General features: G+C 40.5%; 47 protein-coding genes, 1 tRNA gene and 2 pseudogenes (2 of these 50 running past the window's edge). 5 read left to right on the forward strand and 45 right to left on the reverse strand.

What is annotated here, in order from left to right; translation table 11 throughout:
* The 35 genes and pseudogenes from LDM98_RS04785 to gyrA all read right to left on the reverse strand — a co-directional run.
* A protein-coding gene (locus tag LDM98_RS04785) for a glycosyltransferase family 4 protein (RefSeq protein ID WP_223898207.1) crosses the window boundary here: on the reverse strand, window positions 1-449 show its 5' end (the start). 685 nt of this gene lie to the left of the window's left edge; the window shows 449 of its 1,134 coding nt (coding positions 1-449); it begins with the start codon at window positions 447-449; the stop codon falls past the left edge of the window.
* Window positions 436-1,800, reverse strand: coding sequence for a hypothetical protein (locus tag LDM98_RS04790; protein ID WP_223898208.1), 1,365 nt, complete (start codon window positions 1,798-1,800; stop codon window positions 436-438). The genes LDM98_RS04785 and LDM98_RS04790 overlap by 14 nt, the downstream gene beginning before the upstream one ends.
* Entirely contained in the window at window positions 1,787-2,917 is a 1,131-nt protein-coding gene (locus tag LDM98_RS04795; protein WP_223898209.1) for a glycosyltransferase family 4 protein, read from the reverse strand. Before LDM98_RS04795 ends, LDM98_RS04790 begins: the two co-directional genes overlap by 14 nt.
* Window positions 2,914-3,978 (reverse strand): acyltransferase, encoded by a 1,065-nt coding sequence (locus LDM98_RS04800; RefSeq protein WP_223898210.1) that lies wholly within the window; start codon window positions 3,976-3,978, stop codon window positions 2,914-2,916. The genes LDM98_RS04795 and LDM98_RS04800 overlap by 4 nt, the downstream gene beginning before the upstream one ends.
* Window positions 3,975-5,405, reverse strand: coding sequence for a lipopolysaccharide biosynthesis protein (locus LDM98_RS04805; RefSeq protein WP_223898211.1), 1,431 nt, complete (start codon window positions 5,403-5,405; stop codon window positions 3,975-3,977). The genes LDM98_RS04800 and LDM98_RS04805 overlap by 4 nt, the downstream gene beginning before the upstream one ends.
* Window positions 5,402-6,852 (reverse strand): annotated as a pseudogene (locus LDM98_RS04810) (mannose-1-phosphate guanylyltransferase/mannose-6-phosphate isomerase). The gene LDM98_RS04805 and the pseudogene LDM98_RS04810 overlap by 4 nt, the downstream one beginning before the upstream one ends.
* Window positions 6,853-7,893 (reverse strand): SDR family oxidoreductase, encoded by a 1,041-nt coding sequence (locus LDM98_RS04815; RefSeq protein ID WP_223898212.1) that lies wholly within the window; start codon window positions 7,891-7,893, stop codon window positions 6,853-6,855. It lies immediately after the preceding pseudogene.
* Complete coding sequence (gene tviB, locus LDM98_RS04820; RefSeq protein ID WP_223898213.1) at window positions 7,893-9,149, reverse strand: Vi polysaccharide biosynthesis UDP-N-acetylglucosamine C-6 dehydrogenase TviB; 1,257 nt, start codon at window positions 9,147-9,149, stop codon at window positions 7,893-7,895. Before tviB ends, LDM98_RS04815 begins: the two co-directional genes overlap by 1 nt.
* 322 nt (window positions 9,150-9,471) lie before the next feature.
* Window positions 9,472-10,632 carry a non-hydrolyzing UDP-N-acetylglucosamine 2-epimerase gene (wecB, locus tag LDM98_RS04825; protein WP_223899063.1) on the reverse strand — a complete coding sequence of 387 codons (1,161 nt, stop codon included), beginning with the start codon at window positions 10,630-10,632 and terminating at the stop codon, window positions 9,472-9,474.
* Window positions 10,633-10,678: 46 nt separating this feature from the next.
* On the reverse strand, window positions 10,679-11,176 hold the full coding sequence (locus LDM98_RS11765; protein ID WP_223899064.1) for a helix-turn-helix domain-containing protein: 498 nt from the start codon (window positions 11,174-11,176) through the stop codon (window positions 10,679-10,681).
* 54 nt (window positions 11,177-11,230) lie between these two features.
* Window positions 11,231-12,085 carry a UTP--glucose-1-phosphate uridylyltransferase GalU gene (gene galU / locus LDM98_RS04835; protein WP_374706914.1) on the reverse strand — a complete coding sequence of 285 codons (855 nt, stop codon included), beginning with the start codon at window positions 12,083-12,085 and terminating at the stop codon, window positions 11,231-11,233.
* Window positions 12,067-13,089 (reverse strand): UDP-glucose 4-epimerase GalE, encoded by a 1,023-nt coding sequence (galE, locus tag LDM98_RS04840; protein ID WP_223898215.1) that lies wholly within the window; start codon window positions 13,087-13,089, stop codon window positions 12,067-12,069. The genes galU and galE overlap by 19 nt, the downstream gene beginning before the upstream one ends.
* A gap of 281 nt (window positions 13,090-13,370) precedes the next feature.
* A complete protein-coding gene (locus tag LDM98_RS04845; RefSeq protein WP_223898216.1) occupies window positions 13,371-13,949 on the reverse strand; it encodes a hypothetical protein in 579 nt (192 codons plus the stop codon).
* 12 nt (window positions 13,950-13,961) lie between these two features.
* Window positions 13,962-14,186, reverse strand: a complete 225-nt coding sequence (locus tag LDM98_RS04850; protein WP_223898217.1) for a hypothetical protein — start codon at window positions 14,184-14,186, stop codon at window positions 13,962-13,964.
* Window positions 14,187-14,297: 111 nt separating this feature from the next.
* Window positions 14,298-15,020 carry a hypothetical protein gene (locus LDM98_RS04855; RefSeq protein ID WP_223898218.1) on the reverse strand — a complete coding sequence of 241 codons (723 nt, stop codon included), beginning with the start codon at window positions 15,018-15,020 and terminating at the stop codon, window positions 14,298-14,300.
* 7 nt (window positions 15,021-15,027) lie between these two features.
* Window positions 15,028-15,765 (reverse strand): hypothetical protein, encoded by a 738-nt coding sequence (locus tag LDM98_RS04860; RefSeq protein WP_223898219.1) that lies wholly within the window; start codon window positions 15,763-15,765, stop codon window positions 15,028-15,030.
* A gap of 7 nt (window positions 15,766-15,772) precedes the next feature.
* Window positions 15,773-16,495: a hypothetical protein gene (locus LDM98_RS04865; RefSeq protein ID WP_223898220.1), complete on the reverse strand. Its 723-nt coding sequence runs from the start codon at window positions 16,493-16,495 to the stop codon at window positions 15,773-15,775.
* A 22-nt stretch (window positions 16,496-16,517) separates the two neighbouring features.
* Window positions 16,518-16,811 (reverse strand): hypothetical protein, encoded by a 294-nt coding sequence (locus LDM98_RS04870; protein ID WP_223898221.1) that lies wholly within the window; start codon window positions 16,809-16,811, stop codon window positions 16,518-16,520.
* On the reverse strand, window positions 16,811-17,506 hold the full coding sequence (locus LDM98_RS04875) for a hypothetical protein (RefSeq protein ID WP_223898222.1): 696 nt from the start codon (window positions 17,504-17,506) through the stop codon (window positions 16,811-16,813). The genes LDM98_RS04870 and LDM98_RS04875 overlap by 1 nt, the downstream gene beginning before the upstream one ends.
* Window positions 17,503-25,830: a hemagglutinin repeat-containing protein gene (locus tag LDM98_RS04880; RefSeq protein WP_223898223.1), complete on the reverse strand. Its 8,328-nt coding sequence runs from the start codon at window positions 25,828-25,830 to the stop codon at window positions 17,503-17,505. The genes LDM98_RS04875 and LDM98_RS04880 overlap by 4 nt, the downstream gene beginning before the upstream one ends.
* A gap of 12 nt (window positions 25,831-25,842) precedes the next feature.
* Complete coding sequence (locus LDM98_RS04885) at window positions 25,843-27,534, reverse strand: ShlB/FhaC/HecB family hemolysin secretion/activation protein (protein ID WP_223898224.1); 1,692 nt, start codon at window positions 27,532-27,534, stop codon at window positions 25,843-25,845.
* Between the two features lie 115 nt (window positions 27,535-27,649).
* The gene (gene radC / locus LDM98_RS04890) at window positions 27,650-28,309 is read right to left on the reverse strand and encodes a DNA repair protein RadC (protein ID WP_223898225.1); all 660 of its coding nucleotides are present in this window, start codon (window positions 28,307-28,309) and stop codon (window positions 27,650-27,652) included.
* Window positions 28,310-28,439: 130 nt separating this feature from the next.
* A pseudogene (locus LDM98_RS04895) lies at window positions 28,440-29,243 on the reverse strand (KilA-N domain-containing protein).
* 105 nt (window positions 29,244-29,348) lie between these two features.
* A complete protein-coding gene (locus tag LDM98_RS04900) occupies window positions 29,349-29,864 on the reverse strand; it encodes an ORF6N domain-containing protein (RefSeq protein ID WP_223898226.1) in 516 nt (171 codons plus the stop codon).
* Between the two features lie 111 nt (window positions 29,865-29,975).
* Window positions 29,976-30,377, reverse strand: coding sequence for a hypothetical protein (locus tag LDM98_RS04905; protein WP_223898227.1), 402 nt, complete (start codon window positions 30,375-30,377; stop codon window positions 29,976-29,978).
* 294 nt (window positions 30,378-30,671) lie between these two features.
* Window positions 30,672-33,797 (reverse strand): DEAD/DEAH box helicase, encoded by a 3,126-nt coding sequence (locus LDM98_RS04910; RefSeq protein WP_223898228.1) that lies wholly within the window; start codon window positions 33,795-33,797, stop codon window positions 30,672-30,674.
* Window positions 33,798-33,903: 106 nt separating this feature from the next.
* Window positions 33,904-34,791 carry a hypothetical protein gene (locus tag LDM98_RS04915; RefSeq protein WP_223898229.1) on the reverse strand — a complete coding sequence of 296 codons (888 nt, stop codon included), beginning with the start codon at window positions 34,789-34,791 and terminating at the stop codon, window positions 33,904-33,906.
* A gap of 201 nt (window positions 34,792-34,992) precedes the next feature.
* A tRNA-Asn gene (locus tag LDM98_RS04920) sits at window positions 34,993-35,067 on the reverse strand.
* A gap of 76 nt (window positions 35,068-35,143) precedes the next feature.
* The gene (locus LDM98_RS04925; protein ID WP_223898230.1) at window positions 35,144-36,100 is read right to left on the reverse strand and encodes a radical SAM protein; all 957 of its coding nucleotides are present in this window, start codon (window positions 36,098-36,100) and stop codon (window positions 35,144-35,146) included.
* The gene (locus LDM98_RS04930; RefSeq protein WP_223898231.1) at window positions 36,093-37,502 is read right to left on the reverse strand and encodes an HD domain-containing protein; all 1,410 of its coding nucleotides are present in this window, start codon (window positions 37,500-37,502) and stop codon (window positions 36,093-36,095) included. Before LDM98_RS04930 ends, LDM98_RS04925 begins: the two co-directional genes overlap by 8 nt.
* Window positions 37,503-37,609: 107 nt before the next feature.
* Window positions 37,610-37,951 (reverse strand): four helix bundle protein, encoded by a 342-nt coding sequence (locus LDM98_RS04935; protein WP_223898232.1) that lies wholly within the window; start codon window positions 37,949-37,951, stop codon window positions 37,610-37,612.
* A 54-nt stretch (window positions 37,952-38,005) separates the two neighbouring features.
* On the reverse strand, window positions 38,006-39,055 hold the full coding sequence (gene hemE / locus LDM98_RS04940; protein WP_223898233.1) for a uroporphyrinogen decarboxylase: 1,050 nt from the start codon (window positions 39,053-39,055) through the stop codon (window positions 38,006-38,008).
* On the reverse strand, window positions 39,055-39,567 hold the full coding sequence (locus tag LDM98_RS04945; RefSeq protein WP_223898234.1) for a YqhA family protein: 513 nt from the start codon (window positions 39,565-39,567) through the stop codon (window positions 39,055-39,057). The genes hemE and LDM98_RS04945 overlap by 1 nt, the downstream gene beginning before the upstream one ends.
* Window positions 39,567-40,604, reverse strand: coding sequence for an aspartate-semialdehyde dehydrogenase (locus LDM98_RS04950; protein ID WP_223898235.1), 1,038 nt, complete (start codon window positions 40,602-40,604; stop codon window positions 39,567-39,569). Before LDM98_RS04950 ends, LDM98_RS04945 begins: the two co-directional genes overlap by 1 nt.
* Window position 40,605: 1 nt before the next feature.
* Window positions 40,606-43,107 (reverse strand): DNA gyrase subunit A, encoded by a 2,502-nt coding sequence (gene gyrA, locus LDM98_RS04955; protein WP_223898236.1) that lies wholly within the window; start codon window positions 43,105-43,107, stop codon window positions 40,606-40,608.
* 183 nt (window positions 43,108-43,290) lie between these two features.
* On the opposite strand from gyrA, the gene exbB reads away from it, so the two are divergent.
* Window positions 43,291-43,716 carry a TonB-system energizer ExbB gene (gene exbB, locus LDM98_RS04960; RefSeq protein WP_223899065.1) on the forward strand — a complete coding sequence of 142 codons (426 nt, stop codon included), beginning with the start codon at window positions 43,291-43,293 and terminating at the stop codon, window positions 43,714-43,716.
* Window positions 43,716-44,093 (forward strand): biopolymer transporter ExbD, encoded by a 378-nt coding sequence (locus tag LDM98_RS04965; protein ID WP_223898237.1) that lies wholly within the window; start codon window positions 43,716-43,718, stop codon window positions 44,091-44,093. Before exbB ends, LDM98_RS04965 begins: the two co-directional genes overlap by 1 nt.
* 477 nt (window positions 44,094-44,570) lie before the next feature.
* Here LDM98_RS04965 and LDM98_RS04970 read toward each other — a convergent pair whose 3' ends face one another.
* Window positions 44,571-44,888, reverse strand: coding sequence for a co-chaperone YbbN (locus LDM98_RS04970; protein WP_223898238.1), 318 nt, complete (start codon window positions 44,886-44,888; stop codon window positions 44,571-44,573).
* A 35-nt stretch (window positions 44,889-44,923) separates the two neighbouring features.
* A complete protein-coding gene (locus LDM98_RS04975) occupies window positions 44,924-46,360 on the reverse strand; it encodes a YdiU family protein (RefSeq protein WP_223898239.1) in 1,437 nt (478 codons plus the stop codon).
* A gap of 85 nt (window positions 46,361-46,445) precedes the next feature.
* On the opposite strand from LDM98_RS04975, the gene LDM98_RS04980 reads away from it, so the two are divergent.
* Complete coding sequence (locus LDM98_RS04980) at window positions 46,446-47,183, forward strand: YebC/PmpR family DNA-binding transcriptional regulator (RefSeq protein ID WP_223898240.1); 738 nt, start codon at window positions 46,446-46,448, stop codon at window positions 47,181-47,183.
* Window positions 47,184-47,272: 89 nt separating this feature from the next.
* Here LDM98_RS04980 and LDM98_RS04985 read toward each other — a convergent pair whose 3' ends face one another.
* From LDM98_RS04985 to lolA, 7 genes are all read right to left on the reverse strand, one after another.
* Entirely contained in the window at window positions 47,273-47,410 is a 138-nt protein-coding gene (locus tag LDM98_RS04985) for a hypothetical protein (RefSeq protein ID WP_223898241.1), read from the reverse strand.
* Window positions 47,411-47,426: 16 nt separating this feature from the next.
* A complete protein-coding gene (locus tag LDM98_RS11770) occupies window positions 47,427-47,561 on the reverse strand; it encodes a hypothetical protein (protein ID WP_255593283.1) in 135 nt (44 codons plus the stop codon).
* 132 nt (window positions 47,562-47,693) lie between these two features.
* Complete coding sequence (locus LDM98_RS04990; protein WP_223898242.1) at window positions 47,694-49,289, reverse strand: ABC-F family ATP-binding cassette domain-containing protein; 1,596 nt, start codon at window positions 49,287-49,289, stop codon at window positions 47,694-47,696.
* 109 nt (window positions 49,290-49,398) lie between these two features.
* Window positions 49,399-49,749, reverse strand: coding sequence for an arsenate reductase (glutaredoxin) (gene arsC / locus LDM98_RS04995; protein WP_223898243.1), 351 nt, complete (start codon window positions 49,747-49,749; stop codon window positions 49,399-49,401).
* A complete protein-coding gene (gene ppk2 / locus LDM98_RS05000; protein ID WP_223898244.1) occupies window positions 49,724-50,572 on the reverse strand; it encodes a polyphosphate kinase 2 in 849 nt (282 codons plus the stop codon). Before ppk2 ends, arsC begins: the two co-directional genes overlap by 26 nt.
* Entirely contained in the window at window positions 50,565-52,115 is a 1,551-nt protein-coding gene (gene rmuC, locus LDM98_RS05005; protein ID WP_223898245.1) for a DNA recombination protein RmuC, read from the reverse strand. Before rmuC ends, ppk2 begins: the two co-directional genes overlap by 8 nt.
* Before the next feature lie 2 nt (window positions 52,116-52,117).
* A complete protein-coding gene (gene lolA / locus LDM98_RS05010) occupies window positions 52,118-52,639 on the reverse strand; it encodes a LolA-like outer membrane lipoprotein chaperone (protein ID WP_223898246.1) in 522 nt (173 codons plus the stop codon).
* 174 nt (window positions 52,640-52,813) lie between these two features.
* On the opposite strand from lolA, the gene secA reads away from it, so the two are divergent.
* Both secA and LDM98_RS05020 read left to right on the forward strand, forming a co-directional pair.
* Window positions 52,814-55,453: a preprotein translocase subunit SecA gene (gene secA / locus LDM98_RS05015; protein WP_223898247.1), complete on the forward strand. Its 2,640-nt coding sequence runs from the start codon at window positions 52,814-52,816 to the stop codon at window positions 55,451-55,453.
* A complete protein-coding gene (locus LDM98_RS05020) occupies window positions 55,453-56,679 on the forward strand; it encodes an ABC transporter permease (protein WP_223898248.1) in 1,227 nt (408 codons plus the stop codon). Before secA ends, LDM98_RS05020 begins: the two co-directional genes overlap by 1 nt.
* 35 nt (window positions 56,680-56,714) lie before the next feature.
* On the opposite strand, the gene LDM98_RS05025 is transcribed toward LDM98_RS05020, so the two are convergent.
* Window positions 56,715-57,671 carry the 3' end of an AsmA-like C-terminal domain-containing protein gene (locus tag LDM98_RS05025; RefSeq protein ID WP_223898249.1) on the reverse strand. The gene runs 1,635 nt beyond the window's last position, so only the last 957 of its 2,592 coding nucleotides appear in the window; its start codon lies off the right edge, out of view — the gene reads right to left on this strand; it ends in the stop codon at window positions 56,715-56,717.

Raw genomic sequence — 57,671 nt, forward strand, 5'->3', positions numbered from 1 at the left:
GTGTTTTGAGTATAGTGGCTGTTACATATGACTAGTTTGGCTCTTGAGAGTACATATTTTCTCAACCAAGATAAAATAGTGTTTTTGAATGTTTTTTCGCCTTGCATGATATCATTACCATGAGCTAAGACTACCACATTTTTATAGCCTGAAAGTACCGCGATGAGTGCTTCAGGATGCCAGACTCCCGTGATGACCAATGTATCTTTAGGATACTTTCTTAAAAGCTTATAAGATTCAAACTCTTTTAAAAACCTTTTGGGTGAAACCCGCTTTATGGGATATAGATCATCTCTGTATCCTTTTTCTATCTCTCTTTCCTGACTTATCACTTCTACATCCCACCCGTTATGTATAAACTGCTTGACGATCTCATCACAAAGCCTTGATATACCACCCTCTAGTGGTGGAAAGTCATAACTGAAAAATAAAAGTTTATTTTTTATCATCATTCATCCCTAATAGGTTGTCAAACACTTCAACAAAAGATTTTACTTGAGATGAAGAAAGATATCTTTTGTAGTATTCATTTTCAGATTGAAAGTCATCAATAGTTTTTTCCATATGGTCAGTCACTATTTTTATATCGTTATCCAAATTTTTTGTTAAAAAAATACCTTTCCCTGTTTTTTCAAGTTCTTTTTTGGCTTCGCTTGACTCATAAACATCGGAAATCACATATTTCTGTAATGCTATATAATCAACCATCTTAGCAAAATTGCACCACCAAAAATTTTCACCACCTGTTAACAATATACAGCTATGTGCATTTTTGATTTCCTTATAAAGCTCAAGTTGAGGAATATGATCTATAAATTCAATAGCTTGATTTACATATTTGTATTGATCCATATATTTCGATATATTTTTAAAATTGATCTCTTTTCTTCCTATGATTTTAATCTTAAATTGAATATTTTCTTTTTCTACGACATTATCCAAAACTTTAAATATGTAATCATCGTACTTTTCTTGAAATTCACCTACAAATATTAAATACTTTTCTTCATTATCCATTAACCTTGTATCATCAATATACTCATCATCTATTCCGGTAGGTATAAATTGAAATTTATTTGATTGTATATGATATAAATCTTTGAATATTTGTTCATAAGAAGAAGATAATCCGGTGATTTTATCAGCTATATTCATAGATCTTAAATGTAGATTTTTTATATTTTCATCTATCAGTTTATGGTGGGTATTATACCTTTCTCCATATCCAAGAGGATCACGAAAGTCAGAAATCCATTTAATAGCATTTTTTGACTTCAAATTTAAACCTATTTTTAGTACCGAATCAGGATTTGTAGTAGTATAAACTAATTTGATATTATGTTTTTTTATCAGCTCATTAGATACTTTGGTTGCAGGATCCACCCATGTCCAGTAGGCATCAGGTATAGTTTTAAAAAAATTTTGTATATCTGATTTTAATTTTTTTAAAAAGCTGGTTTTTGTTATCCTGTTACTGTCACTATCATTTGAAGAATTCATCTTGATATTTTTCTTCATAGCTTTAAAAGTTCTATCCTTACCACCTAAAGCCATTCTTAAGCCTCTTATTGTGGGCTCTATATATCTTACTCTATGTATCTCTACATCCTCTGTAAGTTCATCTAATAAATTTAGATCTTCATTATAGTTGTAGTTTATATCTGTAGTGACGACAATAGGTTTATAACCATATTGAGGCAAATATTTCACAAGTTTATGCACTCTAAACATCGCGGCATGTGACTGGGGTGCAAAAAAGGGCGCGATGATCAAAATAGGGATTTTCTTATTTGAATTCATTGATACAACTTTTGTAATATTTGATATTTTCTTTTAACTTTTCTTCTATATTAAAATATTTTACTATATCTTTTCTATTTTCAATTCCAATATACTCTGTATCATTACTATCCAATAGAGAAAGAATTTTTTCTGCTACATCTATGATATTGTCAGGGTCAATTATCTCTAAATGATGTGCAACTTTTTTCAACTCTTCCCCTGAAGTTCTATTTGAATAAATGGTTGGTAATTTCAAAGCCATTGCTTCCAAAGGTGCCAAACTAAATGCTTCTGCATAAGACGGATAAATGGCCACATCTGACTCTACCAACATTGCCTCCATTGACTCTTTCGACACATGCCCTGTAAACTCGAGTAAATCATGATACTGTTTATCTACCAAACTGTAAATCTTTTCTTTTATCGAGATACCATCTTCGAAGGTATCTTTCCCTATAAACCTTAGTTTTGCTTCAGGCCTTTTCTCTTTTACCATGTTCCACGCTTTCGCAAGGGAGAGTACCCCTTTTTTACGCATCAGTGAACCGCTAAAACTCACTAGATAGTTTTTTGTAAACTCTTTTTTACATCTATTTTCATCCGGTATTTTGACCCCGTTGTAAATCGTTGTAATATTTTTATCTAAGTTAAATATCTTTTTGGTCTTTTGCGCAGTATAGTCACTGACGGAACAGATATAGTCTGATTTTTGCAATGCTCTTTTTTCGATCAGAAATGTTAACTTCGAAACTCTAGTACCCATCTCTTTTGCAAAATAGGTGACTGAACCATGTAGTCTTATGATCACAGGTATCGTCAACTTTGGCCAGAATGCTGATACCCCTTCAAAATCGACAGATTCAACTATGTCTAGGTCTTCTTCTTTGATCAAACTTTTTATTTGATATCCTAGTCTAGTGCTATTGGTAAAAAATGCCGTTTTACCTCCCCATGACTTAAGTCTTACCACCCTGACACCTTCTATCTCTTTATCTTCTTCTATATCAGGATAGATACCTACTACTATAACACGATGCCCGCTTTTTCTCAGTGAAGTAGCCAACTCATAAGTAAAAGTACCTATACCTCCACATTTATAGGGAGGATATTCATTACATACTAAACAGATATTCATACTGTATACTCTTTTTTGGAAAATTTTAACGAGCAATATTTTTTACTCCAGTCTATACATGGCTTTTCTATTAAGTGATAACAGAGCACTGGTAATACTAATAAACTAGCTAAAAAGACTGTCCATCCTAAAAAGGTTGCTCCAAATAATTCAAAACCAAGATAAATAGCAAGCATATGCGTAAGATAAATTCCATATGAATACTTTGAGATAATTTCAGTAAGTTTTTTTAGCCAGTGCCCATAATTATCATTCATGAGTACCAAAGTAAATCCAATTAGTATTGCACTAAACACTTGTATAAAAAAATGATAATTAATCATTCTGGCAAATAAAATAATTACGATAACTACCAAAATATATTGGGACGGAATGATCTTTCCTTCGTATTCTTTTTGCGCGTAATAAGCACCCACTCCAGGTATGAAACATAACCCCCATTTGGCATAGTCTGGAATTTGTATATATAGTAACAACTTATTCACAGAATCAACTTTCGTTTTAAGCACAAAAAAAAGCAAAAGAAGAATGAAAAACAAAAAAATCATTTTCCATTTTGTATCTGTATCCTTGATATAATAAAACAATATAGGAAGAAAAAAATACATTTGAAACTCATAGGGCAAGCTCCATAATGGCCCTAAAATATCTGGCGGTATAGTAAAGTTTTGGATGAGTAACAAATTTTGAATAAAACCACTAAAAGATATTTCCGGATAACGAAAATATATTCCATTTTCAAAATAAGAAGGAACTTGTGTCAAATAATAGAATAGAACCACAATAAGAGATAATGGATAAATACGGAAAAATCTTCTCAGCATAAAGTCCGTATATAAATGTTCACTTTTTTCCCTTAGTCTTTCCAATGACATCATAAGTACATAGCTTGTTAACACAAAAAAGATTGCTACACCTGTGCTTCCCAATAAACTAGGTTCAAAAACTCCCAAAAAAACTGGATTTCCCCACCAAAGTAAGGTATGTGCTACTACAACCAAAAGTACTGCTACTGAACGCCATAAATCAACTAATGAATACATATAAGGTTGGTGGGTCATTTAGAGTCCTTGGTGAATATAATTAAATTTTTTAACTTGTTTTTGTAAATCACATATAAAAAAGTAATATACAGACAAAGTACTGTTGTCGCTTTCAAAAGGATAATTAAATAGCTATTCTCTAAACTCAAATATATATCCATACTTTTAACAAGTATGAAAGTAAGAACTCCGGAACCTAGTATCGGCAAAAGAGGTGCAAAACTTTCTTTCACATGAATATCAGCTGCTTCATGTGCTTTTCTCAGTCCTACGTATACAAAAATCAATCCCATCACGATCGAATATGATATTGCAACACCTATTGCTCCCCATTGAACTCCCACTAAGAAAGCAACACTCAAAATAATAGAGGAAACCACTCCCCAATGAAACATCTCCTTGCTTTTCCCAATCGCAGTATAAACCCAACCCATAGTGTTATATAAAGGTTGTGTTATCGCTGCGATAGACAATATTTGCAATAATTGAACACTTCCTTCCCAGTTCGGACCATAAAAAAGTAATATAGGATCTTCAGGGAACAATAAAAAATAACCAGTGATAGGAAGCGTAACCACAAAGATCATACGTAAAACATTGGCATAAACTTCTTGAAATTTGTCAGGATCATCCTGTACTTTGGCTAATACGGATACCATTAACCCTGTAAGTGCACCGGTGATCAACATACTCGGCAAAAACATCAGAAAGTAGGCTTTGGTATAAAGTGCCAATTCTACTGCTCCAACAAACTTCCCGATCAATACATTATCGAGGTTTCTTGCAAAATAATTCACTATACCGAAACCAATAAGTCCAACACCAAAATGCATCATTGGTTTTATCGGTGTTTTAAACTGATATAACCCTATCGGCATTTTTGCCATCATGATTAGTAAAATACACTGGACAAATGCTTTAACAAGTGCCAGAATAACCAAGGACCAATATCCATAGTCAAAATATGCTGCGGCTATCGCAGATACCCCACCGATAGTTGTGGATAAAAGATTGATAATAGTGATTTTTTTAAACTCTAACTCTCTTTTCATCCACATCAGAAATGGTGTAGATAGTCCAGTAAGCACAAAGACAAATCCCAGTGCTTTCAAAACGTCTTCTACTTCCGGTGTCTGATAAAAACTACTGACATAAGGTGCACTAATCCAGGTCAATATCCACAACATCAATCCGAGCGATACATTGACCCATGATAGGTTAATCACTGCTTCATGCCTAATGTACTTTTCCCTTACAATAGACCACACTATCCCACCATCTGCAAAAATGATAAAAAAAGCTGTAATAGTCTGTGCTTGATTTACGATTCCATATTCATAAGGCAAAACCATACGGGCAAGAAAAATGGTAAAGATTAGAGATAGCCCATAGTTTGCAAATTGTGATAATATAGACCAGAAAATATTTGAATTAAAGTTTTTCATGATTCTCGTTCAAAATCATCTTCAAATCTTACAATATCGTCTTCTCCAACATATTCACCCACCTGTGCTTCAATCATAATTAGTGGTATTTTTCCCATATTCTCAAGGCGGTGGATCTCGCCCATAGGGATATAGGTCGATTCGTTGGTACGTACCGTGTACTCTTTGGTCCCATTTACCACCAGTGCGGTACCGCTTACGACGATCCAGTGTTCAGAACGATGATGATGCTTCTGTAGGGAAAGACGTTTGCCTGGTTTGACCACGATACGTTTGACCTTATAACCGTTTGACTCGTCTAGTATCGTGTAGGTCCCCCATGGCCTGTGTGCTGTAACATAGATATTTGGGAGTTCAGAATTTTCTTCTTTGAGTCTTTTGACTACCTCTTTGACCTTTTGGGGTGAACCTTTTTTAGAAATAAGCAATGCATCTGCTGTGTCAATGATAATAAGATCATCCACATCGATAGTTGCTACCTGCTTAGGTGAAAGGACCAAGTTATTGGTAGAATCTATACTGATCACATTATCGCTTGACTCTATCTCTTCATCTAAAGATTCAAAGCTTCCAAGGTCGCTCCAGGCAATGTCTGAAGGGATCACTTTTACCTTGTCACTTTCTTCCATCACAACATAGTCTATACTGTCTTCCGGAATTGCACTCATACATTCGTGCATAATCCGTAATTGGTGATCCGTAATTGGTATTTTGTTTTCAAAAGCAATTTTTGAAGCTTCATAGATCTCAGATGAATACTTTTTTAACTCTTCAAGGAAGACACCTGCTTTAAAACAGTACATCCCGGAGTTCCAGTAGAACTTTAGTGCTAAGTGTTCAACGCTAAGTGCTACGTTTTCAGCAAGATAGCCTTGGGCTGTTTTGAAATCAGGTTTTTCTTTAAAAGAAACAACATCCAATCCATCATTCGTAGCACGTAACCCGTAATCCGTAGCACTTCTTTCAGGCTCTGCCTGAATATACCCAAATCCTGTCTCCGGATAGTGTGGTGTGATACCAAACGTCACAAGATTATTTGCCTGCGCTAAAGCCTTTGCTTTACTGATAGCTTCAAGATAGGCTATCTCATTTTTTATAAGATGATCTGAAGGTGTCACCAGTACGATCTCTTTAGGATCCAGAGCCAAACAGGCAAGCGCTATGGCCGGTGCTGTGTTACGACCTACCGGTTCAAGAAGATATTGTGATCGGTGATGAGCGATTAGTGATTTGTTTGCCATAAGCTCTTCTATCTGGTCCACAGCAAGAAAGTACTGTTCCTCATTGGAGACGATGAGCTGTGCATCACAGGCTTTTTGGTTACGCTGGACTGTCTTTTGAAAAAGAGATTCACCCTCAAAAGCTTGACAAACTGTTTTGGCATAAGTGTACGACTAAGCGGCCAAAGTCGTGTACCGTTACCCCCACATAAGATTATGTTTGTCATTTATTTACTATTTCTTCCAATACTGTCTATATACCACTCGATAGCCTCTTCCATCCCCTGATAGATATCATGTGTTGGAGCATACCCTACAAAGTTCTGTGCTTTTGAAATGTTGGCATTGGAGTGACGAATATCCCCTGCTCTAAAATCACGGTAAATGGCTTCTTTTTCAGTAAAAGAAGATATGTGAGCATTTAATTCTTTGTTGATAAGTGCATAAAGTTCGTTAAGTGTGTTTCTTCCGCCTACTGCAACGTTGAACGCTTCACCGAATGCTTCTGTGTTGTCTGTGGTTCCTGCAAGGAGGTTCATCTGTATTACGTTGTCTATGTAGGTGAAGTCACGGCTGGTTTCTCCATCACCGTTGATGTACACATCTTCACCTTCAAGAAGCGAACCAACCCACTTAGGGATGACCGCAGCATAAGCACCATTTGGGTCTTGACGACGTCCAAACACATTGAAATAGCGAAGCCCCAGTGTCTCCATCCCATAAGTACGTTTAAATACACCTGCGTAAAGTTCATTGGTCATTTTCATCGCTGCATACGGGGAGAGAAGATTACCCGTACGTTCCTCTACTTTGGGAAGTTCCTGTGAATCACCGTAGACAGAACTTGAAGATGCATAGACAAAACGCTTGATGCCTGCATCTTTGGCTGCGGTGAGCATATTGAGAAAGCCCGTCACATTGGAGCGGTTGGAAGTCACAGGATCATCGATAGAGCGTGGTACAGAACCAAGGGCTGCTTGATGTAAAACGATGTCCACTCCTTCACATACCTTTACGCAGGTGTCAAAATCAGCGATGTCACCTTCGATGAAAGTAAAGTTCTTCGCAGCCTCTTCACCTACCTGACCCAATACATCATCGATATTATGCTGATACCCTGTAGAAAAGTTATCTAACCCCACTACCTTTTGGTTATGTTTGAGTAAGAACTCTGCTAAATTCGAACCGATGAAACCGGCATTACCAGTGACAAGCCATGTTTTCTGTTCTGTTTTAAAATTTTCTAATAATTGTTCAAATGCAGTCATTAAAGCTTCCCGTCACTTTTTTCAAGTTTTGATTTAATGTCATACACTACAGTATCATTTCCATTTCTAATGGCTTCTATATCAAGTGCATCAAATTTATCATGAGCTACCGCTAAAACAATTGCATCATATGTTGAATTGAGAGAATCGATAAGATCTAATCCATATTCACGCTTCACTTCTTCAGGATCAGCCCATGGGTCATACACTTCAACAGTTGTTCCAAACTCTTGAAGTTCTCTGATCACATCGATCACACGAGAGTTTCTAATGTCTGGACAGTTCTCTTTAAAGGTGATCCCTAAAACTAATACTTTTGCACCAAAGATCTTATGTTCTTTCTGGATCATCAGTTTGAGTACCTGGTTGGCTACATACATTCCCATGTTGTCATTGAGACGGCGTCCTGCAAGGATGATCTCAGGGTTATACCCTACCTCCTGTGCCTTGTGTGTCAAGTAGTATGGATCAACACCGATACAGTGTCCACCTACTAGCCCTGGACGGAAAGGAAGGAAATTCCACTTCGTTCCTGCGGCTTGGAGTACTGCTTCTGTGTCGATGCCAAGTTTGTTGAAGATGATCGCAAGTTCATTGACAAAAGCAATGTTAATGTCACGTTGAGAGTTTTCGATAACCTTTGCCGCTTCTGCGACTTTGATGGAAGGAGCTAAGTGTGTACCTGCAGTGATCACGCTTGCATAAAGCTCATCTACCTTTTGGCCTATCTCAGGTGTAGAACCGGAAGTAACTTTAAGTATCTTAGTCACCGTATGTTCTTTGTCACCCGGGTTGATACGCTCAGGAGAATACCCACAGAAGAAATCTTCATTGAATTTCAATCCAGAGAACTTTTCAAGTACCGGTACACAGTCTTCTTCTGTCGCTCCAGGATACACGGTAGACTCGTAAATGACAATGTCATCTTTTTTAAGTACTTTACCGATGGACTCACTGGCTTTAAGTAGTGGTGTGAGGTCAGGACGTTTATGCTCATCGATAGGTGTTGGCACAGTCACCACATAGACGTTACAGTCAGCTATCTCATCTAAAACATTCGTAAATTTCATACCATTTGCCAATGCTTCATTGACTTGATCTTCATTGAGTTCCAACGTGCGGTCTACACCGGAGTTAAGCTCATCGATACGCCACTGGGCGATGTCAAATCCGACTACCTCGTATTTCTCCGAAAATGCATGTGCCAAAGGCAAACCTACGTAACCAAGTCCGATAACCGCTATCTTATATGACATATTAATAATTCCTTATTTAAATAGATGATATTCTACCAAAAAGGCAGTTAGAACCTAATGACCTGATACCCAAAACAAATACCCATCTCTTATAAAGATGAGTTTATATTATATTAAAAAGATGTTATATTTTGTATCACTTACTAATTAGTTTCAAGAGTGCAAGTATCAGAAGTACCTTCTGATATTTTAGTGACAAAGTGAATTCTGATACAGAATTCATAGAGTACGTAATATAAGCCAATGAATAAGGATATATTAAAAATATACTCCTAAGATTCTATGTCCCGTTTCCTCATGCTAAAATGATATTCTTTATGTTTTACCTCTGTATGGAACTGTTCATTTTTAAAAATTCTATAACTTTTTGACATGCATGTCCATCCCCATACGGATTACTGGCTTGACTCATCTTTGCATATGCCTTTTGATCGTCTATAAGTTCTTGAGCCTCTTTGATTATGAGCTCAGTATCTGTTCCAACAAGTTTAACCGTACCTGCTTCTAATGCTTCGGGACGTTCAGTCGTATCTCTCATGACTAACACTGGCTTGCCTAAAGAAGGGGCTTCCTCCTGCACTCCGCCACTGTCTGTAATGATGAAATAGGACTTCTCCATCATATAGATAAACTGTTCATACTGCAATGGTGGTATGAGATAGATGTTTGGTACATCTGAAAGCAGTTCTTTGACCGGTTTTTGCACATTAGGATTTAAATGTACAGGATAGACGATATCGATATCTGGATTGGAAAGTGCGATCTCTTTCAGTGCATTGCAGATATTGATAAAACCTTGACCGTGATTCTCGCGGCGGTGTCCCGTCACGAGAATCAATTTTGAATTTTGAATGTTGAATGTTGAATTGTTCACTGCTTTATCGATTGTTTTAATGATCTCTTGTTCTAATGTTTGATCATTTCTAATCTTCGCTAGAGCCAAAAAAAGTGCGTCGATGACCGTATTGCCGGTGACTTCTATACTTCGTTCATCCACATTCTCTTTAAGCAAATTCTCTTTAGATGTGGCAGTCGGTGCAAAGTGATAGGCAGTGATCTGTGAGGTGAGTTTACGGTTGGCTTCTTCTGGCCACGGGGAGTAAATATCTCCCGTTCTAAGCCCCGCCTCAATGTGAGCAACTTTGATCTGCTGATAAAAGGCTGCCAAAGCCGCAGTAAAGGTCGTCGATGTGTCACCATGGACAAAAACTACATCAGGTTTATACTCTTCAAGTACAGGCTTCAACCCGAGAAGCACATTAGATGTCACATCATAAAGGTCCTGCCCTGGCTTCATGATGTCTAGATCGTAATCAGGCACAATCTCAAAGAGTTCAAGCACCTGGTCAAGCATCTCTCTATGCTGCGCAGTCACACATACTTTGGTTTCAAAAGTATCAGAATGTTTCTGAAACTCTTTGACCAGCGGTGCCATTTTTATGGCTTCGGGACGGGTGCCAAAAACGATAAGAATTTTTTTCATGAAAAAATACTTTGGATTTTGGCGTATGGTGTTAAGAAGTTTTGGATCATTTGACATGATACCCTCCTGTCTTTGGACTACCTCTAAACTCTATTTTATCTTCATCTTTACGTTGTTTGATATCTCTCTCTACACTTCGCAATGGTATATTTATAGATTCGCTTATTTGCTTCGCACTTATGTTTTGGTTTTGTGAGATGAAAGCATATACTTCTTTTACTCCGCCACTTACTCCCTCAATACTTTTATAAAAAATATTTTTCATGAAATTTTGAGATATTTTGAAGCTTTCTTTGCCATACACCTTTAAAATCCTATCGAGTCCGGAACCAAAATGTTCGACTATCACTTCAAAAAGCCCAAGACATGAGGGTGAGATGTTATGCTTGAGTTTATCTTTTATTTTGAGCTGTATTTCATCAGTGTTTGAAAGTCCGATAACTTTTCCACCATTACTGATACCAAGATAAATATTGCCGCCCTCTTTGGAGTTTAAAAAAGCGACGACCTCTTTTCCAAAACCGTCCGCAAGCGTTTTTTTTATACTCTACTCTATGCGATTCACTCAACTCACTTCCTCAAATACCATGCGATCGTCTCATTTTTCTGAAACCTTTTGGGCATCATAAAAATAATTTGTCGCTTCGACAAACCCATCTACAGAACCACAGTCAAATCTTTGCCCCTTGAATTTATAGGCAATGACTTTACCGTTCTTAGCCTGCTCAAGAAGGGCATCGGTGATCTGAATCTCTCCGTTTTTACCCGGTTTGGTTTCTCTAAGGATGTCAAAGATGTCTGGTGTAAGAATGTAACGCCCGATAATGGCCATGTTGGTAGGTGCATCTTTTGGATCTGGTTTTTCAACCATATCTGTCACTCTATAGGTATCGTCAGTATTATCGACCAGGTTTCCGGCTATGACACCGTACTTATGCGTCTGATCCATAGGCACTTCTTCTATGGCTATGATGGAGCATTGGTATTTTTCATAGACCTTTATCATCTGCTTGAGTACACCATCGTTTTCATTGGTACAGAGATCATCTGCCAGGATCACGGCAAAGGGTTCATTCCCTATAAGTGTTTCACCTGTAAGGATCGCATGCCCCAAACCTTTCATCTCTACCTGTCTGGTGTAGGAGAAAGTACATTGGCTGATGAGAGCACAGATCTCATCAAGAAGATGTTCCTTGCTTGTACCCTTGATCTGGTGTTCAAGTTCATACATGATATCAAAATGGTCTTCTATGGCACGTTTACCGCGCCCTGTGATGATAGCCATTGTGTTGAGACCCGCTTCCAGTGCTTCTTCCACCCCGTACTGGATGAGCGGTTTGGTGAGGACTGGCAGCATCTCTTTGGGTGTCGCTTTAGTTGCCGGAAGGAAACGGGTACCGTAACCTGCTGCAGGGAATAGACATTTTTTGATTTTCATATTTTTTTCTCCCATTCTAATGTGGTTTGACAGATGACTTCCAGGTCATCATAGCGCGGTTGCCAATGCATGGCATTTTTGATCTTTGTATTGTCAGAGATGAGGATGGCAGGGTCACCTGCGCGTCTTTCTTTGATCTCCACTGTGAAATCAACACCGGAGACTTTTTTCATGGTATCGATGACCTCTTTGACTGAGAAGCCTCGACTGTACCCTACGTTAAACACATCACTTTCATGCGCTTCAAGATACGCCAAAGCCTCTATATGCGCCTGGGCAAGGTCCACCACATGGATGTAGTCACGGATGCCCGTACCATCAGGAGTAGGATAGTCCTCTCCAAAGATATACATTTTGTCACGTTTGCCTGTGGCAGCTTCTGCCGCTACTTTGATGAGCAGTGTCGCATTTTCAGTGGACTGACCTATGCGACCATCAGGATCAGAACCCGCTACATTGAAATAGCGCAGTGCGGCATACTTGAAGTCATCATTGGCAAAGGCGGTGTCTTTGAGCACTCTTTCACTCATGAGCTTGCTCATCCCGTAAGGATTGATAGGCTCTGTCGGATCACTCTCTTTCAGCCCGGTCTCCAAGTTCACAACCGTTGCATCAGGCTCTCCGTAGGTGGCTGCAGTGGAGGAGAAGATGAATTTTTTGACCCCATTTTCTGTGGCATACTTGATCAGATTGGCTGTATTGGCAGTGTTATTGAGATAGTACTTTAAAGGGTTTTCCACACTTTCCGGTACGACAAGAGAAGCAGCAAAATGGATAATAGCATCGAAATGATTTTCGTTCATGATCTTTTCGATCTTCTTAAAATCTGAAAGGTCTTCTTTGATGAAATTTAGGTTTACACCATTTTCTTTTGCAATGGTTGCTAAGGTATCAACAGTCTTCTGAAAGCCTGTCACAAGATTATCTAAAATGGTGATCTCGTGATCGCTGTTTTCAAGCAGTAATTTGACCACATGGCTGCCGATGTACCCCGCTCCACCTGTCACTAAAATCTTCATGAGTTATTTCCTTGATGGTATCTATTGAATGGAAGTATTATAGCAAAATGGAGTTAGACTCCAATGACCTGACACGCAAAACAAACACCCATCTCTTTATAAAGACGAAATTGTACTAAAAAGATGTCATATTTGTGTCATATTATATCCCTCGTCATTCTCGACTCGGCCGGGAATCTACACAGTGATTATGCTCATTTGCATGTGGACCCCATGTACCCATAGAAAATGGCCCTTAGAATGAAAGCACTAGGAGACGATGGACAGGGTATGGTGTATCTTTATGGGGCCAACTGTACGATATCCCTCACTGTTACCTTAGAGATCACATCGATGTGACCACGTTCATCCTCCAGATTTGCTTTTTCTTCACCTGCTTTTGTAAACATCGCAAGCTCGTTGAGTGTCTTACCGAAGATGCCATCTTTAAAAGGCTTCAGCTCTTTTTGCGTATTGGTGTAGACAACAGTATCGCCTTTACGTATCGTTATCGTTCTGTCTATGGCCGGAGCACTGACTGATACCGATCCCATGTTAAAATTACGCAGATAATTGAACTCTAGATCCAGAGTCAGGCACGATGGTGTACCTTGACAAGATCTCCCTGCCTGTTTCAGATATTTTTCTATATCCTCTTTAAAGAATCCAGCCAACTCTTTTGCATCCGGATAGTGCTTTTCTTCTTCGCTATAGTCATAGAAAACATGATCGGCCAATGTGACATTCATCTGCCCAACCTGATACCCTTCTGCACTTTTCAGTGTCTGTTTTGCTTCTGTACTTGGGGATGAGCCTGCACATCCAGAGAGTCCCAAAAGTACCACCGTTACCGCTACCCATTTCATTGAATTTTTAACCATTATTTTCTCCTGTTATTGTATGACTATATTTTGATTTGTAATACGGTTGAACTCTGAGAGTGTCATGAGCCTGTTTTGATAATAGACATATCCTTTAGGTGGCGTGATACCTTTGTCTCCACATCCTATGGAACAGGGGTAGATCGTGGTGTCTTTATAATACGAAGCACATCCCTGCAAGAGCAGTACTACAGATAATGTACCTATACCAATGATTATTTTCAATTGTTTTTTCATTCTTTCTCCTTTATTTTTATTTAACTTTATCTTTCAACTACACGCTCTTTAATCCTCTGATATTCAACATATTTTCCTACCTACCTCCCCTCTCCTTTGATTTATTTTTCATTACCACTCGTCTTTGATGTAGAGACTGTCAAGCATTCTTTTGGCTCTGCTTTTTAGATCTTTGTAGGTGTATTCTTTGGCCAGGATTTTGTATTTGGCTGGGAGGTTTGGGGATTTGGTATAGAGCAGTTTTATGTTTACACTTTTATATTTCGTATGAGAAGGATTGAATTTATAACAGTCATATACATTAAATCTTATTCCACTGCCTTGTCTCCTTATAAATTCCGAAACCTCACATGTATAATTTTCCTTACCATGGTATTCTATTCTTAACTTATCTTTATTGGTTACTTTTCTATGTGTAAAAATATATCTTAAATCTTTATTCTCAATCGCTCTCTGCATCTTCCCATACTCTCCAACCCGAGAGGAAATATTGATGGCGTAGCCAAGTAGGTTACCAATTTTTTTATTATCAGGATTATCCATACCAATACCTATACCTCCATAGATATAAGCTCCATTCCATCCACTCATCTTACTCCAATCTCTTTCTTTGGTTAAAGGCATAGTAAAAGAGTAGTCCTTATGCTGCATCACGTATCCGTTAGCTCTATAAGATGATGAAAATGCAAAGAATTGTGGGGGTTTATTTCCAGACGTGGCTATTAAGGCTTTGTCTATGGCATTACTTAATGTATGGGATGGCGTATTTGAATTACAACCAGATAGAGTAAAAAGCATTATAGCTACCAAGCCTATCTTAAAGTATTTTTTCATTGATCTTCTACCACTCGTCCTTGATGTAGAGACTGTCGAGCATTCTTTTGGCCCTCTTTTGCAGATCTTTATAGGTGTATTCTTTGGCTAAATGTTTGTATTTTTCTGGTAGGTTTGGGGATTTGGTGTAGGTTAGAGTTATGCTTACACTTTTATATTTATTACGAATAGTATTAAATTTATAACAACCATAGCTTTGAGTGATAGTACCTGGTACTAAAGTTTTAGGATTAATGACTTCATTAACGATACATGGATAATTCTCTTTCCCATGTGTTTCATAATACGTTTTTGAATTTTTCGAATATTGATATTTTTTACGTACATTCTCTATATATGACTTATCTCTTGTCTCTATTGCTTTGGCTCTTTCTCCATACTCCCCAACGGAAGAGGAAACATTTATGGCGTAACTCAATAAGTCACCATATTCTAATGCATCTTTAAAATACAATATAAGCTCTGCTCCCTGAAAATCCTCCACTCCCCGCCAACCACTCATTTTAACCCAGTCTTTTTGATAAGTTGTTGGAGCATTCATTTTGTAATTCTTATTAGAAAAATACCATCTATTGATATATTCTGGTCCTGTAAAATGAAAACGGCTTGCAGGTTTATTCCCAGATGTTACTACTAAGGCTTTGTCTATGGCATCACTTAAAGCATGGGATGCAGTATTTGAATTACAACCAGATAGCGTAATCCATATTATAGCTACCAAGCCTATCTTAAAGTATTTTTTCATTGATCTTCTACCACTCGTCCTTGATGTAGAGGCTGTCAAGCATTCTTTTGGCCCTGTTTTGCAGGTCTTGGTAAGTGTATTCTTTGGCTAAGTGTTTGTATTTGGCTGGGAGATTTGGGGCTTTCGTGTAGATGAGTTTTATGTTCACACTTTTATATTTAGTATGAGAAGGATTGAATTTGTAACAGGTATAGCCAATGAATTTATTACTTTTATATTTTTGTTTAGTATATTCCATAACTTTACAAACATAATTCTCCTTTCCATGATATTCTATTCTTAATTTATCATTTGTATCTATACGGATATGAGATCTTATATATTCCAAATCTTTATTCTCAATCGCTCTTTGCATCTCCCCATACTCTCCAATAGAAGATGAGACGTTAATAGCGTAGCTAAATAAGTCACCGTATTCTAATACATCCTTAAAATACAATACAAGTTCTGTTCCCTGAAAATCTTCTACTCCCTGCCAACCACTCATTTTAATCCAATCTTTTTGATATGTTGATGGAGCATTCATTTTATAATTCTTATTGGAAAAATACCATCTATTGATATATTCTGGTCCTGTAAAATGAAAACGGCTTGCAGGTTTATTCCCAGATGTTACTACTAAGGCTTTGTCTATGGCATCACTTAAAGCATGGGATGCAGTATTTGAATTACAACCAGATAGAACGGACCATGCTATAATCAAAAAAGTTATTTTTAATTGTTTTTTCATAAATTTATATCCTTCTTTATCTTTATTGCATAATTGGGTTTTCCATTGTTGAATCAGAACCCTTTGTATTAGTATTATTAGCCTTTAAAGGATCAAGACCCATATCGATATAAAAATTCCTTATTGGATCAAATTCTCCTGTTTGGGTATTATATATCTGATCTTTCTTCCCTGTGGAACCATTCTCTCCACATCCGATCTGACACCCATACCCAGAATGCGGTGAAGGTAATTTCTGTTTGCCATCATCCCCTACAGGAGAACATGGGTATCTTTTAGAGGTGACAGTAATATCTAAGACAATAATATTGATCATTACCACTTAGTAGATTCAAACTTTCTATTCGGATGAAGCAGTCCTTCTCTTCTCATACGAGGAATATCCATATTTTTTATCTTGAGTGTAGAAATTGCTTTTTTGACTGCGTATTTTAACTCTTGTTCATAGTCTGCTTCTGGAGAGTAGGTGTATCTGTAGTCTATCTCCAATATTCTTTTCCCATTGTTATTTACTTCGGTGGTATCATAATAGCCACATGAAATACTATAAAACTTCAAAGATTTAGGAGCATAACTTCCTCCAAACCCTCTGGAAAATACGCCTCCTTGACACTTTAAGCCGTTAATATAAGTAGCCCAAGATTTTCGATAAGTAACACCTGTCTCTTTATTGTTTTTAGTAAATTTAGCTTCATAATTAATGCCACTTTCATTGTAGCGTGCATTCTTTTTAAAAAATTTCTTTTGATTAAATCCACCGTAACTACTGGTGTATATTTTAAATTGCATTCCTCTTTTGTTGAAATCAATTAGTCTCAACTGTTTGTTGTGAATGTTGTCTTTTGGACTTGAATATTCTTTATCTATTTGAAATTGTGTATTAGGGGAAACAAAGGAGATATCCTTATTCTGTACAATTTCATTAGGGTTAGTAAGTCTATAGGGTGACCCACATGACGCAATCAAGAAAGATATCACTATCAATATCAGTGTATAATGTGCTGTTTTCATGGTCTGTCTCCACAGATTTGCCCTTTGCTTGGGTCGCAGTTATATCTACCATGAGGAGAAGGAGTAGGTAAAACGTCAAAAAGCAGTGCTGCATTATAAAGATTTAGTTTCTTTAATATAGTTGCACTCCCATTGTGTCCTGTATTGGCCCCTATACCTTCTCCTACATAATCATTTTCATTCGTAAAGTTTCCTGTAAACTCAAAGCCGGTTTCAACAAATAACTTGTTCATTGTATCGTACGACATAGGACTTCCAAAACCAGTTACGCTTGGCAGACCATCCTTTTGTTCATCTTCTGCTTTAGATAAGTCTATGAAATACGCTGCTTCATCAAATCCACTCGTAGCATTAATATAGTTTACTCCTGCATATACCAAGGCATTTCCTTGTGAATGGTTTGCAAAGTTGGCACCGCTTGTTCCTCTTGCATGGGTTACATCATACATAAACTCTCCTGTTTGTCTTGCAATACCGGTGGTTCCACCATTTTTATCTACCCCAGACTCAATTAAATCTCCTAAAAATCCATGTGTTGGATTATAGTTAAGGGTTCCATTGATATTTGTATCCCCTTCTACATGTGTTTGTGTTATCATATTCCTTAGAGCTTGTATTTCATTGTTCATCATCCCATTGGTTCCATTTTGATAGGTTGCATTATTTGCATCTATCACTACAGGTGCTTTTGAGACATAGAGGTTTCCTAACGCATCCAAAGCATCTCTGTCTTCTTGGGATACACTTTTATAATATTCACTCTCTTTCATCGGGATAAAGTCATTTTTATTCTCCTCGGTCAACATACTCTCTGATTTTACTTGTAATACCTTATGCTCAATATCATTATCCCCAAATAGTATAGGAATATTTCCTAAAAGTCCACCATTCGTTTCTTCACTTGGTGTGATGCCTGCTGTAGCATAAGATAGGGTATCAAGTACCGTACCTAATGCAGAAAGAATGACATTATCATCACTTGCTGAAGGAAGGGTAGAGGTAACTATTTGTGTACTTTCTCCTACTTTTTCCATATCTTCTTTTATCTCAGCTTGACCATCCTCACTTAACAACCTATGATCCACAGTAAGGTCAACATATCCTTGTTGTTGTGTCACAGAGTAAATCTCTTTATCTATAGTGTCTGTATTACGGTTAAGTGTACTGTCTGCTTCTGTCTCTACGCTTCCTATGATGACTGTACCTTCTCCTAAGGTTGCCAGTGTTTTTGTTTTGCTAGTGGTTTGTGTGTTACTTGCTGTTACTTGGCTTGAGTTTATGTTCAGGTCTGTTTGATCTGTGCTTGTTGGGTCTTGTGGGTTGGCAGGTTGGTTATTGATGCTTACATTTGTGTTTAGGCTTGCTGATGTAGAACTTTCATAACTTGTGTTAGAAAAGTCTGAGTGTGTAAGGGTACCTGTGTTGAGGGTAAGTTGTCCATTGTCTATAAAGTTACCCTCTTCATCTACCTCTCCTGCTACTATCTGTGCCCCTTTGAGGTCTGTGTTTCCTGTGGTGTTAATGTTTACTGTAGCACCTGCGATACTTGTAAGTACAGTCTCTTTGCTTCTACTTCTTCCGTTGGCTGTGTTTGATCCTGCATTGGTTCCATTTATGTTTGATACTCCGGACTCATTTTGGTTTTCACCTGTAGTCATCGGGTTATCCAATCCTGTACTTCCGCTTATCCCCGCACTGGCTCCCACAGAGTTATTGGTTGTTCTTGTTCTGTTTTGCACAGAGGCGATGTTTAGGTCTCCACCTACATTTAGGTTAGTCTCTTTAGTGCCATGTATGTTTGCACCTTTGATGTTTGCATCTTGGGTGGTGGTGAGGTTGATGGTATTTGCGTTTAGAGTGGAGTTGCTGTAAGTCGTTTGGTTTTCTCGGCTGTGTGATTTGTCTGCACTGACACTGGCTGAGTATCCTCCTGCTGTACTTACTGAAGCATGGGCGCTGATGTGTTCTGACTCTGTCTCTGAACGGTAAGTATCTTTACTTGCTACTATATTTAACTCTTCTGTCTCTACATTGATACTATTACCTGCTTGTAGGTGTGAACTTTGTATGAGGACTTGCTGTCCCTCTCCTATACCTGTAGTGATGTTTATGGTGTTGCCCACTTGTATCGTACTGGCTGTAGAGCTTGTGCTTTGTGTGTTTGTGTTTGTTTTAGTGCCATCTACATCTAAGTCCAAACTTGCTGAGAAACCTGCCGTTCCTGCACTTGCTGCTGCTCCTTTTAAGGCTTGGGCTGCCTGAGTGGTTTTAGAAACGAGGTTTGCTCCTGCTGCTTCGATGCTTGCAGTGTAGTATTTTTCATCTTCTTTACTTTCAGTTATAAGCTCTGTGAGCTCATCTATATCTTCTTGACTTACTCCGGGTTTAACTTCTTGTAGTTCCTGTTGGAGCGTTGCTAGTGTGGATTCATGGTTTTTAAGTTCTTTTTTGTACTTACGATAGTCACGCGCAGCTTGTTTGACTTGGTTCTTTGCATCATTGACCCCTTGTACTGCTACTGCTGCTTGTGCTGCACTATGTGTAACAGAAACGGACACTTCCGCTGTAGCATGCATCTCATCCAAAGTAGAGTCCATCGTATCTTTGGCTTCAGTGATAAGTACATCACCTTGTGCATCTAGAGTTACATCTCCTCCTGCGGCTATGTTGGAGCCTTGGATTTTAATGTCTTCAACAGAGGTGAGTTGTACTGTACCGCCTGCTTGAAGGTTTGAGCTACTTGAAGTAGTATAGTTCTCAGTGAGTTCTTCTTTATCATAACTGGCAGATGCAACTGTCACTTTTGCTTTACCGTCTTCTACTTTGGCTCCTCCAAACTTAAGATCAATGTTCAACTCTTCATGTGTCTCTTTATTACCGTGTTGTTCTTTAGCTTCTTTAACTTCTATGCTTCCTACATCTGTTTTAACTACAATGTGCTCTGCTGCTTGGATGTTAGAACCTATGACTTCTGCACTTCCTGCATCTATCACTACTGAAGATGCAGATTTAATGCTAGAAGCTTTAGCACTCTCATCATAAGTCACTGTCTCATCTGTTTTTGCCTGGTAGAGATGTCCGCCTTGTAAGAGTCCGCTCTCTTCTCTGATATGTCTTTCGCTTCGAGACTCCATACCTGAAAGGATATTGACATTTTCAGTGGCAGAGAGTTTGATGCCTCCGTTCGCCGTTTCCAGGTTCGTGGCGATAAGATTGACATTTTTACCCGCCACAACGATCTGGCTCTCTGCCGATGCAGAGGAATCGGCCAAAAGCGTTTCACTTACTTCATCTACCGAACGTGAACTGATAAGCCCTCCAAGTATAGAGTCGCTCTCTTCATGGTAGCTTGCATTACTGTAGCTCTTGGCTGTAAAGTCCACATTTCCTTTACCTGAACTGATACTTACTGCCTCTGTTGCGGTCAAACGCGCAGACTCCAGTACAATGCCCTCTTCGCCTTTTATCTGGACGATACCCGTATCGACCGTTGTCCCTTTGACCGACTGCTGCAAGGAGGCATCTGCCACAGAAGCACTTGAAAGCAGATCATCACTCTCAAAATAGGAAGTACTGTAACTGCTGTCTGTTACAGCTGTAAAGTTCACTTTATCCTCTGCATCGATACGTACATTTTCCGCTTTGATATTTGCAGCTTCCAGGTGGGCATTCGCACCTGTCTGGATATCGAGCAATCCCTCTGTTTGAATGTTGCTTTGCAAATGTGCAATGCTTTCGCCTTTGGCGTAACCGTTCTCAAAGGTGTACTCATAAGATCTCTCCTCTTTGAGGGTTTTGACGGTGATATCTTCTCCTGCCTGAAGAGTGATGCCATCTTTACCCCTAAGGTCTGCACCTATCGTATCGATGTTCTTGGCTGCATTTATCACAAGTGTGCCTTTGGTGGCTTTGATGGATGCCGTTTTGTCTAAGAGCGTGTACTCTTCTGACCCTACACTATGCTCTATCTCCAGCTTTTTACTTAAGGTTTTGTTGAGGATGTTCCCTTGGGTACTGTGAAGCACAACCGTACCCCCTTTCAGACTCCCCGAGAGATTTTTGATATCACCTACGGCAGAGAGATGCATACTTGATCCTGCTTCTATGTTTCCTCTGCTGTTTGTCATGGTACCAGTACGCAGCTGCATCTCCTCTCTGGTCTGCAGGTTGCCACTGTTTGCCAAATGTCCGTCTACAATGAGATCCATGCGGTCAGCTGAAATACTCGCACCTGTTGACTTTTTGTACGCTTTAGCCAGATAGAGTACCGGTACCAGAACATGCTTCCCTTGAATGACCTTCTCTTCCATCCATACCACGTCTTCTTTAAGATTTTTAAGCTGCAAGGCTGTCGGAGGCACACCCAACTCCAGCCCTACCTCTTGCGCATACTCTATACCTGCATTCATCAGATCGGTATATTGTTCCTTATCATTCTGTGACGTACCGATGAAACGCTCTCCTGTCATAGCTATGATCGCATCACGAATGAGCTGTGTCTCATACATCGCATCACCCAAGCGTCGCACTTGACTTCTGCCATCATACCCCAAACGCTCCAACATATAGTCAGAACTGACAAAGTGGCTGTAATGGGTGTACTCGGGATTGGACTCTATAAGCGGTCCAACGGGATCTTGCGACAAAACAAATACTCCATAAGGATCGTCTGGAAGTGCCATACCTTCTTGACTCGGATCATAAACCTGTGGGGTAAGGGCCAAAGCCGTGCTTTCAATGGCATCCTGATCGATATTCGTTTGGTTTGTAATTGTATCTGTAAGAGTTTGCTGTGTCTCATTTGCAGTCTGGGTACTTGTGGAGATCGTCGGTGCATTAGGGTCGGTATTGACTGAAGCACCTGATTCCATCCCGTTTTGCAGCACACCAAAATTTCCACTCAACATGCCTCCCGCCATAATTTTGGAAGGTATGCCTTCTGTATCACGTATCTCACTTTTGGAAATAGGCAGTTGCCCTTGACCGCCGTCACTTTTATGTTTCCACGAATAGTTGATCGTTGCATCTATGGATTCTGTCGTTTCTACACCGATATTGAAGAGATCTCCATTGATAGCTATGTCATTGGCGGCTGCGATGAGACTGGTTCTATTGGTAACGGTAGCGGCATCCATGAAAAGATCATGCCCGGAGATGATCTCTCCCTCTTTATGGTTGGCCAGAGAAACCGGGTCGACCACCTCTTTTGTGACCGCATAGTCCACTTTTCTGAACTCCTCTTTCTTGTGCGGTTTTGTCCGTTTGACGATCATTGCATTGCTCTCAAGTGATGCGGTCAGTTCGTAAAAATAAAGTGTATCCGATGTCGTTTTGGTATCTTTATACATGTTCAAAATGTACGCTTCCCTGTCTTCCTGGATCATTCGCTCAGTGAGTAGATCCTGTAGTTCACTCTCGCTTAACGTCACACCCTTATCACTATACTCCTGCAGGATCTCTGCCTTGATGGCCATCAGGTCGGTCTCCAGAGGTATGGCCAGTGCAGGGCAGGAAAAACTCTCCCATATATCACAGGTGATGTCGATCCTGCCATTTACTTTTTGCAACGTGGTCGTGATCTCTGTAGCCGAAATATTGCTGATCTCTTCGGCTGCGATATACATATCTGCAGCTGATTCGATCCTCCCCGAGATGTTTTCCACTCTTCTGGTCTTACCACCATCAGCATCTGAGGCTATGCGTAAGTGATTGCCCGCATAGATAGTGGCATCTTCATTATTGGCCAGCAGATCGGCAATATACAAATCCATATCCGTACCTGAAAGCAGTGTCTGGTAATTGTAAAGGTTAGCACTATTCAGGGTCAGACCATAGGCTGCTGCTATACCGGCATAGTTGTTGATAGTGGATGCTGTGATCTCCAGGTCTCCCGAAGAGGTAAGAAATCCATGATTATTGAGATCACCATGAAGCAGGATGGTTGAAAGGTAGCCTCCTCTTATGCTTGCACCTGTACCGTTGGCATTGTTGGTAAGCGTGTCGGCAACTATGCCCAGTGAACCATTGGCAGTGATACTTCCCTCGTTATCGAGATCGCCATGTACTATGATATTTCCCGTACCGTTGGCAAGTATCTCTCCATGATGCACAAGGTCTCCTGCAAAGTCCAGATCCATAGCATTGGCCGAAAGGAATTTTGTAGCTGTATCGATCGTTGAAATATTTGAGCTCACCTCCAAATGCTCTCCCGCAAAGAACCGTGAACCCTCTATCTGTAAATGATCACTTGTGACACCCAAAGTGTTTCCTGCTTCGAGTTCGCCGTTCCGGTTGTCCAAATTCGGTGTATTCACTACAAGGTTTCCGTTCGCAGAGATCAGACCATGGCTATTGTCCAGTGCATCTGTAGCAGTAATGTTCAAGGTACCGCCTGCAGCATATAAATAGCTATCGGCATTGTGCAATGTTCCGGTATGGATCTGCATCTGTGCAGCAGAAAGTATGCTCTCTTTATTGTTAAAAGTGCCCGCAGTGATGGTACCTCTATGCTGTGCCCATAACGAAGTGTTATTGAGATTGAGAGTTTGTGTGTCTATACTCATATCATGATAGGCGTATAGGGCAGTGTTTGTCAGCGTCGTATCTCCGCTTGAGTGAATATCCAATCCTGCCGTAGAGAGGATGGTGGCATGATTACTTTGCATACCGGAAGTATGGACCGTCACACCCTCGCCTGAGATCGTTCCGTTATCTCCATTGAGACTGAAAAGATCCAGGAGAACCGATTTGCCCGAGCCGATGAACCCCTCTTCATTATGCAGTGACCCTGCCTTCACCGCTGTGCCGGCACCAGAGTAGAGTGTTCCTCTTGTGTTCTCTATCTCCCCTGCACTACCTACGCTCAACGCTCCGTCCGCCTGTAGGGTGCCTTCTGTATTATCCAGTGTTTCCGCTGTGAGTGTAAGTGCATGACCGGCAAAAAGCGATCCACCGTTATTTAAAAATCCATTGGCAATACTGAAATGAACGCTCTCTAAACCTTCTATCGTCCCCTGAGTGTTGTCAAAGCTCCCGGCAGTGAGTTGCATCAGATCCTTTGCATGGATAAGCCCTGCATTTCTTAAGGTTTCTGAAGCATGTACCGTCAGTGTGCCGGTGATCACTTCTGACTGATCCGCATTGAAAAAATGTTTCGTCTCTATCGCAGCACCCGTTAAACCATAGAGCATACCGACATTCTTGATACTTTCTGCAAAATCCAGACTGAGATGCCCCTCTTGTGCCTGGGTAAAATCGGTGTGTACCCCTGCTGCGATGAGACCATCGTTCGTAAGACTGTCCCCCTGAAGTGTAAGATCGCCTGTTGCACCGGTATTTCCATGCAGGGTGATATCGCTCAAAGCTTTCAGCTCAAGCGTCTCCGCATGTACTCCTTTATGTACTTCGATGGAACTGCCCTGCGAATGGATGTTTGCTTTGTTTTGAACAGAAACCGTTCCCAAAATGATCCTGCCATCGGCAGACAGCTCCAGCCTGTCCTGCACCAGCATCTCTGAAGGGAGATTCACCCCTACACCCTTTTGTGTACCTACAAGAGAGATGGCATTCGCATAGATACCGCCAAGTGCCGTAGAGTCTATGGAGAACAAAGGTCTCTTCTTCTCTGCATTGTCCCTGCTTGTCACTGCACCATCCGCATCGATATGGTTCAAGCCCGTAACGACCTTCAGGTCATTGGTGTAGAGTTTAGCATTGAGCTTGATCGCCTGTGTATAGAGTTCCAGACTGCTGGTACCACTTGCATCCAAACCTTTGTCATCGATGAAAATATCCCCGCCTTCTATATCAAAAACAGGTTTACCACCATTGAAGCTGACCTTTCCTGTAGTCAGTGTCGCTTTGGGAATATTTATGAAACCTGCTCCGTTTACCGTCACACCGTTAGGGTTAGCGACAATGACATCTGCACTCTTACCTGCAACTTCCAAGTAGCCGTTAAGACGGGATCGGTTGGTTCCTGAGACTTCATTGAGTATCAGTGTGGCAGAGCCGTCACGCATATTCTCATTCCCGTAAATGTATCCTGCCAGCTGTGTATTGACCTCCTGACCGGCATTGTTGAGTATCGTTCCCTGTGTCGGCACGTTGAATTCTATATAGGTATTATGCGAGACACCGTTGGTATTGGGTCTTGCGATATTCACGACCGTAGTCCCATTGGGTGCCGTATCCACAGACGTATGTTGATCGGTGCGTGTCGTATCAACGACTATATCTGCAGCCATCACAGGCGGAGAGATCAAAAGAGAAGAGATTCCCAGAGTGAGAAACTGTTTAGCGTAGCTTGGTTTCATCGTATGCATCGGTTTCACCTTTTAAAATCTATAAGAGAGACTGAAGCCAGTCAAACCATCATTTGTTTTACGTATTTCATCACCATTGGTGGCATACGTGACTTCATTGGAATCTATCAGGGGAAAGGACCGTGAGAGATCCAAAGACCATTGATCAAAGGTAACCCTGCAGCCGACAGCAGCCCCTACGATATGACCGCCATAACTCTCCTCATTACGGCTGACCACACCATAATCCAGAGCCAGATAGGGGCTGACGGTACCTTTTGCATATGCCTTGTGCGTTGCCAGTTCATTACGCAGATAGAAACCCCTGTTCCCGGAGATCTGGCTTTCATTCTCAAAGCCTCTGACACTGTACGGACCCCCGATCCCTATCTGTTCGGAGCCTACGATCCCTTGTTGGGCATACTGTCCATAAAAGGAAAAATGGTAGAAGAGAGGCAGGAATGCATTTTTGTACTGTTTGCTGTAACTGAGGTCTAAGGTAGTTTTATCAAAAGTCGCATCGGCCAAAGAGCCTGTTTTGGCACCCATCCAGTCCAATCCCCGATGGTATTTTAAGGTAGCATACCCATCCCATGCAGCCCCACTGTAATGATGCGTATAAGAGAGCTGCAGTATCGTTAATGTACTGCTTGAGGTATCCAGATAGACACCTGCGAGATAGTTATCATTCTCTTTACGCAGCAAAGAGAGATCGAACTTTCCTCTTTGTGTTTTGGTATGGAAAAGTTTGTACTCCGATCTGATCTGAAATGCCTCACTCTCGCCATTGGAAAGATACTCCCTGTTGAGCCCGTTCACGATCTGATCATACTCAAACCTGGAATAGATGAACTCCAGATAGGCTCTTCCGACCGGCAATCCATACGAGATGCTGTTACCCAGTGAATTATTGTCACTGTCCTGTTTGTCTGTAGTGTTCAGATTCAGTGTCAACAGATCGTTGATCCCCAAAGGGTTGTCCCACCCGACAGAACCGCTGAACTGATATTTGCCTGACTTGACCGTCCCGTAGTTATTGGCCCCCAGGGAACCATGCAGGGCAGACCCTATTTTTTTGCCCTTGATCTCTACCTGTGAAAACCCCTCTTCCTTCCCCGGGTTTATGCTCATCGTTGCCTGCATGGACTGCAGACGGTTCAGCTGCTCCAGACCTGTTTCGAGATCCCTGAGATTGAGAAATTCATTTTTAATAAAAGGGAAAACCAATCCCGTAGAGATATTGTTTCCTCTTACGGATTCGACTTTGCCTTCCATCGCAGCGATCACAAGATGACCTTCGGAGAGATCCTGAAGTTTGATGTACGCTCTTGAAGTGATATAGGCTTTTTCTATATAAATATTATTGATCTTCTTCACGAGCGTGTTGATATCGTGCATCGTATCACATCTGTGAAGGTAGGGTTCCTTAAGTGCTTCCAGAACTTCTTTGTCGATCAGTGTGATCTCTGTCGTATCGATACTTTCGATCCGGATACAGGCTTGTGTTGCGTTACTCTCTTGCGATAAGGGGATAGGTGTGAGTTCCGTATAGATCGCTTCTGGCGTTTCACGTGCTTTGGTCTGCTCTTCATAGATCTTTTTTTGTTCTTCATAACGTAGGATGTCATCTACCTGTTTGGGTATAGGTAAGGCTTGTAGGAAGTGTGTTTGAAGCAATAAAGTACCGATGTATAGTCTCAAAGGCTTGTATCGTATGTTTTGCATAAAATAAATAGCCCTTCAACTCGTAGTGCGGGATTGTATCTAAGATTATTTTAAGTATTACTTATAATATTAAAATATTTTAAAAAATTATAGTTTTTTATATTTTACACTGCTGCTACAGCAATCCCTCATCGGAAAAACTGTAATAGCCCTCTTTTGCCAGGATGACATGATCGAGCAACTCTATGCCGACCAGTGCTGCTACCTCTTTGAGCCTTTGGGTGATCTGAATATCTGCCCTGCTTGCTGCCAGGGTGCCTGAGGGATGGTTATGGGCCACGATGATTCCCGCGGCCCTGTCGGCTATGGCATCGGCAAAGACCTCTCTGGGATGGACCAGGCTCTGGTTGAGCGTGCCTATGAAGACGGTCCGTGTATTGATGATATGGGAAGCGCCGTCGAGGGTCATCACCAGAAAATGTTCCTGGGATTTGCAGCTGAAAGGTTTGAGTTCATGGTAGACATCTTCTGCAGAAGTGATGCGTTTATTATGCTGTATCAGATAGCGTCTGCTTAACTCTATGGAGGCCAGTATCTGTGAAGCTTTTGCGCTGCCCAGGCCATGGATGCCACAAAGTGTATCAAGGCTTAACGTCTCGAAATCACTGTCCAGCATACAGATGATCTCTCTGGCCAACTTCCGTACATCTTTACCCTGTACACCAGATCCAAGCACTATCGCCAGCAGTTCATCGTTTTTAAGCCCCGCCGCACCTCTGGCTGCCAGCTTCTCTCTAGGCTTGTCATGTTTATGTAATTCTCTGATACTTTTCATCGCTTCACCTGCCTTATAGAAAGCAGTATAGGAGATTTTGAAGATTGCTTATGAAAAAATGTCAAATTGACATGTTTTGAATGATTAGAAACAAACAGCAAAATTATTTCTCTTACTGTCGAGATAATTTTTATTTTTCCAATATGTCAATATTTTTATCCATTAAGAGTATCTTCATCTGTTTGATCGCAAGCTCATTTAGTTTTTTCAGTCGTTCTTCTTGATTCAAACCTTCACCAATAAACAATGCATTTAACGTTTCAAGATTTGCCAGACAGACAAGTTGTGAAACGTTTGCTTCATCTCGTATGTTACCATTCTTATCTCTATTCTTCTCTCTCCATTCTTTTGCAGTCATTCCAAAAAGTGCAACATTTAAAATGTCTGCTTCATTAGCATAAATAGAAGAAACTTGTGAGGGATTTACTATTTTAGGTATGAGGTTTTCTTTAATCGATTCTGTATGGATCCTATAGTTTATTTTGGTAAGATTTCGTTTTATATCCCAACCAAGTTGTTTTTGTTCGTCTTCTTTTAATCTTTGAAACTCTTTTATAAGATATATTTTAAACTCTGCACTGATCCACATTCCAAATTCAAATGCTATATCTTTATGAGCATAGGTTCCTCCATATCTTCCTGCTTTTGCTACAAGTCCGATAGCATTCGTTTTCTCTGTCCACTCCTTGACACTGATCTTATAATTGTTCAGTCCCACCTTGGATGTAATTATGGCATATTCGCCATAATTAAAATCAGGGTTATGTATTCTTTCTCAAATTCCGAGATATTCAACCGTATTTCTATTGCGCAACCAATCCGATATAAAAAAGTCTCCATCCTTAGCTTTTAGCATATCTGTGAGTGAAATATAATCATTATCTTTTACAGTTATTACATTGATGTCTTTTTCTCGTACTGTTATTTTTGCCATGAAGTTACCTTTTACTTTTGTATATCGTAACGACTAAAAACACATATACTTAAAAAAATGTCAAATTGACATTTTTTAACATATTCAACATATAAGAGATACATTTCACTGTTCAGGCTGGATAAACCCTATGGTCTTGCTCTGGGCTGCTTTGGATTCTTCTATCAGTTCGTCCAGCGCTTTGGTCAGCTCCTTGTACTGTCTGTCGCTTTTGCGCTCCACTTCGATGATCTTCTTGGCTAAAGCATTGTAGTGTTTGCTGAACTCTCTCAGTTTGGTAAATGTTCGCATAATGGCGATATTAACCTCTATAGCCACATCACTTTTTAAAACAGTTGCCAACATATAAACACCCTGCTCCGTAAAAGCATAAGGATTAACCGATGAGTGCTTTAAAGTTTTAAACCGGTCACATTTTGTGACCAGTTCATTTTTCTCAGCGTCATTAAGCTGAAACATAAAGTCACTTGGGAATCTTTTTATATTTCTTTTTACTGCCTGGTTCAGTACTTTAGTTTCTACTTTATAAATTGCTGCCAGATCCCTATCAAGCATCACTTGTTCACCACGTATAGTATAGATACGACTACTGATCTCACCCTGTACCATCATCTCATCCATCTATGACTCCTTCATATTGATAAGTCAGTGTAATATATAAAACGATGGATGTTGAAAAATATGGGCCCTGAACAAAGAGAGGAAATGCCCTTGGGGTGCAAATTGGCATATTTAACAGTTTTTCGTATACTCGCAGGCAGAAAGGACTTCCACCTCATCGAACAAATCATCCTTGAAATGGACTTCCAGCAGCCGGTAGGTTTCGCTGTTTTGTGTGGTAGTGATGTCTAGAAAGACGGTGCGTATAGGTTTAGGTTCTTCCAGGATCGAGCGAAGATAGATCAAGGGGTAGTAGAGTTGCAGGAGAGAAAAGTTCGTGAAGGGCCTCTCTCCTGTTTTTGCTTCAAAGAGTATGATCTCATCCCTGTTCTCAAGCACAAGGTCGATCTCAAACTGAAACCCGGAATTGATGGATTTGCTTCCTTTGCTTGTTTTGAACTGTAAGGGGTTGGTGAGTTTGATCTTTCCGAACTGGCCATAAAGCAGCCGTTTGTGGTCTCCTGTCCCGATCACCTATTCAAACACTGCAAGTCCGCTCTCATCAAGAAAATGATTGATGTAGCCAAGTGCGATGGCCTTGTTCAAATAGGCATTTTCATTTCTCTGAAATTTTGCTTTGAGTGTGGCGGGGACATAACTCTATGGGATGTATCTTACTGGTATCGATCTTCTCAAAATCAGTACTGTTCGAACTTCATATTTTATTTGATAACCTATATGTTATTTCCACAATTTTTATAATTCATTTGATACCCTATGGGAGAAATAAAAAATATATTACAAGCATGTACCTACGATAAAATATTATTAACCTACTGACATTTTTGCTATATTCTTCCATAAAAATGGCGGAATTTCATGTTCAAGTTCCCATGTAATACTCATTGGTTGACTTCCATAATGAGATTTATAAAAGACCTTACCTAAGCAAACATAGGTCATAACATTTTTGTTTTCATCGTGATTTGTTTCTCTAACAAATAGAATTATATTTTTGCCATTTCGTTGATGGTTGATGTAACTTTGACCTTTTGGAGATTCAGGTTTAGTTGAATTTTGTGATTGCCAATGAAACAGTTTTTCATTGATCGCATAATCATCGTACATTGTAGTTGGAGAATATTTTTCTTCTGTTTTTTCAAGCGTCACAAAAAGAAGTTCTGTATTTTTATCTTTGATATCTAAAACGCCTTCACGACTACTTGATTTTTTATCGAAACTATGAACACCAAAGCCAGCTAAAATTTGTTCTCTTGTATATCTTGAGTGGACTTTAATTGGCGTTTGAAAAGGAAGGTTTAAATCATATTCAATATAGTTTATTTTTTCACATAAAAGTTCTAAAACCTCTTTTAACTCATCACTTAATAGTTTATTCTCTCCAATATAGTTTATACCTTCCTCTAAATTATCAAATTCATTTGGTTCTTGAAAAAAATCATAATATAGCATTAGCGCCATTTGTTTTTCTTCTTCACAATCTGAATTAAATTTAAAATTCTTTTGAATGAGATCTAAAATAAATTTAAAATATTTGTAAGATTTTGTGAGTAACCACTTTTTTGTAATTGCTCTTACAAGCTCTTTTTCATTAATCTCACTAAATTCTTTTACTACATCTGCTTCATAACATAATTTTGTAAAGCTATCATTTTTATAGAGTTTTTCTAAAGGAATATGATTTACTATTGTAAAATTTCTGATTGTAAGTGGTAAGTTTGTGTAATTTTGAAAGTTTTGAATTTTATTGATAAGTTTTCTTTTTCCAAGCATTGTTGCCTTTTTAATATTATTTAAAATATGCTCTTTTGCTTTTTTTTCTAAAACAATAGAACAACCTAAAGGAAGATGTGGAAATTCATTTTCTATTTCATCTTTTACAGAAGTTGATGTTTTACCAATTAATCCTCTAAATTTTCCTTCAAAATCATATTCTTCTCTTGAATTTCCAACAAAATCTAAAACGGTTAAACACTCTTTATTATCAGCAAACCTAAGTCCACGACCTAACTGTTGTAAAAAAACAGTTAGACTCTCAGTTGGTCGCAAAAATAATATAGTATCAATTTCAGGAATATCTACACCTTCATTAAAAATATCAACCACAAAAAGATAATTAATCTCTTTATTTAGTAGTTTATATTTAATATCATCACGATTTTTATTGCCACTAATAAGATAATCAGCTTTTAATCCAGCTTTACAAAAATTTTCACTCATAAATTGAGCATGTTCTTGTGAAACACAAAATCCTAAGGCAATAACATCATTTATATCCGTTAAATACTCTTCACATTTTTGTAATATATCACCAACTCTTTGTGTAGTTGATAAAGCATCATTGAGTTCGTTTACCTGATATTTTCCATTTTGCCATTTTATATTTTGTAAATTAACATTATCGCTAATACCAAAATATTGAAAAGGGCAAAGAAGTTTTCTATTCAGAGCTTCCGGAAGTCTTATTTCAGCTGCAATCACATCGCAAAAATCATTTAAAATATTTTCATTATCCATACGCTCAGGTGTTGCAGTAAGACCTAAAAGTATTTTTGGATTAAATTTTTCTAAAATCGGTCGATAGCTTTTTGCTGCAATATGATGCACTTCATCAATAATGATAAAATCGAAGTAGTCTGATGATAGTTGAAGTGCTTCAATATTGTTTTGTAAAGTTTGAACCGATGCAAAAAGGTATTCATAACTACTTGGTTCTATCCCATCTACCCAAAGCTCACCAAAGTTATTATCTCTTAAAATTGATTGAAATGTCGCACGTGCTTGAAGTAAAATCTCTTTACGATGAGCAACAAATAGCAATTTACTGTTTTGGTTATTATTTTTGAACCTCTTATAGTCAAATGCACTTATTACCGTTTTTCCTGTACCTGTTGCGGCAACAACTAAATTTTTAAAACGTTTATGTATATCTCTTTGCGTTTGTAATTCTTCAAGAATCTCTTCTTGATAATGAAAAGGTCTAATATCAAAAAAAGTTGAAAATTTATTCTGGTTTTCAATTGAATCATTTTTTAAAGCTAGTTGGAGCTTTTCTTTTTGCTCACCTGTAAAAAGTTCAAACTCTTTATCTTCCCAGTATGTTTCAAAAGTCTTTTCAAATTTTTTAATAATATGTGAAATTTCTACTGTAGTAACTTTTAAATTCCATTCTAAACCACTTGTTAAAGCACTTTTAGAAATATTAGAAGAACCTATATATCCTGTATGAAAACCAGTGTTTCTAAAAAATAGATATGATTTTGCATGAAGTCTTTCATTTGCTGTGTTATAGGAAACTTTAATTTCAGTATTAGGTAAACTCGCTAAAAACTCAACTGCTTTTAAATCTGTTGCACCCATATATGAAGTAGTGATGATTTTTAGTTTGTTGCCTTTGCTTGTAAATTCACGAAGTTCTTTTTCAAATATTCTTATTCCAGACCATTTTATAAAAGAGACAAGAAGATATATTTTGTGTGAAGATCTAATCTCTTTTTTAATTTCACTTTCTAATGAAATTCCTACATTACTTCCAGTAAACAGTTCACTTTGTGTAAGCCTAGTGTATGGGGTAATTTCTTTGATATATTTATCAAAATCAGAAATATTGGAATCCATTTTTGAAAATATTGCATTTAATATTCTTCCGTTTGTTGCTATTAGGTCATTATCGAATTCACTATTGTTTAACTCATTTTTTAAAAGTAAAATAATTTTATTAGATATAGAAATTTGTTTCTCAATACTCTCTTCATCTGTTACCATATTTAGTGCAAATTTAATAACCTTTAATAAATAATGACTTAAAAATTGAGCTGCTTCATGTTTTTCTATAATAGATTGTTGAATGTAAAATTTTTCATTATCAAATTTACTAAGTTTCGATGAGATAAGTTGATTGATGAGCTGTTCATAGATTCCAAGTTCTTCCAATTTTACACCTTATGTAAATAATATTTTTTTACTTTAAACTACTCATTTTCAACACTTAATTAAGGAATTTACCTTCTAATTCATAGCCTATCTTCAAATATAACAATCAATACGTCTGTACCCCAAACTTCAAAAGCATTTTAGGAAGAACATCATCAAGATTGAAGACGTCCTCATCGGTAAGCTCAATTAATTTAAAATTATACTTTTCATAGATTTCTTTTTTTACACGCTTGCGCTCACTATATTTAGGATCATTTTCTAAACCCCAAAATTCAATATAAATCTTACCGGTAGGAATATAAAAATCACAGTAGACTTCTTCTTCAATAGGAAGACGACGTTCATATGCATGTACAATTTCAGCCATATAAAGCCAATTGTCTATAAGCATCTCTGCTTTACTACGGACAAAATGTCCATCTGTTGCTCGGTGTTTAGCTTCAAATTTGGTACGGAAGTCATTATTATCTGACTTATCTACTTTCTCTTGAGTTTCTTCGCCTGCATTACCCTGAACTTCATTTATGACTGCTTTAAATGCATGACTATCAAATATACTCTCAGGCCATTCTACGTAAGGTATGCCACTGCGTGTGTTCTCTTTTTCAATACCACCATTCTTTTTACCCAATTCGGTAATAGTCCAACCTTTTAGATAGCGCTCTATCCAGCCAATCTCAGAAAGCATCATATTGATCTTACGTGCTGAAAGATTATACTTAGTTGCTATATTTGTAGCATTCAAATATTCTTTGTTTTGTGTAATAGCATCGTTAGGAAATGAAATATTTTCAGGCCAAACAATGTAGGTTCCAAATTTCGCGTGTGTATGCCAACAGCCACCATTTTCTTCACCTTTTTTTGTCAATTTAAAGCCTTCATTAGCCTTTTCAATAAAACCAGAAGATATGAGAATTTGATCGAGACTGTTTTTTGGTATTGAAAGTTTTTTAGAAAGGGCACTAGTTGAAATAAGTTTAATATTTGACATCAATTTCTCTTTTGAATTAATTTTTTAATTATAATGCAATCAATGATAGCAAAGAACTTTAAGAAAAACTTTAAATAAATCAATACTTAATATCCCTTTACTGAAAAGAGGATAGAAACAAAAAAATTACGTTAGTGATGAGAATTTCTGTTTTATAAAAGTTGTTATAGATTTTATATTTTTTGGATTATTTTTATGAAGTGGCTCCGGCACGAGGATTCGAACCTCGGACCAAATGATTAACAGTCATCTACTCTACCGCTGAGCTATGCCGGAACAATGATTGAAAAAGCTGTGTGCTTGTTTCGTGGGTGAGATTATAGGGAAAAAGTCCTTTAATGTCAAGAGTTTTTCAGGCTTTTTTGTAAAATTCTACGCCATTTGTTGAAACTTGCTTTATTTTCTTTTTATGTAGAAGATCCTGGACTCTCTTCTGGCTCTCTTCATCAAAAAGTGCTTCGATGTCTTCTGCCGTCAAAGGACGTTTAGATAAAGTTTCCAGTATCTCCTCTTCACTGTAGCTGGAAGCCGAGATCTCGGCTTTTTTACGTGAAGCGATGTAGACCGGCAAAGAGCTGTCAAAAAGATGGCTGATCTCCAGCAGTTTTTCATAACTGACAGGCTTTACCTCATACGCAGGCGGTCTGTCTATGGTGCCTATGTCTATGCGTGTGGGTTGCAGTTTGAGCAGGTACTCGTTGAGCTTGGCGATCTCCTCTTTGGAGTCATTGAGCGTCTTGACAATGAGTATCTCTATGACGAGCGGTCCCTTGTATCTGCTTTTGAACGCTAACATCCCTGACTTGATATTTTCTACATCGATCCCCTTATGGGAACGGTCAAGTTTTTGCAAACATTTTTGAGTCGCACAGTCCAAAGAGAGTTTCACTTCATCCAGTTTCAAAAGTGCATCCTGTACCTTCACATCGTCGATATTGGCCGCGTTGGAGAGGATGAGCGTCTTGGTGCTGCCCTTAAAGCTGTTGATCTCGTCTATAAGCTCTGAGAGATACGGGTAGAGTGTGGGTTCCCCATTGGCCGTGAGCGTGATGAAGTCTACATCACCATGCTCTCCCAGTGCTGCTTTCAGTGCAGTGGTCACCTCTTCTACACTCACAACATCATCATAGGCATCCATCGTCTTGGCCGGGTCAAGTTCGCAGTAGAGACAGTCAAAGTTACACTGCTTTTTACCGGGACTGAGGTCAACCCCTAAAGACTTGCCGAATCGGCGTGAATGGATGGGACCGAAGATCACCTTTGGTGAGTGTTCAGCGTTAAGCGTTAAGCATTCAGTTGTATCAGACATCACTTCTCTTTGTTAGTAATCTTTGACTCTTTTTTTTCAACTTTTTTTCAAAAGAATCTACCGTGTTCTTGTCAACCAGTTTATCACGGTTTTCCAGTTTATACCCCAGCTTTGCTTCAAACTTCAAGAGCGCGATTTTTTTATAGAGTTCCATGATCTTCAGATTGGTCAATCCTCCCAGAAAATTTCGCATGAGACTCAGCTTCTCTCTTAGATAAGCTTCCTTATCTAACTCACTCTTCTGCAATACTGTGAGCTTCTCTTTATAGGTATTACTGTCGATCAGCTCGATGTCGAACTCTTTGTTGATAAAATAGTCCGCTACGGTCGTAAAATAGTGGCTGAAAGGCTTCTTGATATTCTGTACCTTTTTGGAACCCCACAGATACTTTGCCGCGACCTTTTGGAACTCTTTTCTTAAGGCTTCGATCTCTTCGTCCACTGGTACAAGTTTGCCGTCTTCGCGTAATCGAAAGTTCCTGTTAAACGCCATGGAGATAGCATTCATGATATTTTGAAACTCCGTTTTGGCATTGCTTGAGCGGTTCAGCAGAGCGATCAGCAGCTCTTTGATCTTCATCTTGTCATAGTGCACGCTCTCATAGCCGGGCACAGTGAGTGTTTTTAGATGGACCAGTTTGCGTAGATCTTTGACCCGCACTTCACTCTTGACGGAACGCAGCAGGATCTCCTGAAGTTTTTCTATCGAATAGATGTTGAGCGAATCGATGATGTCTGTCACCCGGTACCTGTTCTCATCTGCCAGGTCCATCGCCTGGCACAGAATGGTTTTGCCTGTACTGTTTTGGATCGTGATCCCTTTGGACCCAAGATATTTCTCTTCCAGCGCAATGGCATCCTGAACATACTGCTTTAGATAGAGATACTCCGGATACTCTTCAAGTTCATGCACACGCTTGACCAAAGAAGCAAAGGCATACTGTTTGACATCTTCCGGGAGATTGTCATAAAATCCGTACTTGAGGATACGTCTGAAGTTATTGAGGTTGGCGTTGAACCTTAGAGGCGTATCGAAAGAAGCAGAAGCCTTTTGCAGCATCTTGTCCAAAATGGTTTCACCGTCATGGCTAAATGCCGTATGGCCAATGTCATGCAGAAGTCCTACGATCTTTCCTATCTTGAAAAAATTCAGATCGACATCATTTCCGAGTTGTCTGCTGATATGGTTGAGTATATACTCTGTGCTTAATCCTACTTCAACAGAGTGGCTATAGCGGTTTCGTATGCTGTCTTTGGTACGTTTAGAGAGATACATCGGGATATCTTTGAGACGTACGAACACTTTGTGCCCTACGATCCCAAGTTCACACTCCTCGACGGTTTGGAGCGCCTTGGGCGAGAGTTGAGTATTGAGCGTTGAGCGTTGAGAATGACTATGCATAAAGTTCCTTTATGGTGCTACGTATTACGTGTTAGGTGTTACGATTTTGTATATGTGTCTGGCGCGCCTTTGGGGAGAACTGAGTGTTGAGCTCTGAGCGTTGAGAATTACTCTGCATAATTTTTCTTTAATGAACCAAGCATTCTTAATAACTCTTTTATTTCTTTCACCCATGACATACCGATATTTTTATCGATATATCCGATTTCTATGCCAATATAGGTTTGTGTGATGAGTTCTGCACCCGAACCTTTGGCAATTTCAATATAACGTATTTTTTCCCTAGAAGATTCTTTTTCAAGGCCTTCTGCAATATTACTGGCGATGGAAAGGGAACTACGGGTAATTTGATCTTTAAAACCAAAATCTTTTGAATCAGAAAATAATTTATATACTTCTACAGATAAACGACAGGATCGTTTCCAGACATCCAGTCTCTCACATCGCATATTGCCCCTTTCTCATCGCTCAACGCTCATCTCTCAGCACTGTGCTAAAGAGCTCTAGCGCTTAGCACTCACTCTCTGGCACTCGCTAACGAAATGTTTTGCGTTCTCTACCGGTACATCAGGTAAAATACCGTGTCCGAGATTGAAGATGTGTCTTTTACCGCCCATAGTCTCCTGGATGGATTCTACACACTTTGTTGTTGCCTCTTGAGAGTAGAGTCTGCATGGCTCCATGTTTCCTTGAAGGACGTATTTGTCGCCCAATTTCTCTTTGGCCAAAGCCATAGGCGTTCCCCAGTCTACACCGAAGACATCAAAGTTTCCATACACCAAGCCGCGCTCGATAAAGGCTGCCACACCCTTAGGGAACATGATCACAGGAATATGCGGATACTTCTCTTTCAGATACTCAGCGATCTCTACCATGTATTTCCATGAAAATTCATCATAGTTACCAGGCTCGATAGCTGCTGCCCAGGAGTCAAAGATCTGTACGACATCTACACCCGCTTGTATCTGTTTTTCCATATACAGTTTCACGACCTCGGTGACTTTTCTAAGGATGTTATGGAGAAGTTCAGGGTTAGAGTACATCATCTTCTTACAGATATTGTAGGTTTTGGTTCCTTGTCCTTCTATCATATAGGTAGCCAAGGTCCATGGGGCACCGGTAAAGCCTATAAGTGCTTTATCGTCACCTCTTTCGTCCAGCTGTTCTCTAAGCAGTGCTATCGTCTCATAGACATAGGTGAGTTTACTGGCTGCTTCTTCACCGCCGATGAGTCTGTCCAAGTCTTCCTGTGAAGTTAAAGGATCAGAAAATTTTGGTCCCTCCCCTTTCACAAAGCTCAAATCCATACCCATCTCATCCGGAATAACCAGAATATCTGAAAATAAAATAGCCGCGTCCACACCCACGATATCCAGCGGCTGGATCGTGACTTCTGCTGCTTTTTTAGGATCATGGCACAAATTAAGAAAGTTTCCTGCTTCTGCTCTTACTTTCATATATTCCGGCAGGTAACGTCCTGCCTGTCTCATCATCCATACCGGTGTGTATGGTGTCTCTTTTCCCAAACATGCATCTACAAATATCTTACCCATTAGTGTTTACCTACTTTTCCTAAAAAATACAATCCTGCTGCCAATGCCGTGATAGAGAGTGCAAAATAGAGCATCTCCAACGGTGTCGCAAACTCCGTATGCAATACCCTTTGGAAAAAGTTCACCACCAGGACCATCACGATGACCTTTGCGATCTTGTCCTTGAGCTGGTCAAGTGACTGGATAGCCAGTAATTTGCTGCCATTCTTTCCAGTGGCCTCATCAATGTCTGAAATAAAGAGTTCATAAAGCCCGAATGAGAAGATGAACATTACCACAGCGATCAGATAGAGATCCACTGCTCCGATAATGCCGGCAACCACGTCTTCGTGAAAATGTTCAGGATGCGGTATGGCATGTGTCACTACCTGGAATGATGTAACTGCAACAGTCCAAATGTCCATGGAAGCTACCACGAAAAGTATGATGGCACCCAGCAGACCAAAGATCACTGCCAAAAGTACTATAAACCTGCTTCTCCAGATCGCTCCTTCAAATAACGATTCCAACATTATGCGTTCTCCTCAAGTTTGATCCATTTTTGTGCGATTCTTACTGCATTGGTCGCAGCGCCTACTCTTACCTGGTCTGCGACACCCCAAAGATGAAGGATATTTTTTGCATAGATATCTTTTCTGATACGTCCGACATACGTATCATCCGTATCGGTTGCCGTCAGAGGCATAGGATACTCGTTTTTAGACATATCGTCTACCACTTTCACATTTTCAAAGTTGCCCAATGCTTCTCTGGCTTTATCTACATCCACATCTACTTTGTCTCCAAATGTGATCGTGATAGATTCTGAGTGGCTTCTTAACACCGGTACACGTACACAGGTTGCAGAGACTGCAAAGTCACTGTGCATGATCTTGTTGGTCTCGTTGACCATTTTCATCTCTTCTTTTGTGTAACCGTTTTCCTGAGGCACATCGATATGGGGAATGACATTCAATGCAATGCGGTGGGCAAATGCTTCTACTTTCGCATCATCCAGTGTGAAGTTGAAGAAAGCCTGCATTTGTCGTACGAGCTCTTCCATCCCTTTTTTACCTGCACCACTTACCGCCTGGTAGGTACTGACATCCACTCTTTTGATCCCGTAAAGGTCATGAAGAGGCTTAAGAAGCTGTACCATTTGGATGGTAGAACAGTTGGGGTTGGCGATAATGCCTGACTCTTTCCAAAGTGCGATGTCTTCAGGGTTCACTTCAGGCACCACCAACGGTATATTTGGGTCCATTCTGAAGTGGGATGTGTTGTCAATGACCACTGCTCCGGATTCTACTGCATACTTTGCATAGTAAGCAGAGATGCTTCCACCCGCTGAAAAGAATGCGATATCTATATTGCGTCCTTCAAATACCTCTTCGGTGAGTTCCTCTATCCTATACTCTTCCCCTTGAAACTCTATGGTTTCTCCTGCCGATCTTGCACTTGCCAAAGGCAATAGGTCTTCTACTGGGAATTTTACCTCTTCCAACACTCTAAAAAGCTCTTCACCTACGGCACCGCTTGCACCGACTACTGCTACGTTATATTTTCTCACCTTATACTAATCCTAATGTATTATCTGTATCTTCTGTATCGTCACCGTCATTCTCATCCGGTGTCTCTGCTTTTTGGCATTTTGCAATGCTGACCACTCTGTCTTTTGCATCTACGTTGACGATCTTCACACCTGAGGTGTTACGTCCTGCTTTACGGATGGTTTCCATATCTACACGTATCATCTTGCCGATACTTGTCAGACACATGAGGTCTTTGTCCTCTTCTACAAATACCACACCTACCACATCACCTGTTTTAGGTGTAAGCTTCATAGAGATCACCCCTTTACCCGCACGGTTCTGTTCACGGTACTCACTCGCAGTGGTACGTTTACCCAGACCTTTTTCACTGATCATCAGAAGTTCATCTTCTTCATTTTCGATGGTCGTGGCACCGCAAACGTGGTCACCTTCTATCTTGAACTTGATCGCAGTCACACCACGTGATACTCTACCTATCTCTCTGGCATCTTCTACTTTAAATCTGATACACAGACCCTTTTTCGTTGCCACGAAGAGCCATTTCGTATCCGGTTTGACGATCTTCGCGTCGACCAATGCATCCTCTTCATCAAGGTTGATCGCTCTTACACCATTGCTTCTGATGTTCGAGTACTCAGAGAGGTTGGTTCTCTTCACGATACCGTTTTGTGTAAAGAAGACCAATCCTTTGTCCGCTTCAAAATCCTCCGTAGGGATGATCGCCATGATCTTCTCATCCTGCTGAAGATTGATAAGGTTCACGACTGCTTTACCTTTGGCTGTACGAGACCCCTCCGGAATACGATAGACTTTGAGCCAGTAGAGCTGTCCTCTGTCTGTGACGAACATGAGTGTGTCATGGGTATTGGACGTAAAGAACTTCTCGATGAAGTCATCATCATAGGTCGTTACAGCGATCTTTCCTTTACCGCCACGATGCTGTTTCTCATACTGCTTCACAGGCACACGCTTAATGTACCCACGGTGTGTGATCGTTACCACCATCGGCTCGTTTGGAATAAGGTCTTCGATGTCGATATCATCATAATCATCTACGATCTCTGTACGGCGCGGTGTGGTATATTTTTCACGTATCTCTACAAGTTCCTCGCGGATGATTTCATTGATCTTCTCTTCACTTTTCAAGATCGCTTCAAGTTCTGCGATGAGTTTGAGCAACTCATTCAACTCATTCTCGATCTTCTCGATCTCAAGACCTGTCAGACGTCTCAATCTCATCTCCAGGATCGCTTTTGCCTGGATCTCTGAAAGTTTGAAACGGGACATGAGGTTTTCTCTGGCTTCGACATCATCTGAAGAGGCACGGATGATCTTGATCACCTCATCGATGTTGTCCACAGCGATCTTGAGACCTTCCAAGATGTGTGCTCTTGCTCTTGCTTTTTCAAGATCGAAGATCGTTCTTCTGATCACTACCGTTTTTCTGTGTCTCAGGAAAAGGTCGAACAGTTCCATAAGATTAAAGACTTTGGGTTCTTTATCTGCGATCGCAAGCATGATGATACCGAACGTCACTTGCATCTGTGTACTTTTGAAAAGGTTGTTAAGCACGATCTCACTCATCGCATCACGCTTCAGCTCGATCACCACACGGATACCTTCTCTGTCCGACTCGTCACGCAGTTCCGAGATCCCCTCTATCTGTTTGTCACGTACAAGCTGTGCAATGTTCTCTATGAGTCTGGATTTATTGACCTGGAAAGGCAGCTCATCGATGATGATGATCTCTTTGGAACCTTTTTGCTCGATATGCGTTTTCGCACGTACTTTGATACGTCCGCGCCCTGTCGTATAGGCATCTGTAATACCCTTTCGGCCGAAGATGATACCACCCGTCGGGAAGTCAGGTCCCTGTACGACTTTCATAATATCTTCTATTGTTGTTGACGTATCGTCGATACGCATGACCAGCGCATCTATAAGTTCATCCAGTCTATGCGGAGGAATGTTCGTAGCCATACCGACCGCGATACCGCTTGAACCGTTCAGAAGCAGGTTTGGCACACGAGAAGGAAGTACATCAGGTTCCTGCATGGAATCATCATAGTTTGGTACAAAGTCTACCGTATCTTTCTCAAGGTCAGAAAGAAGCTCTTCAGCGATCTTGGTCATACGTGCTTCGGTATATCTCATCGCTGCCGCATTGTCACCATCGATCGAACCGAAGTTTCCTTGACCGTCAACCAGCGGTGCCTGCATAGAAAAGTTTTGCGCCATACGTACAAGTGCGTCATAGACCGAGGAGTCACCGTGCGGGTGGTACTTACCGATCACATCCCCGACGATACGCGCGGATTTTTTATAAGGACTTCTATGTGAAAGACTGAGATCGTTCATCGCATAAAGGATCCTTCTATGTACAGGTTTCAACCCGTCTCTCGCATCAGGTAATGCTCTACCAATGATGACGCTCATAGAGTAGTCAAGGTAACTTGACTTCATACTATCTTCAATTAACACTTGTCCGGTATTTTGTTGCTCTTCAAACAGATCGCTCATGCATTTCCTTGTTGTGTAAAAAATTGTATTGATTGTATCTAACATCGGCTTAAATAAAAAGGCTAAAAAGCGCTTAAAATCGACGCTAGGTATCTTAAAATGGATTTAACATAGTTTTAACACTAGATTCTATATAATGCAGACAAAATTAACAGATGAGGAAAAATAGTGCCAATTGAACAACTGAAAGATATCGTAGATTATGGGATCATAGGATTTCTCTTTTTCTTGAGTTTCATTACCTTTGCCTTTGCTATCGAGAGAGTACTTTTCTACCGTGGTCTCAAAGTGACAGACTACAAAAATAAAACCGCGTTGGAACTGGATATTTCAAAACGTTTGGCGACCATTGCCTCTATCGGTTCAAATGCACCCTATATAGGACTGCTGGGTACGGTACTTGCTATTATCCTTACGTTTTATATCATAGGTGACCAACAGGATACGATCAACCCTGGTGAGGTGATGAAACACCTGGCCCTGGCACTGAAAGCGACCGCAGCAGGACTGGTCGTGGCGATCCCTGCAACCGTGATCTACAATGCACTGCTTACAAGGGTCGATACGATCCTGGCCCAATGGGAAATCGCACAGGATACTAACGCATAATGAGGAGAGAACGCTTTGACAAAATGAATGTCGTTCCCTTCATCGACATCGTGCTGGTACTGCTGGTCATCGTACTTGCCACAGCAACGTTCGTAGAAAATCAAGCGATCAAAGTAGACCTTCCATCTGCCAGTTCCAAAAAAAGCGAAGAGAAGAAAAATATCCAAATTGCAGTCGATAAAGAGGGAGTCTATTCCTATGAAAAAGAAGTATTGAGTCTTGAGCTTATCAAAGAAAAACTGATGAAGCTTGATCCTAAAAAGGATCTTATTTCACTGCGTATGGATAAAAGCAGTGAATTTCAGTACTTTGTAGATATTATCGATATCCTTAAAACCAAAGGGTTTGAGAATATTTCGATCATTACGAAACAGTAACGACTTCAGCATTTATGATCCTCGTATTTGTACGGGGATATCTAACCCCTAACCCAATCATTATTACCATTTCTGACATTTTAATTGAACTTCCTAAACATTCAAACTGCGGTATTGCTACCCTCTTCATTTTTTTAGAAAAAACGAAGCAAAAAAGCGTCATGGCTCTCGAATCGCGTTGCTTTCAAGGGCGTTCGCCATGACATGGGCGCACATTCGTGCGATCAATAACAGGAAAAGCATAAGTATCGTTTACGATACCCTTCATCAATCGTACACAGTACGCTTCTGACACTACGAACACCCTTGAAAGCGGAGCGATTTGAGAGTAGTGTCGACTTTTGCATACTTTTCTAGAAAAGTATGAGGGAAATAACGCCACAGTTATGGATGGTTAGGAAGTTCAGTAAAACTTTCAAAAGTCTCATCATGCTTAGCAAGAAAATTCACAAATCAAGTTGAAGATACAAACTTCCACTATTCCGTCATCATCGTATACGGCCGCTTCAACTTCTCCGTTAACTGATGCATACTGACCGAGCGTCCTTCTCTGGCAAACTCGTGTCCGTCCATGAAAACGATCATCGTAGGGACTGAAAAGACTTGAAAGTGTGCGGAGATCTGCGGGTTTTCATGCGCATCCAAATAGATCTGTTTTAGCAGAGGAAAGTGTTCATCAAAGACCTCTTTGAACTTGGGTCTGAGTGCATGGCAGACACTACAGTGTTCTCCGGAGAAATAGAGTAAAACCCCTACTTCACTTTTTATCGTGTTTTGCAGTTCTTCGAGTGTCATAGATTATCCTTGAATCATTTATAAAATTATAACTTTTACGAACTGCAACTCAGCTTCTGATTTTTAAATGCATCCGGGGTAGCTCCTGCCCATCTTTCATGTGCCTCATGTTCGGCATAGGGACCCTGTGCTATCTTGAACAAGGTATCCACCACACTAAAGTCACCCTTTTCCGCCGCTTCAATGGCTTCCTGGAGCATATAATTTTTGAGTACGAACTTTGGGTTGGTCTGCAACATCACATTGCGTCTCTCTTCAGTAGTGGAGGTATTTGCTTTGAGTCTCTCATCATACCTGTCCAGCCACTCATTCATAGGCTTATGGTACAGACCCAGTTCCAACAGAGCTGTTCTCTCTCCCTCATAACGGCTGAGTGTTCTAAAGAAAAGTGTATAGTCTATAGCGAGTCCCTGCATCATCCCCAATAATTGTTTGATAAGTTCCAGGTCCTCATCTCTCAGAACATCCAAGCCTAACTTGTGACCCATCACTTCAAGATATCTACTGGTGTAGAGCTCTGCATAGTGTGCCAATGCTTTTTCCAACTTGAATAGTTGGACCATCGGTGAGAGAGTATGCATCAGTGCCTGCAGGTTCCATTCCCCTATATTGGGCTGATTTCCAAAGCTGTAACGTCCGCCCTGGTCCGTATGGTTGCAGATATAGTCATAGTCATAGTCATCCAGGAAGGCATAGGGACCATAGTCTATGGTAAGCCCTGCGATAGACATATTGTCTGTGTTCATCACGCCGTGGTTAAAGCCTACGGCCTGCCACTCGGCCATAAGTCTGGCTGTTTTGGTTACGACTTCTGTAAAGAACTGCAGATATTTGTTCGGTACATCTGTCAGGTGCGGGTAACTCTCCGCGATCGCATAGTCAGCCAAAGCTTCCAACTCTTCATATCGCTTTTTATGTGCAAAGTACTCAAAGGTACCAAAACGTATCCATGAGGGAGAGACACGAAGCACGATGGCCCCGGTCTCCCACTTTTCTCTGTATACTTTGTGCTCTGAACCTATGAGAGCCAGGGCTCTTGTACTTTCTATACCCAGTCCATGCATCGCTTCGCTCATCAGATACTCACGGATGGAAGAGCGAAGTACCGCACGCCCGTCACCGAAACGTGAGTAACGTGTCTGGCCTGCCCCTTTAAGCTGCAGGTGCCACTGTTTGATCGTCCCTATGTTGATGGCCCGTCCGTCTCCCAGACGTGGGACAAAGTGTCCGAACTGATGCCCTGCATAACACATCGCAAAAGGATCTGACCCTGTAAGTTCCCATGCACCATTGACGAATTCAACAAAAGCATCACTGTAGAGCTCTTCGCAGTCTATATCCAACAGCTTGGCCACTTCTTCATTGGCATGGATCAAAAAAACATTCTCCAGTGGTGTAGGCTTGACTCTTGTATAGCACTCTTCCGGTAATGCCAGATAGGGATTGGTCAGTTTTATTTCATTCAGTTTCATAGTTAAATTCTACACAGCAGGGCTTTGATGCTACTTAAGCCAAATAGGAGTATAATCACACAATTCAATTTGTAAGGAATCACGAATGGGTAGAGCGTTTGAATACCGTAAAGCAGCGAAAATGAAAAGATGGGGAACCATGTCAAGACTTTTCCCAAAATTAGGAAAGATCATCACTATGGCAGCCAAAGAAGGCGGTCAGGATCCTGACATGAACCCTAAACTGCGTACAGCGATTCTCAATGCCAAAGCGCAAAATATGCCTAAAGACAACATCGATGCAGCGATCAAAAGAGCTTCGGCAAAAGATGCTGCGGATATCAAAGAGTTGACATATGATGTCAAAGCTCTACATGGTGTGCAGATGATCGTAGAGTGTGCAACAGACAACAATACAAGAACGGTTGCCAATGTCAAGGCCATACTTACCAGAAACGGTGGAGAGATGTTGACATCGGGTTCATTGAACTTCATGTTCACACGTAAATGTGTGTTTGTATTTAACAAAACGGAAGATATGGACCTCGAAGAGCTGGAATTAGAACTCATTGACTTTGGTTTGGAAGAGATAGAAGAAGATATCGAGCCTCAAGAGGTAGGTGATGATATCAAGATCGTCAGAGTGTATGGTGATTTTACTGCATTTGGTGAACTGAGTAAAGCATTGGAAGATATGAATATAGAAGTGAAAAAAGCGACACTTGAATATATTGCCAATACGCCGATAGAGCTCAGTGACGAACAGATGGAAGAGGTCGATACGCTGATCGATAAACTTGAAGAAGATGAAGACGTGCAATCTGTCTTTACAAATATCGCCTAAAGCCTCATATATCTCATAATACTTACGATAGAGACAGAGGGAAAAGCATATCCGTCATGGTGGATATGCTTAGGAGAGTGGAGCTTTTCTTAATAAAATGTCATCAATAGATGCGGTGAATCCTCATCAATATAGATCCCTGCAGTATCAGACTGTGCCATATGATGTGCCGATGCACTTGATGCCAAACCGATAGCCAAAAGCAATAGTGTTGCTAATCTTTTCATATCAATCCTTATTCAATTAAAATGTCATCAAAAGATGCGGTGAATCTTCATCGATATAGATACCTGCAGTATCAGACTGTGCCATGTGATGTGCCGATGCACTTGATGCCAAACCGATAGCCATTAGTAATAGTGTGATTAATTTTTTCATTCTTTGAATCCTTTCTTTTTTAAAGATGAGGAAGTATAGAATAAAAGTATGAAGAGAGTGTGAAGAGATATCGGATAGTGTTGTGTGATGATCACAGCCTGGATAGTCTGTGATCATAGAGAGAGGAAAAGCTTACTGTTCGTGTTGTTCTACGAACGCCTCGTAGCCGCCTTCAAAATCGATCATCGTCCCATCTTCGTTGAGTTTGATGATACGGTTTGCAAATGCATCGATGAGTTCTCTATCGTGAGAAACACAGATCGCACCCCCCTGGTAGTTATGTAACGCTTCGCCTAAAGCAACGATCGCCTCAAGGTCCAAGTGGTTGTTCGGCTCATCCATCACGAGGAAGTTCGAAGCATCCATCATGATCTTGGAAAGCATGACACGGTGTTTTTCCCCACCTGAACATGCATTCACTTTCTTTTTCTGCTCTTCACCGCTAAAAAGCATACGACCCAAGGTTTTTCTAATATCATCGATATGCCATTTAGGATCAAACCCTTGTATCCACTGTGGCAACTCTTCATCACCTACGACAAGGTCTGTCGTATTTTGCGGGAAGTAACTGGTGGTAATGGTCTGTCCCCATTTAAACGTACCAGCATCAGGTTCGACATCTCCCATAAGAATTTTAAGCAGCGTGGTTTTTCCTACACCGTTGGTACCGATCAAGGCAATTTTGTCACCTTTGTTTACCTTGAAAGTAAGATTTTCAAAAACGGTTTCCCCTTCATAGCTTTTGGAAAGTCCTTCCACTTCAAGTACTTCATTACCGATCTCTCGGTGTGCCTTGAACATAATGGAAGGGTCACGTCTTGATGAGAGTTTGATCTCACTGACATCGAGTTTGTCCAATTGCTTTTGACGGCTGGTTGCCTGTTTCGCTTTGGAGGCATTTGCAGAGAATCTCGCGATGAACTTTTCAAGCTCGTCTTTCTCTTTCAGTGCCTTGCCTCTATCTGCTTCTGCCTGTTTGGCGATAAGGTTGGCTGCAATGTACCACTCATCATAGTTCCCTGTAAACTCACGGATATTCTGGAAATCAAGATCAAGAATGTGTGTCACGACACCGTTAAGGAAGTGTCTGTCGTGAGAGATCACAAGCAGTGTACCTTCATGACGTTTCAGTTCATTTTCCAACCATGTGATCGTATCCATATCCAGGTTGTTCGTAGGCTCATCCAGAAGCAATACATCTGGTTTGAGGAAGAGTACCTGTGCAAGGAGGATCTTGAATTTGTCCCCTCCCGTCAGCGTAGACATCAGATCATCATGTTGTGATGCGGGAAAACCTAGCGCTTCAAGCAGTTTTTCTATCTTGACATCTGATTCATAGGTAGGGTCTTCATCTGCACAGATCATTTCAAGTTCGGCCAAACGGTTGTTGACCTCATCACTCTCAAAGTCACCTTCCATGTAGAGTTTCTCTTTCTCTTTTTGTGCATCAAAAAGTTTTTTGTTTCCATAGAGTACGGCATCTTTGAGCGTATAATTTTCAAACGCATACTGGTTTTGACTCAAAACACCCAGTTTGAGTCCAGGCTGAAGCTGTACTTCACCGTCACTTGGTTCTATCTCACCCGAAAGAATTTTGAGGAATGTTGACTTTCCTGCACCGTTTGCCCCGATCAGGCCATAACGCTTCCCTGCATCTAAAGTGATATTGATCTTATCAAAAAGCACTCTTTTTCCATAGCGCTGTGTTAAATTGACTGTACTAAGCATATCTGATCCTTGTAAATAATGATTGGAATTTTAACATAATGGTCTGAAAGTGGCAGAAAGTATGGGTGAAAGGGTCTTTATCACCATAAAACCCTTTAGCCAGAGAAGATCAATCAAGCAGATCGATAATATTTTCAATAGGACGACCGATAGCCGCTTTGCCATCTTTGATCACGATAGGTCTCTCGATGAGCTTGGGATTTTCTACCATGGCCTCTATGAGTTTCTCCTCATCTGTCTCTTCTTTCAGATTCAACTCTTTATAGAGATCCTCTTTGGTCCGCATCAGTTCTCTAGCCGAGATACCCAGCATTTTAAGCACTGCTTTTAGTTCCTCTCTGCTCGGAGGTGTATCCAGGTATTTGACGACCTCTGCTTCAATACCTTTTTCTTCTAAAAGTGCCGCTGCGTTTCTTGATTTTGAGCATCTTGGGTTATGCCATATGGTTACATTTGCCATAATATTCTCCTTTGCTATGTAATGTGACTATCTTTTTATCTACCCCGTTAATAAGCGTTTTATCTTTACCTGTATACGCTATGTTCAAGAGTAAGTACCGGATAGCATTGAGGCGTGCTCTTTTTTTGTCATTGGCATCCAGTTCACACCAAGGGGCATGCTCTGTACCGGAGAGTTTGAACATTTTATCACGTAACACTGCATAGGTATCATAGGCATCCAGTGACAGGTAGTCCAATTTAGAAAGTTTCCAGCCTTTAAGCGGATCATTTTCTCTGTCTTTAAGACGCTTTTTTTCTGTTTCATGTGTGATGTTCAAATAAAACTTGAAAATCAACACACCATCATCTATCAGCATCTCCTCTACACCGTTCACCTGTCTGTAAAAGTGATCATGTTGTTCTTGTGTACAGAAACCGAAGACCTGTTCTATGCCGGCTCTATTGTACCAGCTTCTGTCAAAAAATACGATCTCACCGGCATTGGGTATCTGTTTTAAATGACGCTGGAAATACCACTGCCCCAACTCTTTTGAGTTTGGTTTGGGCAGGGCGACCGAACGCGCTTCTCTCGGGTTGAGATAGTTATTGAACTCTTTAATGCTGGAGCTTTTTCCTGCCGAATCCATACCTTCGAAGATCACTAAAACTCTTTTGTTGTTATCGATCACCCATTTTTGAAATTTGACCAGTTCATACTGAAGCCTAAGGGCCTCTTTTTCATAAAAGTCTCGTTCTATCTTTCCAGACTTCTTGAAAACTTTGGAAGGCTTCTTCTGATACTCTGGAAGCTCTTTTGTATAGATAATCTTTTGTTTAGTCATCTTTATCTCCGTTCAGGCCTTTAGGGATACACTTGTTGGTCTGCGCACCCATTTCTTTGAGTTGTTCCACTTGTCTTACAAGGTTTCCTTTACCGTCACTCAATTTGTTTCGCGCGGCAGAGAAACTGTTCTGTATACCGTCGATCTGTTTGGATATTTTCATCAGGTCTTCAGAGAAACCGACAAACTTGTCATACATGGCACCTGCTCTTCTGGCTATCTCTTGCGCATTTTGGTTTTGACGTTCATATTTCCAAACATTTTCAACCGCTCTCATTGCTACCAGCAGTGTGGTCGGTCCGACAAGCAGTATCTTGTTTTTAAAAGCATTGTCATAAATACTGCTGTCATGTTCCAGTGCCACAGCCAGGGCACCCTCTATAGGCATGAACATAAAAATGAAATCCAAGGTATTGACCTCTTTGAGTCGTTCATAATTCTTGTTGGCAAGTCCTTCGACATGTGCTCTGATGGAATTTAAGTGTGTAGCAAGATGCAACGCTCTGGCATCATCATCTCCGGCATTCACGAAACGTTCATAGGCTACAAGCGACGTCTTCGCATCAATGATCACATCTCTCTTGTCCGGTAGATGTACCACTACGTCCGGTCGCAGGATCTCATTTTCATCCGTACGCAGACTCACTTCACGTTCAAATTCATATCCTTTACGCAGTCCTGAAGCTTCCAGTACACTTTCAAGTACCATTTCACCCCAGACGCCCTGCCGTTTGCTGTCACCTTTGAGTGCATTGGTAAGATTGATCGCATCTTTACTGATCTTTTTATTGAGCTCTTTGAGTGAATTGATCTCATTTTTCAACACTGCCCTGTCCTGGCTCTCCGTGTTATAGGTGTCCGCTACCTGTTTTTTAAACTCTGAGATCTGTGTTTGAAGCGGTTTGATCATGTTGTCCAGGTTCTCTTTGGAGAACTCTGCGAACTTTTGGGAATTTCCGTCAAACACTTTTTTGGCCAGCGCTTCCAACTCATCTTTGATCTCTTTTTTATGGTTGAGCATCATCTCTTTTTGAGAGGATGCATGCCTCTCTTCACTCTCAAGCTTCATCAGTAAACGTGCATTGTTCGTGCGGTACTTACTGTTCTCCTCAAGGATGGCGTCCTGACGGCCTTTAAGCATATTATGCTCTTCTAACAGTGCTGCATGGACCCCTTGGGCACTTTCAAGCTGTGCTTTTGTCTGGCTGAGTGTTTTTTCCAATTCATTGTATTTCCCTTGTAAATTGGTCAGTGTTTCATTGGTCGACCTCAGTGCCTCTTTCGTTTCTGAAAACTGTTGCAACTCCTGCTCATTGCTTGCATTTTTGATCTTATAGGCTTGAAGCTCATGCTCCAATGCAGAGATATATTCCGTTTTCTCCTGGTTATCGACCTTGGTGTTCCAAAACCTGTCTTTGTATATTTTGACCTTCATGGCAGACACTACGACTACAAGCACAATGACCAGGAGTACGACCAGTGCCAGACCTGCCATCAGCATTAATGTAGAATCATTCTCTATTTTCATCACTAACTCTTGCATACTTATCCTTGAATCATGTCATAGTCTATAGGGTAATTACATTTCATGCTTTGTGCAGGTAAATTTCCTTTTCCATACCGCATCTGTTTGAAGAGTATCTGTACTTTGTTATCCAGGTCATCAAAATAGGCGATACTGTGCAGTTTTTTTTGTGCATCGACCTGTATGGTATATTTTTTATTTTCATACTCTGCTACATAGATATTTTTACGGTGCAGTTTTGCTTGTTTTACTATCTTGGCAATATGGATTCCGTTTGATATACGATAGGCAGAAACCTGCTCCAGATCATGATCTACCACAAGCAGCTCCAAGCCATCGGTACATACCTCTTTTTGTGTAGGTTCTTTATAGCTCCATTTGAAAAGTGTCTCATTGGAGAAACGTACGTTGCCGCTGTAGGTGATCACTTTGTTTTTTGTATTGGTGATTGTCTGTATGAAATCTGCTTGGAAATTTTCTGGCAGTTCTATGCTTGCAGAGAGCAGAGAAGATGCCAATAACAGTAACGATAATAGTCTCATTCTTTTTCCTTTAATAACTTGAAATATACCAAAATAGCACTTGTACCGTGTTAATATCTGTCATATTGTCATAAAATTGTGAAACAAGCGTGTGAAGCACTCACCTTTTCTTTACGGAATATTAATCGCTATTTGGATAAAATAATCCTAATTTATGCAAAGGCACAACCTACAATGATAAAAAGCGTACTTAAACTCTTTGGCACACAAAATGACAAGATCGTAAAAAACTACCTCAAAAAAGTAAAAAACATCAATCAACTTGAACCTCAATATGAAGCGTTGGATGATGAAGCACTCAGAGCTGCATTTGAAACATTGAAAAATGAAGTGCAAAGTGGCACCAAAACACTCGATGATGTACTGTATGACTCTTTTGCCATCACCAGAGAAGCGGCGAAACGGGCTTTAGGGATGAGACATTATGATGTACAGATGGTCGGGGGACTGGTACTCAACGACGGGAACATTGCAGAGATGAAAACAGGTGAAGGTAAAACACTTGTAGCCACACTGGCTGTCGTGCTTAATGCTATGACAGGGAAAGGTGTACATGTCGTAACGGTCAATGACTACCTTGCAAAAAGAGACTCCGAAGAGATGGGTCAGCTCTATGCGTTTCTAGGATACAGCGTCGGATGCATTACGGCGGACATCCATGATGATATGGGTAGAAAAGCGCAGTACGCTGCGGATATCACCTATGGTACGAACAACGAGTATGGTTTTGACTACCTTCGTGACAATATGAAGGTAAGAGTGGAAGAAAAAGTACAGCGAGAACACCATTTCGCTATCGTGGATGAAGTAGACTCCATCCTGATAGATGAAGCCAGAACACCGCTGATCATCTCAGGACCAACACAGCGTGACCATAACCATTATGCCCGTGCAGATGCCATTGCCAAGCAGATGGTACGCGGAGAAAAGATAGACACAAAACCGGGTGAACCGGAGCAGACCACGGGTGACTTCATCGTCGATGAGAAGAACAGAACCATAGTCATGACAGAAGACGGGCTGCAAAAAGCGCAAGATCTCTTTGAAGTAGAAAATCTTTACAATCTGGAAAATGCTGTACTTTCGCATCACCTTGACCAGGCGCTCAAAGCACACTACATCTTTGAAAAAGATGTCGACTATGTCGTACAGAACAATGAGATCATCATCGTGGATGAGTTTACAGGGAGACTCTCTGAGGGGCGTAGATATTCGGAAGGATTGCACCAGGCACTCGAAGCCAAGGAAGGTGTAGAAGTGCAGGAAGAGTCACAGACTCTGGCAGAGATCACCTACCAAAACTACTTCAGACTCTATGATAAACTTGCCGGTATGACAGGTACGGCACAGACTGAAGCTACGGAATTCTCACAGATCTATAACCTGGATGTCATCTCCATACCGACCAATCTGCCTGTTGCCAGACTGGACAAAAATGACCTGATCTATAACACGGAACGTGAAAAGATGGACGCTGTGGTAAGCCGGATCAAAGAGCTCAATGAAAAAGGACAGCCCGTACTCATAGGTACGGCTTCCATAGAAAAGTCTGAAATGATCCATGAGAGACTCAAAAAAGAGAAGATCGCGCACAACATCCTCAATGCGAAAAATCATGCACAAGAAGCAGAGATCATCGTCAATGCCGGACAAAAAGGTGCAGTAACCGTTGCTACCAATATGGCAGGTCGCGGGGTTGACATCAAGATCGAGGATGAAGTAAGAAGCCTTGGCGGGCTCGTGATACTGGGTACAGAGCGTCATGAGAGCAGACGTATAGACAATCAGCTCAGAGGTCGTTCCGGACGTCAGGGGGACCCGGGAGAGAGTCAGTTCTTCCTCAGTCTTGATGACAACCTGCTTCGTATCTTCGGCGGGGAGAAGATCAGAAATATCATGAACAGACTTGGGGTTGAAGACGGCGAATACATTGACTCCAAGATCGTGACACGCTCGGTAGAGAAAGCACAGAAAAAAGTAGAGAACCAGCACTATGAGTCAAGAAAACATATCCTGGAATATGATGATGTGGCGAACCACCAAAGAAAAGCGATCTATGCATTCAGAAATCAACTCCTTGATCCACAGTTTGACATCGCTGCCAAGATCAAAGAGAACCGTGCAGAGTATATAGAGTACCTTTTAGGAGAAGCTGAGATCTTTGCAGGGATGCCTACGGAAGATTTTGATGTAGAGAGACTTGCTGCATTGATCAAAGAAGAGCTGCGTATTGAAGTGAAAAGTGAACAATTCAAAGAGAAAGAAATGGAAGCGCTCACTGCTATGATCACTGAAATGATGGAGAACCTCTACGAACGCAAAATGTCCCAGATCGACCCTGAACAAAGACAGGAGATAGAACGTATCTTATACCTCCAGGTGCTTGATCCTCAGTGGAGAGACCACCTGTATGAAATGGATGTACTTAAAACAGGTATCGGGCTTAGAGGGTACAATCAAAAAGACCCGTTAACGGAGTACAAACAGGACAGCTATAAACTCTTTACAGATCTTGTCTCACGTATCAAGATAGAAGCGGTCAAAGTACTTCAGCTTGTACAGTTTGACTTTGAATCGCCTGAGGAAGAGGAAGCTGCAGTGGAGCAGATCAGAGAAGAGTTAGAGAACGATGTTGCCAATACGACACTCAACCAGTCTTTTGAAGAAGGTGTCATTGCTGAAGATTCATCAAAACTCAGTCCTATCACAGGCACAAAAAAACCAAAAAGAAATGATCCGTGTCCCTGCGGTTCGGGTAAAAAATATAAAAACTGTTGTGGACAGAGCGGACCTAAAAAAGGTCTTTTGGCATAATGTCCACACCTGCCAGAATCTCCTCGCCTAATAAAAAGTTTATTAGGCATATCATCAAACACTACCTCAAATATGATAAAGAGAACCCTTTTATCTTTATCTCTGCAATGTTGGCTTTCTTGGGTATCGCTGCAGGTGTAATGGTACTGATGATCGCCATGGGGATCATGAACGGGACACAAAAAGAGTTCACCAAAAAACTTTTTGTGATGAACTACCCTCTGACCATACTTCCACTGGAAGAAGATACCGTCAATGATGCACTGATCACTAGATTGGGAGAAAAGTTTCCCCATCTTCAGTTCAGTCCCTATTATACCACTCAGGTCATCACAAAAAATGACGGTGCCGTGCAAGGCTCTTTGGTCTATGGTGTGGATTTTGATAAAGAGAGCAAGATCAACGCCATCTTTAAAGAGGCAACAGGCCATGAAACAAGCAAGTTCAGGGTGGTGATAGGTGAAGGGCTCTCTTTTGAAATGAATGCGCCTAAAGGGGAAAAGGTCACACTCTATTTTTCAGAGCAGCAGGCTATCGGTTTTGGGACCATGCCGCTCCAAAAACGTTTTATCGTAGACGGTATTTTCAAATCCGGTCTTAAAGCCTATGACAAAGCGATCATGTATACCTCTTTGGAAGCGTTTGAAAAACTTCTGGACCGTAAACATGGAAGCTATGACGGTCTGCATATCTATACCGAAAATCCTCTGGATGAGATAGACGCCATACGAAGCGTACTGCCTGAAATGGTCGTCATAGAAGGCTGGTGGCAGCAGAACGGAAATTTCTTTGCAGCGATGGAAATGGAAAAAAAGGCGCTCTTCCTGGTGTTGCTTCTTATCATCCTTGTCGCCTCGCTCAATATCATCTCTTCTTTGCTGATGACAGTGATGAGCCGAAGAAGAGAGATCGCCCTGATGCGTACACTGGGTGCCACGAAAGTAGAGATCAAAGCGATCTTCTTTAGATTAGGCCTTATTATAGGGAGTGCGGGTATCGTAGCGGGTACCCTCCTTGGCGGACTGGGTATCTGGGTACTCACAACCTTTGACATCATCTCCATGCCTGCGGATGTTTACGGTACTTCGAAACTGCCGGTTGATCTGACGTTCCATGATTTTGGATTGATCATACTAGGTACCAGTATCATTATACTGCTTTCTGCCCTCTACCCTGCAAAAAAAGCATCTCAGACGGACCCTTTAACGGTACTCAGAAATGAGTAATATAAAAGTGCGTCCCATCAGACAAATCCACCATTCTATTCGTTGATGATATGCTCCGGTGACTCCAGTGCTCTTTTGAGTATTTTGAGAGGTAATGAGAGTATATCCCCGCCCGCGGATGTCTTGACCTTTGGATCGTCTAATGTTCCTGTAATTTGGAGTCCGAAGGTCATACTCTTATCTTTTCCCATCAAAATATAACCTACCAGAGGCAAACTTCCTACCAGTTTACCCAACTCTCTTGCCGATTGGATAGCAAGATTGATATCGATGGTTTTTTTCTCAAGATCGATCTCTCCTGTTCCTGCGATCGTTGCCGATGTACCTTTAATATAAATGGAATCAAACAGGATCTTATCCTGTTTGATCATTCTATATTCGACGACTCCCTTCTCTATCGTAAAGCCTTTGTCGGAATAACCGGGGTTTTGTAAAGAGGCTAAGGCAGGTATGGTATTGATAAAGGCCAAAGTGTTATTGTAGACCTTGAAATCCTTCATCACCCCGCCCTCAACAATGATCTCACCTTGCATGGTCTTTTTAGGGTCACCTGAAAGTTTTAATGTATAGCGTCCATGCTGTAAACCCTTAAAATTTATAAGGGGATGCAGTGCATTATCCTGTATACGCAATGCCCGTATAGAGAAGATATCTTTCTCTTTAGAAAATTTGATAATATCTCCGGCTGAACTTCCTATGGCCTGAATGTCTCCATTGGGTTTCACTTCCACATCGTAACTGTCCGTCACCAAGCTATACTCACCATATCTTAATTGGCTGTTCTCACCTAAAATGATCAAACTTTTTGCTTCTTTGGTGTCATCCTTTTTCGTCGTCTTTTCGCTTTTTTCTTTTTCTGCTTCTAGCGTCAAGAATTTTTCAAGATCAAAATTGAGGTTGGTGAGTTTAATGCGTGAATTGGCTTTACTGTAATAAAAACGTTTATCAAAAGCATAGAAATCCAACGCATTGGATGTGACGGTACCCTCAAA

The sequence above is a fragment of the Sulfurovum sp. TSL1 genome (genome assembly GCF_019972135.1).
Taxonomy (GTDB): domain Bacteria; phylum Campylobacterota; class Campylobacteria; order Campylobacterales; family Sulfurovaceae; genus Sulfurovum.

Bases quoted from the DNA above. Each gene is read 5' to 3' on its own strand.
- arsC (WP_223898243.1), bottom strand. From the start codon at position 49,749: ATGGCAAATGTAACCATATGGCATAACCCAAGATGCTCAAAATCAAGA.
- rmuC (WP_223898245.1), bottom strand. From the start codon at position 52,115: ATGCAAGAGTTAGTGATGAAAATAGAGAATGATTCTACATTAATGCTG.
- LDM98_RS04945 (WP_223898234.1), bottom strand. From the start codon at position 39,567: ATGTTGGAATCGTTATTTGAAGGAGCGATCTGGAGAAGCAGGTTTATA.
- LDM98_RS04900 (WP_223898226.1), bottom strand. From the start codon at position 29,864: ATGGATGAGATGATGGTACAGGGTGAGATCAGTAGTCGTATCTATACT.
- radC (WP_223898225.1), bottom strand. From the start codon at position 28,309: ATGAAAAGTATCAGAGAATTACATAAACATGACAAGCCTAGAGAGAAG.
- LDM98_RS04855 (WP_223898218.1), bottom strand. From the start codon at position 15,020: ATGAAAAAATACTTTAAGATAGGCTTGGTAGCTATAATGCTTTTTACT.
- LDM98_RS04815 (WP_223898212.1), bottom strand. From the start codon at position 7,893: ATGACTGCATTTGAACAATTATTAGAAAATTTTAAAACAGAACAGAAA.
- LDM98_RS04925 (WP_223898230.1), bottom strand. From the start codon at position 36,100: ATGTCTGATACAACTGAATGCTTAACGCTTAACGCTGAACACTCACCA.
- LDM98_RS04930 (WP_223898231.1), bottom strand. From the start codon at position 37,502: ATGCATAGTCATTCTCAACGCTCAACGCTCAATACTCAACTCTCGCCC.
- wecB (WP_223899063.1), bottom strand. From the start codon at position 10,632: ATGAAAAAAATTCTTATCGTTTTTGGCACCCGTCCCGAAGCCATAAAA.
- LDM98_RS04845 (WP_223898216.1), bottom strand. From the start codon at position 13,949: ATGGTTAAAAATTCAATGAAATGGGTAGCGGTAACGGTGGTACTTTTG.
- gyrA (WP_223898236.1), bottom strand. From the start codon at position 43,107: ATGAGCGATCTGTTTGAAGAGCAACAAAATACCGGACAAGTGTTAATT.
- LDM98_RS04980 (WP_223898240.1), top strand. From the start codon at position 46,446: ATGGGTAGAGCGTTTGAATACCGTAAAGCAGCGAAAATGAAAAGATGG.
- LDM98_RS04885 (WP_223898224.1), bottom strand. From the start codon at position 27,534: ATGCAAAACATACGATACAAGCCTTTGAGACTATACATCGGTACTTTA.
- LDM98_RS04985 (WP_223898241.1), bottom strand. From the start codon at position 47,410: ATGAAAAGATTAGCAACACTATTGCTTTTGGCTATCGGTTTGGCATCA.
- LDM98_RS04860 (WP_223898219.1), bottom strand. From the start codon at position 15,765: ATGAAAAAATACTTTAAGATAGGCTTGGTAGCTATAATATGGATTACG.
- LDM98_RS04800 (WP_223898210.1), bottom strand. From the start codon at position 3,978: ATGACCCACCAACCTTATATGTATTCATTAGTTGATTTATGGCGTTCA.
- tviB (WP_223898213.1), bottom strand. From the start codon at position 9,149: ATGTCATATAAGATAGCGGTTATCGGACTTGGTTACGTAGGTTTGCCT.
- LDM98_RS04990 (WP_223898242.1), bottom strand. From the start codon at position 49,289: ATGCTTAGTACAGTCAATTTAACACAGCGCTATGGAAAAAGAGTGCTT.
- LDM98_RS04880 (WP_223898223.1), bottom strand. From the start codon at position 25,830: ATGCATACGATGAAACCAAGCTACGCTAAACAGTTTCTCACTCTGGGA.
- LDM98_RS11770 (WP_255593283.1), bottom strand. From the start codon at position 47,561: ATGAAAAAATTAATCACACTATTACTAATGGCTATCGGTTTGGCATCA.
- secA (WP_223898247.1), top strand. From the start codon at position 52,814: ATGATAAAAAGCGTACTTAAACTCTTTGGCACACAAAATGACAAGATC.
- hemE (WP_223898233.1), bottom strand. From the start codon at position 39,055: ATGGGTAAGATATTTGTAGATGCATGTTTGGGAAAAGAGACACCATAC.
- LDM98_RS04970 (WP_223898238.1), bottom strand. From the start codon at position 44,888: ATGACACTCGAAGAACTGCAAAACACGATAAAAAGTGAAGTAGGGGTT.
- galE (WP_223898215.1), bottom strand. From the start codon at position 13,089: ATGAAGATTTTAGTGACAGGTGGAGCGGGGTACATCGGCAGCCATGTG.
- lolA (WP_223898246.1), bottom strand. From the start codon at position 52,639: ATGAGACTATTATCGTTACTGTTATTGGCATCTTCTCTGCTCTCTGCA.
- LDM98_RS04865 (WP_223898220.1), bottom strand. From the start codon at position 16,495: ATGAAAAAACAATTAAAAATAACTTTTTTGATTATAGCATGGTCCGTT.
- LDM98_RS04935 (WP_223898232.1), bottom strand. From the start codon at position 37,951: ATGCGATGTGAGAGACTGGATGTCTGGAAACGATCCTGTCGTTTATCT.
- LDM98_RS04790 (WP_223898208.1), bottom strand. From the start codon at position 1,800: ATGAATTCAAATAAGAAAATCCCTATTTTGATCATCGCGCCCTTTTTT.
- LDM98_RS04875 (WP_223898222.1), bottom strand. From the start codon at position 17,506: ATGAAAACAGCACATTATACACTGATATTGATAGTGATATCTTTCTTG.
- LDM98_RS04870 (WP_223898221.1), bottom strand. From the start codon at position 16,811: ATGATCAATATTATTGTCTTAGATATTACTGTCACCTCTAAAAGATAC.
- galU (WP_374706914.1), bottom strand. From the start codon at position 12,085: ATGGGAGAAAAAAATATGAAAATCAAAAAATGTCTATTCCCTGCAGCA.
- LDM98_RS04850 (WP_223898217.1), bottom strand. From the start codon at position 14,186: ATGAAAAAACAATTGAAAATAATCATTGGTATAGGTACATTATCTGTA.
- LDM98_RS04975 (WP_223898239.1), bottom strand. From the start codon at position 46,360: ATGAAACTGAATGAAATAAAACTGACCAATCCCTATCTGGCATTACCG.
- ppk2 (WP_223898244.1), bottom strand. From the start codon at position 50,572: ATGACTAAACAAAAGATTATCTATACAAAAGAGCTTCCAGAGTATCAG.
- LDM98_RS05020 (WP_223898248.1), top strand. From the start codon at position 55,453: ATGTCCACACCTGCCAGAATCTCCTCGCCTAATAAAAAGTTTATTAGG.
- LDM98_RS04805 (WP_223898211.1), bottom strand. From the start codon at position 5,405: ATGAAAAACTTTAATTCAAATATTTTCTGGTCTATATTATCACAATTT.
- LDM98_RS04915 (WP_223898229.1), bottom strand. From the start codon at position 34,791: ATGTCAAATATTAAACTTATTTCAACTAGTGCCCTTTCTAAAAAACTT.
- LDM98_RS04795 (WP_223898209.1), bottom strand. From the start codon at position 2,917: ATGAATATCTGTTTAGTATGTAATGAATATCCTCCCTATAAATGTGGA.
- LDM98_RS04965 (WP_223898237.1), top strand. From the start codon at position 43,716: ATGAGGAGAGAACGCTTTGACAAAATGAATGTCGTTCCCTTCATCGAC.